General features: G+C 65.5%; 51 protein-coding genes. 16 read left to right on the plus strand and 35 right to left on the minus strand.

The genetic code is table 11. The features are described from left to right. Window positions 1-86: 86 nt before the first annotated feature. A complete protein-coding gene (locus tag ACVILH_RS28825; protein WP_456715906.1) occupies window positions 87-629 on the plus strand; it encodes a hypothetical protein in 543 nt (180 codons plus the stop codon). Window positions 630-706: 77 nt separating this feature from the next. Next, a complete protein-coding gene (locus tag ACVILH_RS28830; protein ID WP_456715907.1) occupies window positions 707-1,774 on the plus strand; it encodes a threonine aldolase family protein in 1,068 nt (355 codons plus the stop codon). Between the two features lie 49 nt (window positions 1,775-1,823). Here the strand turns inward: ACVILH_RS28830 and ACVILH_RS28835 are convergent, their stop codons facing one another. Both ACVILH_RS28835 and grxD read right to left on the minus strand, forming a co-directional pair. Further along, a complete protein-coding gene (locus ACVILH_RS28835; protein ID WP_456717100.1) occupies window positions 1,824-2,393 on the minus strand; it encodes an O-acetyl-ADP-ribose deacetylase in 570 nt (189 codons plus the stop codon). Continuing rightward, complete coding sequence (gene grxD / locus ACVILH_RS28840; protein WP_006609190.1) at window positions 2,390-2,728, minus strand: Grx4 family monothiol glutaredoxin; 339 nt, start codon at window positions 2,726-2,728, stop codon at window positions 2,390-2,392. Before grxD ends, ACVILH_RS28835 begins: the two co-directional genes overlap by 4 nt. A gap of 304 nt (window positions 2,729-3,032) precedes the next feature. On the opposite strand from grxD, the gene egtB reads away from it, so the two are divergent. Further along, the gene (gene egtB / locus ACVILH_RS28845) at window positions 3,033-4,286 is read left to right on the plus strand and encodes an ergothioneine biosynthesis protein EgtB (RefSeq protein WP_456715908.1); all 1,254 of its coding nucleotides are present in this window, start codon (window positions 3,033-3,035) and stop codon (window positions 4,284-4,286) included. A 57-nt stretch (window positions 4,287-4,343) separates the two neighbouring features. Then, entirely contained in the window at window positions 4,344-5,315 is a 972-nt protein-coding gene (gene egtD / locus ACVILH_RS28850; RefSeq protein WP_456715909.1) for an L-histidine N(alpha)-methyltransferase, read from the plus strand. Between the two features lie 79 nt (window positions 5,316-5,394). On the opposite strand, the gene ACVILH_RS28855 is transcribed toward egtD, so the two are convergent. After that, window positions 5,395-5,634, minus strand: a complete 240-nt coding sequence (locus ACVILH_RS28855; RefSeq protein ID WP_456715910.1) for a BolA/IbaG family iron-sulfur metabolism protein — start codon at window positions 5,632-5,634, stop codon at window positions 5,395-5,397. A gap of 230 nt (window positions 5,635-5,864) precedes the next feature. Between ACVILH_RS28855 and ACVILH_RS28860 the strand changes: the two genes are divergently transcribed. Then, a complete protein-coding gene (locus ACVILH_RS28860; RefSeq protein WP_456715911.1) occupies window positions 5,865-6,230 on the plus strand; it encodes a DUF427 domain-containing protein in 366 nt (121 codons plus the stop codon). Window positions 6,231-6,280: 50 nt separating this feature from the next. On the opposite strand, the gene ACVILH_RS28865 is transcribed toward ACVILH_RS28860, so the two are convergent. Then, window positions 6,281-6,454: a DUF1328 domain-containing protein gene (locus ACVILH_RS28865; protein WP_257165369.1), complete on the minus strand. Its 174-nt coding sequence runs from the start codon at window positions 6,452-6,454 to the stop codon at window positions 6,281-6,283. Between the two features lie 263 nt (window positions 6,455-6,717). On the opposite strand from ACVILH_RS28865, the gene ACVILH_RS28870 reads away from it, so the two are divergent. Then, window positions 6,718-7,914 carry an acyltransferase family protein gene (locus ACVILH_RS28870; protein WP_456715912.1) on the plus strand — a complete coding sequence of 399 codons (1,197 nt, stop codon included), beginning with the start codon at window positions 6,718-6,720 and terminating at the stop codon, window positions 7,912-7,914. Between the two features lie 216 nt (window positions 7,915-8,130). On the opposite strand, the gene purL is transcribed toward ACVILH_RS28870, so the two are convergent. Continuing rightward, window positions 8,131-10,341, minus strand: coding sequence for a phosphoribosylformylglycinamidine synthase subunit PurL (purL, locus tag ACVILH_RS28875; RefSeq protein ID WP_456715913.1), 2,211 nt, complete (start codon window positions 10,339-10,341; stop codon window positions 8,131-8,133). A 197-nt stretch (window positions 10,342-10,538) separates the two neighbouring features. Between purL and ACVILH_RS28880 the strand changes: the two genes are divergently transcribed. After that, on the plus strand, window positions 10,539-11,021 hold the full coding sequence (locus tag ACVILH_RS28880; RefSeq protein ID WP_456715914.1) for a PaaI family thioesterase: 483 nt from the start codon (window positions 10,539-10,541) through the stop codon (window positions 11,019-11,021). Window positions 11,022-11,234: 213 nt separating this feature from the next. Here the strand turns inward: ACVILH_RS28880 and ACVILH_RS28885 are convergent, their stop codons facing one another. The 7 genes from ACVILH_RS28885 to purC all read right to left on the minus strand — a co-directional run bounded on the left by ACVILH_RS28885 (window position 11,235) and on the right by purC (window position 16,462). After that, on the minus strand, window positions 11,235-11,972 hold the full coding sequence (locus tag ACVILH_RS28885) for a tetratricopeptide repeat protein (RefSeq protein ID WP_456715915.1): 738 nt from the start codon (window positions 11,970-11,972) through the stop codon (window positions 11,235-11,237). A gap of 254 nt (window positions 11,973-12,226) precedes the next feature. Further along, complete coding sequence (locus tag ACVILH_RS28890) at window positions 12,227-13,492, minus strand: DUF1236 domain-containing protein (RefSeq protein ID WP_456717101.1); 1,266 nt, start codon at window positions 13,490-13,492, stop codon at window positions 12,227-12,229. Between the two features lie 266 nt (window positions 13,493-13,758). Continuing rightward, the gene (locus ACVILH_RS28895; RefSeq protein ID WP_456715916.1) at window positions 13,759-14,331 is read right to left on the minus strand and encodes a hypothetical protein; all 573 of its coding nucleotides are present in this window, start codon (window positions 14,329-14,331) and stop codon (window positions 13,759-13,761) included. Between the two features lie 148 nt (window positions 14,332-14,479). After that, entirely contained in the window at window positions 14,480-15,181 is a 702-nt protein-coding gene (gene purQ, locus ACVILH_RS28900; protein ID WP_006614497.1) for a phosphoribosylformylglycinamidine synthase subunit PurQ, read from the minus strand. After that, window positions 15,178-15,432, minus strand: coding sequence for a hypothetical protein (locus ACVILH_RS28905; RefSeq protein WP_456715917.1), 255 nt, complete (start codon window positions 15,430-15,432; stop codon window positions 15,178-15,180). The genes purQ and ACVILH_RS28905 overlap by 4 nt, the downstream gene beginning before the upstream one ends. Window positions 15,433-15,438: 6 nt before the next feature. Next, the gene (gene purS / locus ACVILH_RS28910; protein ID WP_006614499.1) at window positions 15,439-15,681 is read right to left on the minus strand and encodes a phosphoribosylformylglycinamidine synthase subunit PurS; all 243 of its coding nucleotides are present in this window, start codon (window positions 15,679-15,681) and stop codon (window positions 15,439-15,441) included. Window positions 15,682-15,694: 13 nt separating this feature from the next. Beyond that, complete coding sequence (gene purC, locus ACVILH_RS28915) at window positions 15,695-16,462, minus strand: phosphoribosylaminoimidazolesuccinocarboxamide synthase (protein ID WP_008974302.1); 768 nt, start codon at window positions 16,460-16,462, stop codon at window positions 15,695-15,697. A gap of 311 nt (window positions 16,463-16,773) precedes the next feature. Here purC and ACVILH_RS28920 point away from each other — a divergent pair, with 311 nt between their 5' ends. Further along, entirely contained in the window at window positions 16,774-17,091 is a 318-nt protein-coding gene (locus tag ACVILH_RS28920) for a DUF1476 domain-containing protein (protein ID WP_456715918.1), read from the plus strand. A gap of 78 nt (window positions 17,092-17,169) precedes the next feature. Here ACVILH_RS28920 and cynS read toward each other — a convergent pair whose 3' ends face one another. From cynS to ACVILH_RS28955, 7 genes are all read right to left on the minus strand, one after another. Continuing rightward, a complete protein-coding gene (cynS, locus tag ACVILH_RS28925; RefSeq protein WP_456715919.1) occupies window positions 17,170-17,658 on the minus strand; it encodes a cyanase in 489 nt (162 codons plus the stop codon). Between the two features lie 46 nt (window positions 17,659-17,704). Then, window positions 17,705-18,610, minus strand: a complete 906-nt coding sequence (locus ACVILH_RS28930; protein ID WP_456715920.1) for an ABC transporter ATP-binding protein — start codon at window positions 18,608-18,610, stop codon at window positions 17,705-17,707. A 243-nt stretch (window positions 18,611-18,853) separates the two neighbouring features. Continuing rightward, window positions 18,854-19,693, minus strand: coding sequence for a nitrate ABC transporter permease (gene ntrB, locus ACVILH_RS28935; protein ID WP_456715921.1), 840 nt, complete (start codon window positions 19,691-19,693; stop codon window positions 18,854-18,856). A 181-nt stretch (window positions 19,694-19,874) separates the two neighbouring features. Further along, window positions 19,875-21,257, minus strand: coding sequence for a CmpA/NrtA family ABC transporter substrate-binding protein (locus tag ACVILH_RS28940; protein ID WP_456715922.1), 1,383 nt, complete (start codon window positions 21,255-21,257; stop codon window positions 19,875-19,877). Window positions 21,258-21,365: 108 nt separating this feature from the next. Next, entirely contained in the window at window positions 21,366-22,241 is an 876-nt protein-coding gene (locus ACVILH_RS28945) for a sulfurtransferase (RefSeq protein WP_456715923.1), read from the minus strand. 49 nt (window positions 22,242-22,290) lie between these two features. Next, window positions 22,291-23,412 carry an acyl-CoA dehydrogenase family protein gene (locus tag ACVILH_RS28950; RefSeq protein ID WP_456715924.1) on the minus strand — a complete coding sequence of 374 codons (1,122 nt, stop codon included), beginning with the start codon at window positions 23,410-23,412 and terminating at the stop codon, window positions 22,291-22,293. Window positions 23,413-23,441: 29 nt separating this feature from the next. Beyond that, on the minus strand, window positions 23,442-23,984 hold the full coding sequence (locus ACVILH_RS28955; protein ID WP_456715925.1) for an OsmC family protein: 543 nt from the start codon (window positions 23,982-23,984) through the stop codon (window positions 23,442-23,444). A gap of 249 nt (window positions 23,985-24,233) precedes the next feature. Between ACVILH_RS28955 and ACVILH_RS28960 the strand changes: the two genes are divergently transcribed. Then, window positions 24,234-24,926 (plus strand): TetR/AcrR family transcriptional regulator, encoded by a 693-nt coding sequence (locus tag ACVILH_RS28960; RefSeq protein WP_456715926.1) that lies wholly within the window; start codon window positions 24,234-24,236, stop codon window positions 24,924-24,926. A gap of 30 nt (window positions 24,927-24,956) precedes the next feature. Here ACVILH_RS28960 and ACVILH_RS28965 read toward each other — a convergent pair whose 3' ends face one another. From ACVILH_RS28965 to ACVILH_RS28995, 7 genes are all read right to left on the minus strand, one after another. Then, complete coding sequence (locus ACVILH_RS28965) at window positions 24,957-25,130, minus strand: hypothetical protein (protein ID WP_456715927.1); 174 nt, start codon at window positions 25,128-25,130, stop codon at window positions 24,957-24,959. Window positions 25,131-25,208: 78 nt separating this feature from the next. Beyond that, on the minus strand, window positions 25,209-26,327 hold the full coding sequence (locus tag ACVILH_RS28970; RefSeq protein WP_456715928.1) for a DUF2336 domain-containing protein: 1,119 nt from the start codon (window positions 26,325-26,327) through the stop codon (window positions 25,209-25,211). 109 nt (window positions 26,328-26,436) lie between these two features. Next, complete coding sequence (locus tag ACVILH_RS28975) at window positions 26,437-27,900, minus strand: HlyD family type I secretion periplasmic adaptor subunit (RefSeq protein ID WP_456715929.1); 1,464 nt, start codon at window positions 27,898-27,900, stop codon at window positions 26,437-26,439. 10 nt (window positions 27,901-27,910) lie between these two features. Continuing rightward, entirely contained in the window at window positions 27,911-30,028 is a 2,118-nt protein-coding gene (locus ACVILH_RS28980) for a type I secretion system permease/ATPase (protein WP_456715930.1), read from the minus strand. A gap of 189 nt (window positions 30,029-30,217) precedes the next feature. Beyond that, on the minus strand, window positions 30,218-31,933 hold the full coding sequence (locus tag ACVILH_RS28985; RefSeq protein WP_456715931.1) for a C2 family cysteine protease: 1,716 nt from the start codon (window positions 31,931-31,933) through the stop codon (window positions 30,218-30,220). Window positions 31,934-32,232: 299 nt separating this feature from the next. Then, on the minus strand, window positions 32,233-33,096 hold the full coding sequence (locus ACVILH_RS28990; RefSeq protein WP_456715932.1) for a hypothetical protein: 864 nt from the start codon (window positions 33,094-33,096) through the stop codon (window positions 32,233-32,235). Between the two features lie 333 nt (window positions 33,097-33,429). Next, window positions 33,430-34,629: a TrmJ/YjtD family RNA methyltransferase gene (locus ACVILH_RS28995; RefSeq protein ID WP_456715933.1), complete on the minus strand. Its 1,200-nt coding sequence runs from the start codon at window positions 34,627-34,629 to the stop codon at window positions 33,430-33,432. 292 nt (window positions 34,630-34,921) lie between these two features. On the opposite strand from ACVILH_RS28995, the gene ACVILH_RS29000 reads away from it, so the two are divergent. Then, window positions 34,922-36,136, plus strand: coding sequence for an NADP-dependent isocitrate dehydrogenase (locus ACVILH_RS29000; protein WP_456715934.1), 1,215 nt, complete (start codon window positions 34,922-34,924; stop codon window positions 36,134-36,136). Between the two features lie 98 nt (window positions 36,137-36,234). Next, window positions 36,235-36,735 carry a DUF3455 domain-containing protein gene (locus ACVILH_RS29005; RefSeq protein WP_456715935.1) on the plus strand — a complete coding sequence of 167 codons (501 nt, stop codon included), beginning with the start codon at window positions 36,235-36,237 and terminating at the stop codon, window positions 36,733-36,735. Window positions 36,736-36,739: 4 nt separating this feature from the next. Here ACVILH_RS29005 and ACVILH_RS29010 read toward each other — a convergent pair whose 3' ends face one another. Both ACVILH_RS29010 and ACVILH_RS29015 read right to left on the minus strand, forming a co-directional pair. Next, a complete protein-coding gene (locus tag ACVILH_RS29010) occupies window positions 36,740-38,398 on the minus strand; it encodes a copper resistance D family protein (protein ID WP_456715936.1) in 1,659 nt (552 codons plus the stop codon). A gap of 16 nt (window positions 38,399-38,414) precedes the next feature. After that, window positions 38,415-38,771, minus strand: a complete 357-nt coding sequence (locus tag ACVILH_RS29015; protein WP_456715937.1) for a copper resistance CopC family protein — start codon at window positions 38,769-38,771, stop codon at window positions 38,415-38,417. Between the two features lie 314 nt (window positions 38,772-39,085). Between ACVILH_RS29015 and ilvD the strand changes: the two genes are divergently transcribed. After that, window positions 39,086-40,924, plus strand: a complete 1,839-nt coding sequence (ilvD, locus tag ACVILH_RS29020; RefSeq protein ID WP_456715938.1) for a dihydroxy-acid dehydratase — start codon at window positions 39,086-39,088, stop codon at window positions 40,922-40,924. Between the two features lie 395 nt (window positions 40,925-41,319). On the opposite strand, the gene ACVILH_RS29025 is transcribed toward ilvD, so the two are convergent. Next, complete coding sequence (locus ACVILH_RS29025; RefSeq protein ID WP_456715939.1) at window positions 41,320-42,228, minus strand: amino acid ABC transporter substrate-binding protein; 909 nt, start codon at window positions 42,226-42,228, stop codon at window positions 41,320-41,322. Window positions 42,229-42,406: 178 nt separating this feature from the next. Here ACVILH_RS29025 and ACVILH_RS29030 point away from each other — a divergent pair, with 178 nt between their 5' ends. The 3 genes from ACVILH_RS29030 (at window position 42,407) to ACVILH_RS29040 (ending at window position 43,917) form a co-directional block, all read left to right on the plus strand. Further along, the gene (locus tag ACVILH_RS29030) at window positions 42,407-42,694 is read left to right on the plus strand and encodes a DUF3303 domain-containing protein (RefSeq protein WP_456715940.1); all 288 of its coding nucleotides are present in this window, start codon (window positions 42,407-42,409) and stop codon (window positions 42,692-42,694) included. 9 nt (window positions 42,695-42,703) lie between these two features. Continuing rightward, window positions 42,704-43,096: a hypothetical protein gene (locus tag ACVILH_RS29035; protein ID WP_456715941.1), complete on the plus strand. Its 393-nt coding sequence runs from the start codon at window positions 42,704-42,706 to the stop codon at window positions 43,094-43,096. A 404-nt stretch (window positions 43,097-43,500) separates the two neighbouring features. Further along, window positions 43,501-43,917, plus strand: coding sequence for a hypothetical protein (locus tag ACVILH_RS29040; RefSeq protein WP_456715942.1), 417 nt, complete (start codon window positions 43,501-43,503; stop codon window positions 43,915-43,917). 196 nt (window positions 43,918-44,113) lie between these two features. On the opposite strand, the gene ACVILH_RS29045 is transcribed toward ACVILH_RS29040, so the two are convergent. The 4 genes from ACVILH_RS29045 to ACVILH_RS29060 all read right to left on the minus strand — a co-directional run bounded on the left by ACVILH_RS29045 (window position 44,114) and on the right by ACVILH_RS29060 (window position 52,512). Further along, window positions 44,114-45,313, minus strand: a complete 1,200-nt coding sequence (locus ACVILH_RS29045) for an adenylate/guanylate cyclase domain-containing protein (protein ID WP_456715943.1) — start codon at window positions 45,311-45,313, stop codon at window positions 44,114-44,116. Window positions 45,314-45,525: 212 nt separating this feature from the next. Continuing rightward, entirely contained in the window at window positions 45,526-46,869 is a 1,344-nt protein-coding gene (locus ACVILH_RS29050) for a carbohydrate porin (protein ID WP_456715944.1), read from the minus strand. Window positions 46,870-48,094: 1,225 nt separating this feature from the next. Then, entirely contained in the window at window positions 48,095-51,055 is a 2,961-nt protein-coding gene (locus tag ACVILH_RS29055; RefSeq protein ID WP_456715945.1) for a bifunctional [glutamine synthetase] adenylyltransferase/[glutamine synthetase]-adenylyl-L-tyrosine phosphorylase, read from the minus strand. Further along, entirely contained in the window at window positions 51,052-52,512 is a 1,461-nt protein-coding gene (locus ACVILH_RS29060) for an ATP-binding protein (RefSeq protein ID WP_456715946.1), read from the minus strand. The genes ACVILH_RS29055 and ACVILH_RS29060 overlap by 4 nt, the downstream gene beginning before the upstream one ends. 202 nt (window positions 52,513-52,714) lie before the next feature. On the opposite strand from ACVILH_RS29060, the gene ACVILH_RS29065 reads away from it, so the two are divergent. Next, on the plus strand, window positions 52,715-53,083 hold the full coding sequence (locus tag ACVILH_RS29065) for a hypothetical protein (protein WP_456715947.1): 369 nt from the start codon (window positions 52,715-52,717) through the stop codon (window positions 53,081-53,083). Window positions 53,084-53,135: 52 nt separating this feature from the next. Here ACVILH_RS29065 and ACVILH_RS29070 read toward each other — a convergent pair whose 3' ends face one another. Continuing rightward, window positions 53,136-53,816, minus strand: coding sequence for a response regulator transcription factor (locus ACVILH_RS29070; protein WP_315726077.1), 681 nt, complete (start codon window positions 53,814-53,816; stop codon window positions 53,136-53,138). 264 nt (window positions 53,817-54,080) lie between these two features. After that, window positions 54,081-55,670: a Do family serine endopeptidase gene (locus tag ACVILH_RS29075; RefSeq protein ID WP_456715948.1), complete on the minus strand. Its 1,590-nt coding sequence runs from the start codon at window positions 55,668-55,670 to the stop codon at window positions 54,081-54,083. Window positions 55,671-57,005: the final 1,335 nt, after the last annotated feature.

Here is a 57,005-nt window from a genome sequence, read left to right on the forward strand (position 1 = left end):
TTGCCTCGAATTCGCCCCAGCTGGGCTGACAGCGTGTCGATCCCGTGATTCACTGTCCGCAGTTGTAAAGTAGCGGGGCGTTCGCCATGGAGTTCAACAGGCGCAATATCATCTTCGGTGCGTTGCCGACCGATGCGGTCGGCGCTCCAACTGTGCCGCCGTTGCGGCCGCCGCCCCTCCACGCATCTCCACTACGCGCGCGTCCCTCGGGAATCCGCTACCGATTCAATGACGGCCTCTATCCGTCGACTGTCTTCGACCTTCTTGAACGCTCCTGCTGGCACGTCCAGTCCGACGCGACCGCCCATGTGATCCGCCATCTCGGCACCGGGCTCACCTTTGCCGACGCACAGCTCGGCTACGATCCATTCGCGCTCGAGCTTCTCCATTGTTTCGACACTTCTCCCGAACCGGCCGACGACTGGCACACCATGCTGGTCGGCTGGGCCGCCGTGGACATGGGCTGGAACATCAAGCGGCAGCGCCCGGGCGCCTCGCTGCTTCTTTCGCCCTCGCGGCGCAGCCCACTGGAGTCCTGGGTGTTCGATTGTTCGGAAGCGCCGCTTCTGGTGACCCGGCCGATCGATATCTCGAGGCCGCTGCGGCCGGATATCTGGCTCGCGGCGTGATCAGGAGGGAGGCGCGTTTTGCGGGAGCGGTGCGAGTTGGGTAAGGTCGTGAGGTGAAAGCCGAACGAGGACTGCCGATGTATTACACCCCGCCCCCGCGCGATTCCAAGGCGCCGCCCGTGCGCGTCAATTTGTTGTCGGATACGCAGACGCGCCCGACTCCCGCGATGCGCGAGGCGATCGCGCGAGCCGAGGTCGGCGACGAGCAGATCGGCGACGATCCGACCGTGCACGAACTGACTGCCCGCGTTGCCGCGCTGCTCGGCAAGGAGGCCGCGGTGCTGATGCCGTCGGGCACGATGTGCAACGTCGCGGCGACCCTGGTGCATTGCCGGCCCGGCGACGAGATCCTGGCGCACGAGACCGCACATATCATCTCGCGCGAGGGCGGCGCGCATGCCGCAATCGGCGGTTTTCAGGTGACGCAGCTCAAGGGACCTGACGGGCAGTTCACGCCGGAGACGTTCCGCGCCGCGCTGCATCCGCGCTCGCGCTATCAGCCGCCGCAGACCGTGGTCAGCGTCGAGCAGACCGCCAATATCGGCGGCGGCACGATCTGGAAGAAGGCCGCGCTGGACGAGATCGTGGAGATCGCGAAGGCGCAGGGCATGGCGACGCATATGGATGGCGCGCGGCTGCTCAATGCCACCGTCGCCACGGGCATTTCGGCCGCCGACATGACCGCGGGCTGGGACTCCGCCTGGATCGATTTCTCCAAGGGCCTGGGCGCGCCGATCGGCGGCGTCCTCGCCGGCAGCGCGGCCTTCATCGACGAGGTCTGGCGCTGGAAGCAGCGGCTCGGCGGCGCGATGCGCCAGGCCGGCGTGGTCGCGGCCGCCTGCATCTACGCGCTCGATCATCACGTCGACCGACTGGCGGAGGATCACGCAAATGCGCGCGCGCTGGCGCGCGGGCTGTCGCAGATCCAGGGCATTGAGGTGCAAGAGCCCGAGACCAATCTGGTGTTCTTCAAGCCCGACGGCGCCGGCGTCCCCGGCGACAAGATGGTGAGCGAGCTGCGCAAGCGCGGCGTGCTGCTCGCCATGATGGACGGCCGCATCCGCGCCTGCACGCATCTCGATGTGTCAGCCGCGATGATCGAGGAGACGATCGGCCATGTCAGGGAGATCGTCCGCGGCGCATGAGGATCATGGCACGAGGACTGGAGCGGGCTGCGACCCGCAGGACGGCTGCTTATCGCGGCGATCCTGCGCGAGCGCAGCTCTCGATGGCCCGGCTCAACGCATCATCATGCAGCTCGGCACTCGCCTCCGAGAAGCAGCAGAACACGATCTGCGACAGCGAGGTCTGCTCGCTGATGGCCGCGATGGAGGTCGCGACCGCAATGGACGCGGCGCGATCGGCGGGAAACCGAAAGATTCCGGTCGAGATCGCGGGAAAGGCGACGGAGTCCAGACGGTGCTTGTGGCACAGCTCAATCGAGCGGCGATAGCACGAGGCGAGCAGCTCCGGCTCGCCGCGCTCGCCGCCCTGCCACACCGGACCCACGGTGTGGATTACGTGGCGCGCCGGCAGGCGATAACCCTTGGTGATCTTGGCCTCGCCGGTCTTGCAGCCATGGAGCATGCGGCACTCCATGACGAGATCCGGACCGGCGGCGCGGTGGATCGCGCCGTCGACGCCGCCACCGCCGAGCAAAGACGAGTTCGCGGCGTTGACGATGGCGTCAACGCCGAGCTTGGTGATGTCGGCGGTGACGACCTCGAAGCGGGTCGCGCCGATGGTGCGGACGGGGTAGCTCAGGCCGAGGCCGCCGTGCCGACCGGGATGCCCTTGTCGGTGAACAGCTGCTGCAGCTCGCCGCTCTGGAACATCTCACGCACGATGTCGCAGCCGCCGACGAATTCGCCCTTCACATACAGCTGCGGGATCGTCGGCCAGTTGGAGAACGTCTTGATGCCGTTGCGCAGCTCGGCCGATTCCAGGACGTTCAGGCCCTTATAGCCGACGCCGACATGATCGAGGATCTGCACGACCTGGCCGGAAAATCCGCACTGCGGAAACTGCGGCGTCCCCTTCATGAACAGGACGACGTCGTTCGACTTCACTTCGTTGTCAATGAATTGCTCGATGCTCATCTTCGCTTCCTCTAGGGCGCCTCAAGGAACGCCTGGGGCTCGGTGCCGCTCCGGTCGCGTCGGGCCGATTTCGGCCGCGGCCGACCATCACTCCCGCTATATGTAGCGCAAACCGTTGGTCTGCCAAAGTAAAATGCCAAGGATCGGCCCGCAAGGCAGGCCCCCGCGCAGGCCATGGGCTGATGACGGCAATATAATCACCCGGCGAGGGTTTCATCCCGTAACCGAGCCCCCATCTAGGACGAACTGCCCGAAGGAACTTGTTCCGTCGAAAATCGTTCTCTCCACGCAAACGGAGACCCGCGTGACCAGTTCAGCCTCCGCCACAGCCTCGCTTCCCGTCCCCGCCGACCTTGAGACCCAGAGCTCCGGCCCCCGCGCCGGCAGCCTGATCGAGGCCTTTCTGGCCGTCCGGGGCGAGACCGAACGGCGCGCAGCACCGCTGAGCCCGGAGGATCAGGTCATCCAGTCGATGCCGGACGCCAGCCCGGCGAAATGGCATCGCGCCCATACCACGTGGTTCTTCGAGCAATTCGTGCTGGGCGCGCATTGCCGGGGCTACACGCCGTTTCACCCGGACTATGCCTTCCTGTTCAATTCCTATTACGTCAGCGCCGGCCCCCGCCACACGCGGGGCGAGCGCGGTCTGATCACCCGCCCGGGAGCGGCCGACATCACAATCTACCGCCGCCATGTCGACGCGGCGATGGTCGACTTTTTGAACCGGGCCGACGCAGCGACCTTGGAGGCCGTGGCGCCGCTCATCGAGGTCGGACTCAATCACGAGCAGCAGCATCAGGAGTTGATGCTGACGGACATCCTGCATGCCTTTGCGCAGAATCCGACGGCGCCGGCCTATGATCCCTCATGGCGCTTCCCCGTCCCGGCCGGCAGCGGCGATGATTGGATCAGCCTTCCCGAGGGCATCCACACCGTCGGCCATGCCGGCGACGGCTACCATTTCGACAATGAGCGGCCGGCGCATCGGGCGCTGGTCGGGCCAGTGAAGCTGGCACGCAACCTCGTCACCAATGCCGAGTGGCTCGCCTTCATGGATGCCGGTGGTTATCAGACCGCCACGCTCTGGCTGATGGACGGCTTCGCCGCTGCGAGCCGCGAAGGCTGGCAGGCGCCCGGGCACTGGTACAAGGTCGAGGGCGAGTGGCGCGTGATGACGCTCGGCGGGCTGCAGCCGGTCGATCCGGACGCCCCGGTCTGCCATGTCAGCTACTACGAAGCCGATGCGTTCGCGCGCTGGCGCGGCCAGCACCTGCCGACCGAAATGGAATGGGAGGTCGCCGCACGCGGCGGGCAGCTCAACGACGCCTTCGGCATTGTCTGGCAGTGGACGCGCAGCGCCTACAGCCCCTATCCCGGCTATTGCCCGATCGAGGGCGCGCTCGGCGAGTACAACGGCAAGTTCATGGTCAACCAACTGGTGTTGCGCGGCTCATCGCTGGCGACGCCGGAAGGGCACAGCCGCGTCAGCTATCGCAATTTCTTTTATCCGCATCACCGCTGGCAATTCACGGGGCTGAGGCTGGCCGATTACGCCTGAGAGCCCCGCCACATCTTTCGCCGATCACCGCGCCTCTTGCGCGTCCAGGAGAGTATCATGAACGTGCACGTCAACGCGCTGGTCGATGCCCATCTGCCCGACGACAAGACGTCGGCCTTCGCGCAGGATGCCGTCGCCGGCCTCAGCAAGCAGCCCAAGCAGCTGTCGCCGAAGTACTTCTATGACGCGGCCGGATCGGATCTATTCGAGCAGATCACGCGGCTGCCGGAATACTATCCGACGCGGACCGAGCTCGGCATTCTCCGAGACCGCGGCGCCGAGATCGCGGCCATCATTCCCGACGATGCCGCGCTGATCGAGTTCGGCGCCGGCGCCACGACCAAGGTCCGTCTGCTGCTGGAGAGCTGCCGCTTTGCGGCTTATGTGCCGGTCGACATCTCCGGCGATTTCCTCACTGCGCAGGCCGACAGCCTTCGCCGCGATTTCCCTGATCTCGCGGTCCATCCGGTCATTGCCGACTTCACCACGGCGTTCAAGCTGCCCGAGGCGATCGAAGGCAAGCCGAAGGTGGGCTTCTTTCCGGGATCGACGATCGGCAATTTCGAGCCGCACGAGGCCTGCCGCTTCCTGCGGTCGGCGCGCGAGATCCTGGGCGCCGGCGCGCTGATGATCGTCGGCGTCGACCTGGAGAAGGACGAGCGCGTGTTGCATGCCGCCTATAATGATGCGGCTGGCGTGACCGCGCGCTTCAATCTCAATCTGCTGCTGCGGATCAACCGCGAGCTCGGCGGCAATTTCGACCTGTCCGCCTTCGTCCACCGCGCCATCTACAATCGCGAGCAGCACCGCATCGAGATGCATCTGGTCGCGCGCAAGCCGCAGACCGTCCGGCTGCTCGGGACCACGGTGTCGTTCCGCGTCGGCGAGAGCATCCACACCGAGAATAGCTACAAATACAGCATCGAACGGTTCGGGGCGCTGGCCAGCGGCTCCGGCTGGAAGGTGCAGACGGTCTGGACCGATGCCGAGAAGATGTTCTCGGTTCAGGCGCTGGTGGCCGAAGCGTGAGGCACAGCGTTCTCTGGAAAACAGGCACCCGCAGACCGTGCGGGTGCGATCAGCCGGGGCGCGACGGGCGCATCACCGTTCAGCGCTGGTCCGGCACCCCGGTCTGCAAGGCCAGCGCGTGCAGGACGTCGCCCATCTGGCCGCGCAGCGACTGATAGACGAGCTGATGCTGTTGCACGCGCGACTTGCCGCGGAAGGCCTCGGAGATGACTGTCGCAGCGTAGTGGTCGCGATCGCCGGCAAGATCACGAATCGTCACCTGGGCGTCGGGAATGGCGGCCTTGATCATCTGCTCGATCACGTGGGCATCCATAGGCATCCCAGTCCATCTCCTTCTGTAGCACGAGCGGCTCAAAGCGCCTGATGGCCGCGCAGCAGCCCCTTAGTGGCCCGTTGCACGATACGAATCAAGGCGCTCTCGCGTGACCGTGATGGCCGAATCTAGCCCGAACCGGTTTCGAGGTCACGCCCGGAACCCTTATATATCAGGTTCACGCAAAATCCGCCGGACCGGGTGACGCACCCGGGCTCGCTCGCGAGGGAGATGACATGAAGCTTCCAGGACCGGATCACCCGATCACCATCACTCCCAACACCAGGCGCGTACGCGTGCTCGCCGACGGCGTCGTCATCGCCGACACCACGCGCGCTTTGACGTTGAAGGAGGCAAGCTACCCGGCGGTCCACTACGTGCCGCGGGCCGATGCCAATATGGCGGTGCTGCAGAAGACGGACCGCGTGACGCATTGTCCCTACAAGGGCGATGCCAGCTATTTCAGCATCGCCGTCGGCGGCAAGACGCTGGCCAACGCGATCTGGAGCTATGAGGCGCCGTTCCCCGCGATGGCCGAGATTGCGGGCCACCTGGCGTTCTATCCCGACAAGGTCCGGATCGAGGAAGTTGCGGCTTCCTGATTCCCGCCGCCCGGTGGGCCCGTTGCGGCGGGCATTCAGTTCGCGGCCTGCTACACCCTGAAGATCGTCAGGCCGAGGATCAGCAGCACGAGGAAGATCACCAGGAAGATATAGAACAAGATCCGCGCTATATCTGCGGAAGCTGCCGAGATTCCCGTGAAGCCGAGAACGCCGGCGACCACCGAGATCAAGAAGAACAGCAGCGCCCATTTGAGAATAGTCACGGTAAGGTCCTCCAGTCAGGCGCCGTACCCGGCGCGGTCGCCTGACTAACGGCGTTGGCGGGAACCAGTTCCTTCGGGGATCGAGCCTTGCCGGAGATCCGCAACTCGAGCAGGGCTGGCTCGTAACTTTCGCGGCAGCCGCTTCGTAACCGTGGAGAAGACGACAAAGTAGCGGGGCTGTGAGAAATCGGCTTGCGGGCGGCTCCGGCAGCTGATTTGCAGCACTGATCGGGCGAGACGACAGCGGCGTTTTTGGGGGACAGATGGTCATATCGGTTACGCAATCGGCGGCGGCCGCGAAGGTCGAGCTTCAGGTCCGGCCAAAGGCACGGGCGCGAAACGCTGCGCTCGATCACGCCCGCACCTTTCTGACCCTGGTGGTGCTGCTGCATCACGCCGTGATCCCCTACACCTATTTCGGGCACACCGATCCGACCTCCTTCCTCGGCTTCGACGGCATCGTGCTGGCCACCGACAGCTTCTTCATGGCCATGTTCTTCTTCCTGTCGGGCCTGTTCGTGTGGTCGGGCCTTGCCCACAAGTCGACCTGGCAGCACCTGCGCGATCGCCTGCTGCGGCTCGGCCTGCCCTTCGTCATCGCCGCGCTGACGCTGATGCCGCTCGCTTATTACGCGATCGAGCTGCGCGCCAATCCGGACGCCAGCTTCTCCGCCTTCTGGTGGAAGACCGTCACCGTCGGGCCCTGGCCGAGCGGGCCGATCTGGTTCATCTGGGTGCTGCTGGCGTTCGACGTATCGGCGGCCCTGCTGTACCGCATCTCTCCCGGCCTGCTCGATCCGATCAACCGGCTGTCGCTGCGCGGCTTCGAGCACCCGCGCGACTTCTTCTTCGTCTTCCTGCTGATCACGGGCCTGCTCTACATACCGTCGCGGCTGTTCTTCGGACCGACCCATTGGTTCGAAGCCGGCCCCTTCTCGGTGCAGGCCAGCCGCATCCTGCTCTACGCCGCCTATTTCTATGTCGGCGCCGGCATCGGCGCGGCCAATTTCGAGCGCGGGCTGCTGGCGGCGGAGGGACAGATGTCACAGCGAGGTCTCGGCGCCTGGATCGTGGTGACGCTGGTGCCTTACGCGCTGCTGTGGGTGCTGATCACGATCAAGCGCGAGGTGCTCGGCAATCCGCCGGACCTGCCGCACTGGTACGAGGGAGCGTACGGCTTCTTCTTCGTGATCTTCAGCGCGGCGATGATGTTCGCGATCCTGTCCTACTTCCTCAACCACCGCCGCTCGGAATTCTCAGTGCTCGACCGGCTGCAGGCCGACGCCTATGGCATGTTCCTGGTGCACTATCCGATCGTGCTGTGGATCCAATACGGGCTGTTCGATCTCAACCTGCCGGCCATCGCCAAGGCCGCGATCGCCTTCATCGGCAGCGTGCTGCTGAGTTGGGGGGCAACCTGGGTGCTCCGGCAGATCCCGGGCGCGAAGAACGTGCTTTAAGGCGCGCTCGTGATGACGCCGCGGGCGACCCCCGCTCGGACGGCAACCTCCGCCGTCGTCCCTGCGAACGCAGGGACCCATAACCACAGGACTTTGTTGTTGGCACAGGTCGACGACCAGCGTGCCCGACAATAACGGCCGCGGCGTATGGGTCCCGGATCGGCGCCACGCCAGCGCAATGCGCCGTCGTGGCTTGTGCGGGACGACGGCTGAGGGTTATGCGGCGCTACCGCCCATGTAGCTTGGCAGCCAACCTTCGAACCGAGTCTTGAGCGTAGCCACTTCAACCGAGGCTTCGCCGGCGATCGCCAGCGCCGTGCCGCCTGTCGTGCCGATGCGGGTGCATGGCACGTTGGCGCCGCGCATCTTGGCGAGGACGCGACCGGCCTCGGTCTCCGGCACCGTCACGAGATAGCGGGCCTGATCCTCGCCGAACCAATAAGCATGCGGCACGATGGAGGCCGGTGAAGCCAAAAGCCGCGCACCGATGCCGGAGGCCATCGCCATCTCGGCCAGCGCGACCAGCAGGCCGCCGTCGGAGAGATCGTGCGCGGCCGTCGCCGTACCCGCATGGATCATGCCGCGTATGACATCGCCGATGCGCTTCTCGGCGGCGAGATCGACCGGCGGCGGAGCGCCCTCCTCGCGGCCGCAGACGTCGCGCAGATAGACCGACTGGCCGAGCCAGCCATGGGTGTCGCCGATCAGCAGGATCGCCTCGCCCTCGGCCTTGAACGCGATGCTGGCCGACTTGGTGAAGTCGTCGAGCAGGCCGACGCCGCCGATCGAGGGCGTCGGCAGGATCGCCCGGCCGTTGGTCTCGTTGTAAAGCGAGACGTTGCCGGACACGACCGGGAAGTCGAGCGCGCGGCAGGCTTCCGAGATTCCCTTCAGGCAGCCGACGAACTGGCCCATGATCTCGGGCCGCTCCGGATTGCCGAAGTTGAGGTTGTCGGTGATGGCGAGCGGCCGGCCGCCGACGGCGGTGATGTTGCGCCAGGCTTCGGCCACGGCCTGCTTGCCGCCCTCGAACGGGTCGGCCTCGCAATAGCGCGGCGTGACGTCGACGGTGAGCGCGAGGCCCTTCGGCCCGTCCTGCACGCGCACGACGGCGGCATCGCCGCCGGGACGCTGCACGGTGTTGCCTAGAATGACGTGGTCGTACTGCTCCCAGATCCAGCGCTTGGAGCACAGATCCGGCGTCGCGATCAGCTTCTCCAGCGCCGGGATGATGTCCATCGGCGGCTTGACCTCGCGGGCGTGGATCACCGGCAGCGCGGGCGATGCCACATGAGGACGGTCGTAGAGCGGCGCTTCGTCACCGAGCTCCTTGATCGGCAGGTCGGCCATCACGTCGCCGCCATGCTTGACGACGAAGCGCTTGCTCGGCGTGGTGTAGCCGACCACAGCAAAATCGAGCCCCCATTTGCGGAAGATCGCCTCGGCTTCCTTCTCCTTCTCGGGCTTCAGCACCATGAGCATGCGCTCCTGGCTCTCGGAGAGCATCATCTCATAAGCGCTCATGCCGGTCTCGCGCGTCGGCACGGAGTCCAGATCGAGGTCGACGCCGAGGTCGCCCTTGGCGCCCATCTCGACCGCCGAGCAGGTCAGGCCGGCCGCGCCCATGTCCTGGATCGCGATCACGCAGTCGGCGGCCATGATCTCGAGGCACGCTTCCAGCAGCAGCTTTTCGGCGAAGGGATCGCCGACCTGCACGGTCGGGCGTTTCTCCTCCGAGGAGTCGTCGAACTCGGCCGAGGCCATCGACGCGCCGTGGATGCCGTCGCGGCCGGTCTTGGAGCCCAAATAGACGATCGGCATGTTCACGCCGGAGGCCGCCGCGTAGAAGATCTTGTCGGCGTCGGCGAGGCCGACCGCCATGGCGTTGACCAGGATGTTGCCATCGTAGCGGGTGTGGAAGCGGGTCTGGCCGCCCACCGTGGGCACGCCGAAGGAATTGCCGTAGCCGCCAATGCCGGCGACGACGCCGGACACGAGATGCTTGGTCTTGGGATGCTCCGGCGCGCCGAACGACAGCGCGTTCAGGCAGGCGATCGGACGCGCCCCCATCGTGAACACGTCGCGCAGGATGCCGCCGACGCCGGTGGTGGCACCCTGGTAGGGCTCGATGTAGCTCGGATGGTTGTGGCTCTCCATCTTGAACACGACCGCCTGGCCGTCGCCGATGTCGATCACGCCGGCATTCTCGCCCGGCCCCTGGATCACCCAGGGCGCCTTGGTCGGCAGGCCCTTGAGATGGATGCGCGACGATTTATACGAGCAATGCTCGTTCCACATCGCCGAGAAGATGCCGAGCTCGGTGAAGGTCGGCGTCCGCCCGATCAGCTTCAGGATGCGCTCATATTCGTCGGGCTTCAGGCCGTGGGCGGCGACGAGCTCGGGGGTGATCTGCGGTTCATTGCGCATGGAGAAATGCCTTTGCCCCGTGGGCCGCTGGTCCCTTAAACCCTGCTTCATAGAAAGCGGGGCCTGATGCGAAAAGGCCTTTTACGGCCCTCATCCGCCCTGTCCAGAGCTTTGGCCCGGACCGCGTGGCGGGATATTTGCAGATTATCGGTTGATCGGATTTAAGACGGTCAATCAACAGTTAAAGGCCCCGTCCCGTGCACGATCTGTCCCGTTCCGCCTTCGAGAACCGCCCCGGCATCCACATCGCCACATCAGGCGAATTCGCCGGCTGGCGCACCTGGATGCGCGACAGCTACGAATCCCACACCGGGCCGTTCTGGCACCGGATGGAGGAGGATGGTTCGATCCGCTGCGCCTTCCGGGTCGAGAAGAAACACCTCAACGGGGCCGGCAACATCCATGGCGGCTGCCTGATGACCTTCGCCGACTATTGCCTGTTCGCCTTTGCCGCCCCGATCCTGCAGGGCCCGGGCGTGACGGTGTCGTTCTCGAGCGAGTTCCTCGATGCCGCGCGCGAGGGCGAGCTGATCGAAGCCACCGGCGAGGTCACTCGCGCCGGCGCCTCGCTGATCTTCCTGCGCGGCATGCTGCATTCCGGGACGAAGCCGCTGTTCTCGTTTTCGGGGACCATCAAGCGGGTGAAGCGGCGGACCCCGGAGACGGCGAGCTCGCCGTAGCCTCGGTGGAGTGGCGTTCGAGCATTCACCGCGAAGGCGATGCACTCCCTCTCCCCGTTCTTCACGGGTAGAGGGTTGGGGTGGGCAGCCACAAGCACCGGACTCGCGGAGAGCCCCCTCACCCGGATTGCATCTTCGATGCAATCCGGCCTCTCCCCGCATGCGGGGAGAGGCGAAGACCTCGCTCGCTGCTCAAAGTGTCCCGTACAACAGCTAACCCGCGATCTGCTTCTCGGCGATCGCGATCCACTCGGCCTGCGCTTTCCGGACGTGGCGGGGTGAGCGCTTCATCTGGATCAGGAGCTCGGTGAAGACGACCTTGGCCTCGTCGACGCGGCCGACCAGCTTGAGCAGCGTGCCGTAGCGCGCCTTGGCCTCGCTGCTCGGCGCGTAGTCCAGGAGCGCCTGGTATTCCTCCAGCGCCTCCTCGGTGCGGCCGGCGTCCTGCAAGGCTCGCGCATACAACAGATGCGCCTCGGCTGAATTGTAGTCCGGCCAGGTCTTCTGCAGCTCGTCCAGCGTCGCCAGCGCGTCGGCCGGACGGCGCCGCGCGAACTGCGCCTTGGCCTTGCCGAGCGCGAAGATCGCCTCGTGGCCCATCGGCAGGCTCAGAATGTGGTCGTAATGCTGCTCGGCCTCGTCATAGCGACCTATCGCGACACATTCCTCCGCCAGCGCGGCGCGGTTGGCGATCGTATCCGTCACCGCCACACGATCCGACAACTCACGGTAGTACTTCTCGGGATCGAGCTTGTTGGCGACGCGCTTGCGCGCCTTCTGCACGTCGTGGCTCCCCAGCCATTCCGGCAACAGCTCGACGACGATATAGGCGAGCGCGCCGATCATCGGGACCATCAGGATGATGAAAGCCCAGGGCTGCAGGCGGCCGGTGCGGGAGGCATGATAGATCAGCGAGATGTCGAGCAACAGAACGACAAGTGCAATCGGCACGGCAGACCCCCACAACCAACAACGCTACACGCCAGCGTTGATAGCGTGGCCATGCGCGATGGACAATCCTGTGGCCGGCGCCGGCTCACCAGTCCTTCTGGTTTGACGCATGACTGCAACGGCCGGTTCAAGCCGTCGCGGCAATCGCGTTCGCTGGGCGGACGGCGATCGCCTTCATCGCGAGGGCACAAGACAAAGGGCGGAAGCGCTCTGCGCTCCCGCCCTTCCGTCACGCACTTAGGATCACAGCATTACTACTGCTGGTCGATGACCTGAACCACCTTCTGGTCGCGCGGATCGACCAGCACGACCTGATCGCCGATCGCCAGATATTGGTAGTTGGCCAGCTCCGGATTGGCGCGAGCGAGCTCATCGGGCACGCGGCGCAGGCTCAGGCAGCTCGAGCCGGAGGAGGACGACGACGAAGACGTCGTCGAACCGACCGTGCCCGTCTCGGTCGCAGCGCGGCGCAGGATCTGGCGCTGATCGTCCGACAGCACGATGTGCGTCGAGCTCACGCCGTAGCCGCCGCGGTCATAGCCGCGATCGGCCCGCCGGCCGTCCGGTGAGATGACGTCGACGATCTCACGGCTGCGCGGATCGACGATGGCAATCTCGTCATGCACCACCGTGTACTCGTAACCGCGATATTCCGGCACGACAGTGACGATGTCCGACGGCAGCGGACGCGGCCGCACGCGCTCCGGCAGGCGCTCGCCGACATTGACGTTGATGTTGATGTCGGTGCGCGCGCGGTCGAAGTCGTGATCGCGGCGGAGCTGATCGACCACACGGGTCTTCTGCTGCTCGTTGACCTGGACCTGCGCGTTGGTGCGGCTACCGTTCGGCTGGGTCTGGTTGTTGGCCTGTCCCGTCTGCGGACCAGCGCTGGCCGGACCGGTCTGCTGGTTCTGCTGCGCGGTCGAGCTCTTGGTGTCGGTGCCGCCAGGCTGATTGGCCTGCTTGTTGCGGTCGTTGTCCTGCCTGTCGCCAGCCTTGTCCGCGGCCTTGTCGGGCGTGCCGGTCTTGCGCTCGTCCTGGCTCTGCCGGGTCTTGTCCTTCTCGGTGCCGTTACGATCGTTGCGATCGGCCTCGCGGTCGGACTTGCGATCCGTCGCGCCCGACTTGGACTCGGCGGCGCGATCCTGCTCAGGCTTGGAATCGGCCTTGGTCGACTCCGCCTTGGACTTGCTGTCCGACTGCTTGCTCTCGGTGGTCGACTTCGTCTCAGCGCTTTCCTTTGCGCTCTCCTTGGCATCGCGGCCGCGCTCGGCGGCTGCACCGCCCTTGCTCTCGGCACTCTGCTTGGCGTCATGCGCCGGCCGCTCGGCGGCGCGCTCCTGGGCCTGCTCGCGCCCGCCGGCTGCCGGCTCGCTGCGATGCTCCTGCGCGCTCTGCCGCGTCTCAGACGCGCCACGCTCGGCAGCCGCCGCGCCGCCCTTGACCTCGCTCTTGGCCTCGCCGGCGGGCCGTGTCGCCTCGCGGGCGGTCGGGGCAGCGGCCCCGCCTTCACGCTTGATGTCTCCCTGCGCCGATGCAGCACCTGATGCCGTGCCGATCGCCAGGATGATTGCGGCCGTTCCCAGCCAATGTTTCGTCGTCATGAGAGAACCTCCTTGGTTCCCTGCCCCATTCGCGGGCGGACAACGCGAACATCCGCCCGGCGTTGCCGGGGGTGTGAGAAAAATCGCGCGGAACGTTTTCGATGAACGGCCTCTTCATCGAAGCCTCAATCGGCGAGTGGCAAAGGCGCGAGGCGCGCCTGCTCAGACCGCCGCAATCACGATCATCGCCGCGGCGGCGAGCCAAGCAGGACCATGACGGGAGTCGCGAACTGCGCGAAGTTGCCGGTGCTGCCCTTTTCGCTGTCGGCCGAGCTGATCAGGCTCGCACTGCCCTTCACGCCGAACAGCACACCGCTGACCTGATATTCCTTCGTCCCATCAGGCGCCACCTTCAGGCGCCGCACGCGAAACACCCGCGGCACCCCGGTGCCCTTGTCGCCATCGACGCCGAGGATCGTCGTGGTCTGGCCGGGCACGCGCTGGTCCAGCGGCTTGATTGTCTGCTCCTGGGAGGCGCGGAATTGCTCGATCGTCATCGTCGTGTTCGGCGGATAGAGCCGATAGCTGACCTTCGAGCCGGGACTGCATTTGGCGTCCTCGCACAGGAAGAAGGTCACGTCGGTGCCGTTCGGCCGCTGCGGCTTCCAACCACTGACCGCGAACGGCGCAGCTGCCGCAGACGGCGGTGCCGCTGGTGTCTCAGCGCGGACCCCGCCGAGGCCGGTGACGGCCGAGAGCGACAGGGATAGAAGAAGAAAGCGCAGGGCAAGCCGAGTGAAAGGCAGCGTCGACATCAAGGCACCGTCGGGATCGAGGCAAAGGCGGACGTCGGGGACGATCCGGGAGATGGAGGAACGTCCCGCCCCCTCGATCACCAGTCGGTCGTTTATAGGTCCGGCCTATGAGCGGCCGAATGACACGTGATGGAGCGCTCCAAGGCGATCAGGCGGCGCGGTCGAGATGCGCGACGAGGCCGGCGAACAGGCCGCGGCCGTCGGTGCAGCCCATGATGTCCTCGACGTGATTCTCGGGATGCGGCATCATGCCGAGCACATTCCCGCTTTCGTTGACGATTCCGGCGATCGAATGCGCCGCGCCGTTGATGTTGCTGAGGTCGCCGACCTCGCCGTCGGCCGAGCAGTAGCGATACAGCACGCGCCCATCGCCGTTGAGCCGCTTCAAGGTCTCCTCGTCGGCCGCGTAGTTGCCCTCGCCATGGGCGACGGGGACGCGGATGACCTGCCCCGCATTGTAGCCGCGGGTGAACGGCGAGTCCGAGCGCTCCACACGCAGGTGGACGTCCTTGCAGATGAACTTCAGCCGGTCGTTCCGCATCAGCACGCCTGGCAGCAGGCCGGACTCGCACAGGATCTGGAAGCCGTTGCAGACGCCGAGCACCAGACCGCCCTTGGCGGCATGATCGCGCACGGCGTCCATCACGGGGGCGCGGGCCGCGATCGCGCCACAGCGCAGGTAATCGCCATAGGAGAAGCCGCCGGGGACGACGACGAGATCGGTGCCCTTGGGCAGCGACGTCTCGGCGTGCCAGACCATCGCCGGCTCATGGCCGGAGATCATGCGCAGCGCGCGCGCCATGTCGCGTTCGCGGTTGATGCCGGGGAAGACGAGGATGGCGGATTTCATAGCGAAGGCACATCATTGAGTTCAAGGCGCCGCTCGATGCGATCGAGACGGCCCTCGTGGCGAACCAAGGTGGCGTGAATAGCAGAGATTTCTTGATACACGCCGGTGATATCTTGCCGAGTGGCATTCTGAGCTGTGCCCAATGCCATCATGCCCTGCTTGAGTTCATCGATCTTGCCGTCCATTTGCGTAAGTCGCGCCTGGATCGACTTCAATATTTCTAGCAGGAGCTCGCTACTGACCTCGGCCATGTCGCCCTACCCCAGCAGCTCCACCCGGTAATTCTCGATCACCGTGTTGGCGAGCAGCTTGTCGGCGGCGGCCTTCAGGGCCGCCTCCGCCTGGGCCTTGTCGGCGCCGGCGAGCTCAATGTCGAACACCTTGCCCTGCCGGACCGACGCGACGCCGTCGACGCCGAGCGATTTGAGGGCGCCCTCGATCGCCTTGCCCTGGGGATCGAGGATGCCGGTTTTCAGTGTCACCGTGACACGCGCTTTCACGTCTAGCTTCCCTTTAGCTCTTGACCAGGACCGGGCCGGAGCCCGCCGGACGCTCGTTCTCCATGAGGATGCCGAGCCGCTTGGCGACCTCGGTATAGGCCTCCAGCAGGCCGCCAAGATCACGACGGAAGCGATCCTTGTCGAGCTTCTCGTTCGACTTGATGTCCCACAGCCGGCACGAATCGGGGGAAATCTCGTCGGCGACGATGATCCGCATCATCTCGTTCTCGAACAGCCGGCCGCACTCCATCTTGAAGTCGACCAGACGGATGCCGATGCCGAGGAAGAGGCCGGTGAGGAAGTCGTTGACGCGGATGGCGAGCGCCATGATGTCGTCGATCTCCTGGGGCGTCGCCCAGCCGAACGCGGTGATGTGCTCCTCCGACACCATGGGATCGTTGAGCTGGTCGTTCTTGTAATAGAATTCGATGATCGAACGCGGCAGCTGGGTGCCTTCCTCGATGCCCAGGCGCTGCGACAGCGAGCCCGCCGCCACGTTGCGCACCACGACCTCGAGCGGCACGATCTCGACCTCGCGAATCAACTGCTCGCGCATGTTGAGCCGGCGGATGAAGTGGGTCGGCACCCCGATGTCGTTGAGGTGCTGAAACAGGTACTCCGAGATCCGGTTATTGAGGACGCCCTTGCCTTCGATGACCTGGTGCTTCTTGGCATTGAAGGCGGTGGCGTCGTCCTTGAAGTGCTGGATCAGGGTGCCCGGCTCCGGACCTTCGTAAAGGACCTTGGCCTTGCCTTCATAAATGCGACGCCGACGGCTCATTGGGATGTACCGTGTTTTGTTGAAATCCATGAAATGGTGGGCTCCGGATGACTTTGGACAGGACCACGACGGAGCTGCCGCGAGGGCCTGGATCTCTACGGAAACAGAACAAGAACCGGGCCAATTTGAACCTATCCCATTGGGGTCCCGAGCACAATCGATCCGGACCTCCGGACCTTAGTTTTACCGGCCTTCCCTGCGGCCTCGTGCCCGTTGTATTGGCTTTGTGTTCCAATTATTTAGGCATGCGGCCACCGCCCCGCAACCGCCTGCGCGGTTAACCCTTTTCGGCAACACTGGAAGTTCCGGCCATGACCACGTTCGACAAGCGCGAGGACGCGTTCGAGAAGCAATTCGCCCATGACGAGGAATTGAAATTCAAGGCGGAAGCCCGCCGCAACAAGCTTCTCGGCCTGTGGGCGGCCGAAAAGCTCGGCAAGGCCGGCGCTGACGCCGACGCCTATGCCAAGGAGGTCATCGCGGCCGATTTCGAGGAAGCCGGCGACGCCGATGTCGTGCGCAAGGTGCTGGGCGACCTCTCCGCCAAGGGCGTCACCGAGGCCGAAATCCGCGCCAAGATGAGCGAACTGCTGGCCACCGCGGTGGCGCAGATCAAGGCCGGACAGTAACAGCGGGCGAATAGCGAATTGGGAGTAGCGAGTAGGGATGTCGTTTCCCCTATTCGCTACTCGCCATACGCTACTCGCTCATTCCTCTTTGAATCCATATTCCGGCACGTTGCCGCTCGCGCCGTAATATTTGTACGGCAGGAACTTGCCCGACATCGTGATCTTGACGCGGTCGCCCTTGGCGTTGGGCAGGCGCTCCATCACCATGTCGAAGTCGATCGCCGACATGATGCCGTCGCCGAACTCCTCCTGGATCAGCTCCTTCCAGGCCGGGCCGTTGATCATCACGAGCTCATAGAAGCGGTAGATCAGCGGATCGGTCGGCGGCATCGTGACGCCCTCGCCGCGCATTGGCGTCTCGTTCAGCATCGAGACCTCGCTCTTTGAGAGACCGAACAACTCGCCGGCGTTCGCCGCCTGCGGCTTGGTCAGCTTCATCTGGCCGAGAATGGCCCCGACGATCAGCACCTCGGAATAGCCGCCGATCTTTTCGCAGATGTATTTCCAGCTCCAGCCCTTCTCGCGCTTGATGTCGAGCAGCTTTTCGGTGAGGTCGGATCGCTTCATGCTTGGTCTCCCTTGATGGGCCTTCGTTGAGGGTTTCTTCTGAGCGTCAGCGCGCCGCCGCCTGCGGCGTATCGCTGTCGGCCAGCTTGGACGCGACGATCGTCGGCTCGGTGCGGCCAATCTTCACCAGGGGCACCTTGCGCGGATCATGATCTGGCGTCTCCGTGGTGAAGGTCTTGCTGCGGCTGACCAGGAAATCGATGATGTGGTTGCGCAACGCGTAGTACAGCGGGTGGCGGTGCAGGTCGCCGCGCAGCCGGTCCTTCGGCAGCGGGTTCTCGACGATCTCGGCCAGCACCGCACCGGGACCATTGGTCATCAGCACGATCTTGTCGGCGAGATAGATCGCCTCATCCACGTCATGGGTGATCATGAACACGGTCTGCCCGGTCTCGACGCAGATGCGCCGGACTTCGTCCTGCAAGGTGCCGCGCGTCAGCGCGTCCAGCGCCGAGAACGGCTCGTCCATCAGCATGATCTTCGGCGTGATCGACAGCGCCCGCGCAATGCCAACCCGCTGCTTCATGCCGCCGGAGAGTTCGGACGGACGCTTGTGCTCCGAGCCGGCGAGCCCGACCAGCTCGATATATTTCAGCGCATGCGCCTTGACCTTGGCGCGATCCCATTTGCGCCATTTCGATGAGACCGCATAGGCGACATTGCCGAGCACCGTCCGCCACGGCAGCAACGCGTGGCTCTGGAAGATCACCGCGCGATCAAGGCTAGGCCCCTCGATCGCCTGTCCGTCGACCACGACCACGCCCTCACTCGGCGCATCGAGGCCGGCGAGGATGTTGAGCACCGTCGTCTTGCCGCAGCCGGAATGCCCGATCACGCAGGCGAACTCGCCGCGCGCCATTGCGAGCCAGAGGTTCTCGAAGATCGTCGTGCTCCGCACGCCCTCGTAACGCTTGGCGATGCCTTCGATGGAGATGAACTTGTCGGAGATCATCGAGCGTCCTCTCCGAGCACGGTGCGCCCCCTCTCCCCGTTCTTCACGGGGAGAGGGTCGGGGTGAGGGGCAGCCGCGCGGGCGGTGCGAGTCGTAGGCGAATACGAGTGGCACACGCGCCAGGTGTGTGTGTCGCGAGACCTGTACCCCCTCACCCGGATTGCATCTGCGATGCAATCCGACCTCTCCCCGCAAGCGGGGAGAGGTAAGAGGGCAGCGTCGCTCTTGAGCAGCATCACCGCCCTACTCCGGAAACGTCACGAGCCGCGAGACGCGGGCGAGGATCTGATCCAGCACCATGCCGACCACGCCGATCAGCAGGATGGCGATGATCACGTTGGTGATCGACAGGTTATTCCACTCATTCCAGACGAAGTAGCCGATGCCCGTGCCGCCGACGAGCATCTCGGCCGCGACGATCACCAGCCAAGCGATGCCGATCGAGATGCGCATGCCCGTCAGGATCGTCGGTGCTGCCGCGGGCAGAATCACCGTGAAGGCGCGGCGAAGGTTTCCGACCTCGAGCGTCCGCGCGACGTTGATCCATTCCTTCCGCACACTCGCCACGCCGAACGCGGTGTTGATCAGCATCGGCCAAACCGAGCAGATGAAGATCACGAAGATCGCCGACAGGCTGGAATCCTTGATGGTGTAGAGCGCCAGCGGCATCCAGGCGAGCGGCGAGATGGGCTTGAGGATCTGGATGAACGGATCGAGCGCCTTGCTCATCAGCGGCGACATGCCGATCAGGAAGCCGAGCGGAATCGCGACCGCGATAGCGATCAGATAACCCAGCATCACCCGCCCGATCGAATAAGCGAGCTGGATGCCGAGACCCTTGTCGTTCGGGCCATTGTCGTAGAACGGCCGCCGCAAATGCTCCCACAGCTTGGCCCCGACATCGAGCGGCCCAGGCATGGCGGATTTGCCTTGCGTGGCCGTCATGCCCATCAGCTTGGCGTATTCCGGGCTCATGTTGGCGGCCGTGCCGGTGCTGCGCGTGGCGAGATGCCAGGCGCCAAGGAAGACCGCGAGCAGCACGATCGAGACGACGCCAGCGCGCAGACGAAGTGAGGTACTCATCAGCCGCCCCACCCACCGCCGTCATCCCGGCGAACGCCGGGATCCATAACCACCGAATTCCGTTGATGGACAAGATTGTCGCTGCCGCCCCTGCCCCAAGCGAGGTCACGGCGTATAGGTCCCGGCGTTCGCCGGGACGACACCATAGATCGTGTTGGCAGCGTCGCGCCCAACGCCCGCATCACGACGCCTTCTTGATCTTGAAGCTCGCGACATAATCGTCCGGCTTGGTCGGATCGAAGCTCTTGCCCATCACTGAGAACGATTTGTAGGAGTCCTTCGGCGGGGTCAGCCCCATCTCGGTCATGACCTTGCGGGTATCGGTCGCGAGATAGATCTGCTCGGCGACCGCCTTGTAGTCGACGTCGCCCTTGATCTGGCCCCAGCGCTTCATCTGGGTCAGCATCCACACCGCGAAGGACTGCCACGGGAACGGATCGAAATCGACCCGCTTCGGATCGGTCTTCACGCCGCCCAAGCCATCCGCATACGTGCCTGTCAGCACCTGCTCCAACACCGTGACCGGCGCGTTGATATAGTTCGCTGGCGCGATCGCCTCCGCGATCTGCTTGCGGTTCTCGGCCTTCGATGCATACGCCGTCGCATCGACGATGGCGCGGGTCAGCGCGGCAAAGCTGTTCGGTGCCGTCGTGATGAACTCGCGGCTCGCGGCGAAGCTGCAGCAGGGATGGCCGTCCCAGATCTCCTTGGAAAGAATGTGCAGGAAGCCGACGCCGTCATAGATCGCGCGCTGGCAGATGTTGTCCGGCGCCAGGAAGCCGTCGATATTGTCGGCACGCAGGTTCGCGACCATTTCCGGCGGCGGCACCGAGCGCAGCTGCACGTCGGTGTCGGGATCGATGCCGTGTTCGGCGAGGTAATAGCGAAGCAGGTAATTGTGCATCGAATAGTCGAACGGAATGGCGAACTTCAGGCCCTTCCAGTCCTTCGGGTCGCGCTTGTCCTTGTGCTTCATCGACAGCACGATGCCCTGGCCGTTGATGTTCTCGATCGCGGGCACGGTGAACGGGATCGGCTGCGCCCCGAGGCCCAGCGAGATCGCGATCGGCATCGGCGCCAGCATGTGCGAGGCGTCGTATTCCTTGTTGATCGTCTTGTCGCGGATCACCGCCCAGCCCGCGGTCTTGACGACCTCGACGTTCAGGCCGGCCTTTGAATAGAAGCCGAGCGGCGCCGCCATGATGATCGGCGTCGCGCAGGTGATCGGGATGAAGCCGACTTTCAAGTCCTTCTTTTCCGGCGTGCCGGACTGCGCGAACGCTTCCGTCGCCGTCCTCAGCGGAAAGAACTGTGACACCGCAGCAAGCGCCGTGGCGGCGCCGACCGTCTTCAGGAACGCGCGGCGGGTGGCGGCTTCCGGAAACACCGCGCGCAGCACGGCGGACGCGACGACGTTCTCGTAGCGCTTCTCATCGCTGTCGACCACCGGCTCGCAGCGTAGCGCCATCGCATGCTCATGTTCGGCCGGGCTCTGATGCTGCCCGCAAATACAACCGGCATTCACGCGGGAATTGGCATCGAACGGATCATCGAAAATCGACATGTGCTGCGCCCCTTTGTCACACCTGTAGTCAGACTTGCGCTGACTGCGCCTTCAAACGGCTCGTCCGGCCGCGCTTTTCAGCGGCCGGACGTGCATCTCATGCAGCTTCTATGCCGCTTTGCTGGTCAGCGCCGGCATCGGCAGGCCTTCCTCGATCGGCAGCGACGGATCGCGCGACCACTCGTTCCACGAGCCGAAATACATCCGCACATCCTTCACGCCGGCGTTCTTCAGCGCCAGGAACGTGTTCGACGCACGCGCGCCCTTGAAGCAGTAGAGATAGACCGGCGTGTCCTGGGTGATGCCGACGGTGGCGCATTCGGCGAGGATCTCGTCCTTCGACTTGAAGCGCGGACCCTCCGCGGTCGGCTTCATCATGCGGTACCATTCCAGCCAGACGGCGCCGGGGATGCGGCCCTTGCGCGGGCAGAAATCCTTGCCGTAGGGCGAGGAGGAGTCGCCGATCCACTCGTCGACGTCGCGCACGTCGAGGATCGCGATCGCGGGATTGCCGACGGCCGCCAGCATGGCTTTCGCATCGATCAGGATGCTGCCCGCCTCGGGCACGATCTTGAACGAGGCCTTTGTCGGCGACGGCACATCGGTCGTGACCGGCATGCCGGCCGCGGCCCAGGCGTCGTAGCCGCCATGCAGCACCTTGACCTTGGGATAGCCGAGCATCGTCAGCAGGAAATAGCCGCGGCACGACTGGCCGAAGCCGGAGTTCATCGACTGCTCGTAGACCACGGCGGTCTCGGCACCCGACAGCCCGGCGGCGCCGAACGCGTCGGCGAACTTGGTCTTCAATTCTTCGATGCCCTCGGGCGTGGACGTCGCGAGATAGGTGAAGATCTCATGGACGTTCACGGCGCCGGGAAGATGGCCCGCAGCGTAGGCATCGGGATTGCGGGTGTCGATGACGACACACGGCTCGGTCTTGATGAAGTCAGCGAGTTCGCCGGCAGTAATCAGTACGTCCGTCATGGCAGGCCTCTCCTGGTCTAAACTTCGTTGTTTGCCGTTCTCGCCGGCGTCAGCCGTCGGCGAGCATCTTGCGGAGCTGCTTGGTCGCGGGGGTGACGATCGCGACGAAATAGGCCTCGCGCAGGCGACGTTCGGCGCGATTGCCCTTGATGTAGCCGCGCGCTCCGCAATGGAGCATCGCGGCGTGAGCCGCGGCGACGCTGGCCTCGCCCGCCCGCAGGCGCAGCGCGACCACCTTGCGCCAGTAGGTCTCGTCGGTGTTGTAGGGATCGCTGGCGAGTGCCGCGGTCTCGCGGCCGAGCTCGTCGGCGAGCGCGCTGAAGTCGACCGGCTGCTGCGGCAGATAGCGGTTGATGTGGCCGAGCGGCGCCTCGACCTCCTGCATGATCTTGATGCAGTCCTTGATCAGGCCGAGCGCCATGCCGGCCTGCAGCAGGATGAAGCCGGCGCGGATCTTCTTGACGAACGGACCGGCGGGATCGGCCAGGATCAATTCATCCGGCACGAACACGTCGCGAAACTGCAGGCCGTAGGTGCCGGTGCCGTCCATCGCGACAAAGGGCTGACACGGCGACAGCGTCACCGCCGGATCGGCGCAATCGGCGACGAACATCACGATCTCGCCGGGCGCATCCTCGCGCTCGAAGATCGTGCCGAACATGTGATCCGGCCCGAGATTGGAGACCCAGGGCAGCGCGCCGCGCACGACGTAGCCGCCCTCGACCTTCCGCCCCTTCAGCTTGAGCTTTTCAATGCCGAAGAAGCTCTTCATCGGATTCGACAGCCCGGTGCCGCCGAGCAGCCTGCCGCTGGCTGCATCGTCGAGCAGACGATCCTTCAACGCCGCGTTGCTCGAATTGGCGATGTACCAGACCAGCGTGTTCTGGCACCACGCCATGAAGGCCGAGGCGCCGCAGACCTCGCCGATCGCGGCGATCGAGCCGATCGCGCTGTTGAGATCGGCTGCGCCATCCTGCGGCACATGACTGCTCCACGCGCCGACCTCGCCGAAGCGGCGGAGCACGTCAGCCGGGTACACCGTGCCGGCGTCGATGCCAGAGGCGAGCGGCGCGAGCTCGTTGCGCGCGATCGCCGCGACCTGCTCCACGGTCGACGGCACGGGCATCACGCCCGCGCCATCGACCGCCAGATGCTGTCCGAGTGAACCCATGATGACGTCCTCCGCTGCGCGTGGTCAGCTCAGATCCCGACTTCGAGATTGACCGGGCGCGTGAAGGTGTTGGCAACCGGCGACCACTTCTTGACGTGATCGATCAGCGCCTGAACCTCCTCCTTGGAGATGCCCTCGCACTCCATGTCGACCTTGACGCGCACATCGGTGAAGCCGACCGGCTTCTCGGACACGTCGCCCGTGCCCCAGACCGCAGTGATGTTGAGATCGCCCTCGAGCTCCAGCTCGAGCTTGTTGACGATCCAGCCGCGGTGCACAGCGTTGGCGTGCAGGCCGACGGCGAGGCACGAGCCGAGCGCGGCGAGCGAGGCTTCCGACGGATTCGGCGCGGTGTCGTCGCCCAGCAGCCCCGGCGGCTCGTCGACGATATAGGGCGCGAGGTTGCGGATGTAGTTGGCGTGCCGGAACTTGCCTTCCGCGACGGTCTTGCACTTCAGGGTCTTGATGACCTTGGGGTTGGCCTTGCCGTTGGCGATGAGCTGTTCGAGGCCACCTCTGTCGATGGGCGCGAGGCAGCCCGTCAACGCCGTCTTCTGAACCACAGCGGTCATCTCTTTTTCTCTCCCTGGGATCGAGGATACCGAACGGTCTGTTTTCTGCACGAAGCGTGCCAGGGAGCCAGGAAATCAAAAGGCGGAATGATCCTCGCGGCTTAGAAGAACATGGCGGGATCTGGTTCACGCTCGCCTGCCCAAGCGCGGTGCAGAGTGCTGCCATCAGCGATGAAATTGAGCGCAGCGCTGCCTCATCCGCATCAGCGGTCTTGCTGACTCACGCGCACCGCGATTAAGCTTGCGCGCATGGGCAAGAAAGAGATCAAGCCGGCCGCGGGCAAACAGTCAGCCAAGAAGCAGGCGGTCGCGCGACCGATCACCGCGGGTGATGACGAGTCGGCGCGCGGTCGTCTGCTCGGCGCGGCGACGCATCTGTTCTGCAAGAACGGCATCAACGCGACCGGCATCGACGCCATCATCAGCGAGGCCGGAACGGCGAAGACCACGCTCTACAAACTATTCGGCTCGAAGACCGCGCTCGTCACCGCCGTGCTCGAGAGCGAAGGCAGGCAGTGGCGCGAATGGTTCATCGGCGCGATGGAGAGCGGCGGCGGCGATGCCGAGACCAAGCTGTCACGCATCTTCCCGGCGCTGAAGAGCTGGTTCAGCGAGGAGCGCTTCTATGGCTGCCCGTTCATCAACGCGGTCGGCGAGCACGACAAGGACCAGAAGCAGTTCCGCACCATCGCGCTGCGCCACAAGAAGGTGGTGCTGGCGCATATCGAGAAGCTGGCGCGCGAGATGGGCGCCGCCGAGCCGGAGAGCTTTGCGCATCAGCTGGCCCTACTAATCGATGGGGCGATCGTGGCGGCGATGGTGTCGCGCAATCCGGAGGTCGCGGATACGGCGGGCATCGCGGCGAGCGCGCTGTTCGAGCCGGCGAAGCAGAAAACGGCCAAGCGCGGCAGCAAGGCGGATCCGCAGCTTGCGGCGGTGTGAGGCGACAGCGCGACCTCCCCAACAACAGAGCTAGCGGAAGTAGTCCGTCACGCGCCGCAGATCAGCCTCATCTGCCCCTGCTCCATTGAGGCCAGTATCAATGATGCGGCGGCAGGCCGCCACGGTCGCCTCGTCGCCGAGCTCATTGGCGGCTTCGAGGACGTGCCAGGCGGGCATCGACCGCGGCGCGGTCCGCAGCGGCATTGCGTCCGCTTGGCCGCTGCGCGCTGTGGAGATGACGTCCCATGCCGGTCATTCGCCGTCACCTCTCTCGCTGCTGACTCAATGAGCAACTGCGCGCGGCGCGTGCGCGCCGGCAGCCTTCCCGGCATTCTTGCGCGACTGGTAGAATTCGAGCACGCTGCGCGATGTCTGGGTCTGCAGACGGGCATAGTCGCGCTCCAGCTCGTCCAGCTCGCCGGCGGTGATCTTGTGATCGCGGGCGCCGAGGAAGGCCAGCGCCATCATCGTGTCCCAGGAGAAGCCGAGCGCCTTGGCGAGCATCAGCAGCATCTCGCGGTTGCGGTCGAACAGCGCGCGGTCGACGACGTCGACCGGCAGCGCCGACAGCAGTGAGAGGCCGATCGTCACCTCGTCGACCTTGTGCGCGGTCGCATAGCCCGCAATGGTGCTCTCGTGCAGATTGCCGAGGCGGTGCTGGATCGTCACGGTGCGCTTGGCGACGAAGTAGTTGCGCGAGCCGGGCCCGAACTTCGACTGCAGATCGCCGGCGATGTTGGCGACCGAGCTCTCGATCTCGCCGAGCAGCTCCGGGCGCTCGCTCGCCAGCCGCTTGCCGACATCGTTCGACGCTTTCGCGATCAGCTGCTGGAACAGATGCCGGGGAATGTCGAGGCGGCGGCCGAGATGCTCGGCCAGGATGGAGTCGTTCTCGGCGCGCTTGACCATGTGGAGGAAGCCCGCGCCGGAGAACTGTGCGCCGTGATTGCGCGCCACTGCGGTCGCGACATCGCGGTCGCCGCGCCGCGCCAGCACGTCCGTCACCTCCGGGCTCAGCGTCTTGCGCTCGGCGATGGCGAGCAGATGCGCCTGGCTCTTGGTGCTGGCATTCTCGACCAGCGCGGCATCGTCGAGCCGCTCGGACTCGCGCAGCACAGGACCCGCGACCCAGATCTCGTCATCGAAGGCGAGCTTGCGGATGACGCTGGCCGGCGAATACTCGATCCTGGCGAGACGGTCGGCCAGCTTGGCGCGCGCCTCGACCTCGATCTCGTCGGCGAGCCGGCCGATCACCTCGCCGAAGGTCGAAATCTCCTCCTCGCAATAGCGGCCGGCGAGCAGCAGATCGGTCGCATGCCACAGCGCGCGCTCGCGGCTGTCGGCCGTGCCCCGCGCAATCGCGTCTTCCAGGTCGCGCAATACCGATTTCGTCTCGTTCATGATGACAAGCCACAACACCGCAATGAGGAAAGCGAATGCCGGCGAACATACCTCTCGAACGCCAGCGTTCCGTAAGCGCGCGCGTGCGGATTTGAGGTTACGTTTTTGCTCAAATGCACCGCAGCCCGTTAAGCATGGCGCTCGGCGGCAGGCTCAGCGCTCGCGCATGGCGTCGTGGACATGCTCGCGCAAGGGAGCCAGCAGGAAGTCGATGATCCGCCGCTTGCCGGTCAGGATCTCCGCCTTCACCGACATGCCCGGCACCAGCGGCCGCCGCGCGGCCGTCGACGTCGAGCGTCGCGCGGTCGACCGCGATATGCACCATGTAGCGCAGCCGCTCGCTGGCCTCGACCCGGTCGGTCTGGTCCGCCTGCCGCTCGGCGCCCTGCACGCCGTTGGGATTGACCGGCGCCGCCTCGGCGTCGCGATCGACCGAGGTCACTTTGCCGCCGAGCAGGCCGTAACGCGTGAACGGGAAGGCGTCCACCTTGAGCTCGACGCGCTGGCCGGCCTCGACGAAGCCGACATCGCGGTTCTCGACCACGGCCTCGACCTCGATCCGGTCGTCGTCGGGCACCACGGATAAAAGCTGCTGCGCCGGCGTCACCACGGCGCCAGCGGCCGCGACGTGCATCTGCTGCACCGTGCCGTCGATCGGCGCGCGCAAGGTCTGCAATTCGGCGCGGCGCGTGGCCTTGGTCAGCGCCTCGCCCGCGGCGCGGGCGCGCTCGCGCGCGGTCGCGAGATCGCGCATCGCCTTGTCGCGCATATCGGCTTCCGTCGCCGCGATCTTCTGATCGAGGCCGGCGATGGTGGCATCCAGCGCAACGATCTTGGCCTTGTTGATCTCGAGCTCGGAGCGCGTCTCCACCAGCAGCTGCTGGCTCTCCAGACGGGCGATGATCGAGGCGTTGCCGATCTCGCTCGCCTTGGTGCGGATGTCGGCGCGCTGCGTCACCATCGGCAGGGTCTGCTCGTATTTGGCGACGGTCTGCTGCAGCGCCTCGCGCTCGGCAATGTGCTGCGCCCGTTCCTGCGCCAGCGCCGCCAGCTGGCTGGCGCGCATCGCCAACTGCGCCGTCAACTGCGCCTGCGCGCGGGCGCGGTCGAGCGGCTCCGTGCCGACCACCAGTTCAAAGGGTCCATTCTTCACGCCATCGAGAAACGCCGCCAGCCGGACCTCGTCGAGCAGGCTCGCGATCAGGTCGCTGCGGGCGCGGTCGGCCTCCGCCGTCACCGCCGTCTTGTCGAGCTCGATCAGCGCGTCGCCGGCGCGCACGCGCTGGCCGGGCTGCACCAGCACGGCCTTGACGCTCGCCGTTTCGAACGGCTGCACCACCTGGGTGCGGGTATGCGAGATCACCTTGCCGCTTGCGACCGCGACGATGTCGACCTTGCCGAGCACCGCCCAGCCGAGCGCCGCGAAGGTCACGGTGCACAGCGCCAGCGCGGTGATGCGCCCGAGCGGATTGGGCGGCGTCTCGGTGACTTCGAGAGCTGCGGGCAGGAACTCGTGCTCGGAGGTCTTGCCACCGAAGGAGAAGCCACGCAGCAGGCTTGCAGATTGAGACATCGCGCTCTCCTCAACGGCCCGCCGACTGGATTCGGTGCAAGGTCGCGTAGCGGCCGCCGCCGGCCACCAACTGGTCGTGCGTGCCGTCCTCGACGATGACGCCGTTCTCGATCGTGAGGATCCGATCGGCGCTGCGCACCGTCGACAGCCGATGCGCGATGATCAGCACGGTGCGGCCACGCACGATGTCGCGCATGTTGGCCTGGATGATGCTCTCGGATTCGTAGTCCAGCGCCGAGGTCGCCTCGTCGAAGATCAGGATGCGGGGATCGCCGACAAGCGCGCGCGCGATGGCGATGCGTTGGCGCTGACCGCCGGACAGCGACACGCCGCGCTCGCCGATTTTGGTGTCATAGCCCTGCGGCATCCGGCAGATGAACTCATGCGCGCCGGCGAGCTTCGCAGCCTCGACGATCTTCTCCATCGGCAGCGCGGGATCGGCGAGCGCGATGTTGTCGCGCACCGAGCGGTTGAACAGCACGTTCTCCTGCAACACGACGCCGATCTGGCGCCGCAGCCAGGACGGATCGAGCACCGCGGTGTCGACGCCGTCGACCAGCACGCGCCCTGCCTCGGGCTGATACAGCCGCTGCGCCAGCTTGGCGATCGTGCTCTTGCCGGAGCCGGAGGGGCCGACGATGCCGACCACCTGCCCTGCCCCGATTTTCAAGGAGACCTCGCGCAGCACCGGCTGGGTATTGAGACCATAACGGAAGGTCACGCGCTCGAACTCGATCGCACCGTCCAGCGGCGGCAGGTTCTGCTCGGCGCAGCCGCGCTGCGCCTCCACCGGCGTGTTGAGGATGTCGCCGAGCCGCTCGACCGACAGCCGCACCTGGTGGAAATCCTGCCAGACCTGGACCAGCCGTAGCACCGGACCTGAGACTTGGTTCGCCAGCATGTTGAAGGCCACGAGCTCGCCGACCGTCATCTTGTTCGCGATCACGAGCCCTGCGCCGACGAACAAGGTCAGCGCGCCGACGCCCTTGTTGAGCAGGCTCGCCGTCTGGCTCGCCCAATTGCCGATCTGCGACGCCGAGAACGATGCGCCGACATAGCTCGCGAGCTGCTCCTCCCAGCGCCGCTGCATCAGCGGCTCGACCGCCATCGCCTTGATGGTCTCGACCCCGGTGACGCTCTCGACCAGGAACGCCTGGTTCTCAGCGCCGCGGCGGAATTTCTCGTCGAGCCGGGCCCGGAAGGCCGGCGTGGTCGCGAGCGACAGCAGCGCGTAGACCGGCAAGGTCGCGCAGACGATCCACGCCAAGGTCGAGCTGTACAGGAACATCACGCCGATGAAGACCGCGGCAAAGGCGAGGTCGAGCACCAGGGTGATCGAGGACGAGGTGATGAACTGCCGGATGGTTTCCAGCTCGCGCACCCGCGCGACGCTGTCGCCGACGCGGCGACTCTCGAAATAGGCCAGCGGCAGCCGCATCAGATGCCGGAACAGCCTCGCGCCGAGCTCGACGTCGATTCGGTTGGACGTATGGGTGAACAGATAAGTCCGCAAGCCTGACAGCACCGCCTCGAACAGCGCGATCAGAGCGAGACCCGCGACCATCACCTCGAGCGTCGACAGGCCGCGATGCACCAGCACCTTGTCGATCACGACCTGGAAGATCATCGGCGTCGCCAGGCCGAACAGCTGGATCACGAACGAGGCCAGCAGCACCTCGATCAGGATGCGGCGATATTTGCCGATCGCGGCGACGAACCAGCCGAGGTTGAATCGGCGCGCGGTGTCGGACAGCTCCGCCCGCTTCGCGATCAGGATGAGCTGGCCGGACCAGACCGCTTCGAACTCGGAGAAGGCGAGCAGCCGCGGACCCGCATCGTTGAGTCCTTGAATGAGCACGCCGGTGTCGGTCACCTTGCCGATCACGGCATAGCCGCCATCCTTGAACACCGCGATGGTGGGCAGCGGCGTGGACTTCAGCCGTGCAATCTTGGACGAAACGAGCTTGGCCTTGACGGGAAAGCGCGCGGTGGCGCGCAAGAGATCATCGACCCCCAGGGCGTCGCTGCGGCCGGCCTCGTGCTGGATGCGGCCGGGATCGGCGACGATGCCGAGCAGGTGCAATGACAGCGCCAGCGCCCATGCGCCCTGATCCGTACACGCCTGCATCGACTGATCCCGCCTCGTGGTTCGACGTCCCCGCCGACACCCTCCGGGACCTGCGTTCGCATGGCGTTAAGTCGGATGCTTAACAGATGACGCACCCCGATCCGCCATGCCTCGATCGCGCTGGTGACGGGTGCGACAAGACCGCCCAGGCATGCCTGGGCGGTCCCATGTGAATTCCAATCCTTTGGATCACGCCGCCATCGGCATCGCCAGCGTGTGCTGCTGCGAGGCCAGGCCCTGCGTGAACGCCACGTTCGCCGAGCCGCCATCGGTCAGCGAGGCGATCGCCTGGACGAAGCCGGAGGCCGCGCCCGCGAGGTCGTTGACATCTGCGGTGAGCTTCAGTCCCGATGACGTGGTGGTTGTCGCCGCCGCCAGCTTCTTCGCATCGCCGACATTGTCGATCGTGATCGTGTCGCCGGCAGCCAGCAGGCTCGCGAGGCTGACCTCGAAGGTGGTCTGCCAATACTGGCCGGCCGCCGAGCCCCAGGGGTTGCGGACCTGCAGCATGCCGGTCGAGCTGTTGTAGCCGTAGATCGACATCGCGTGGTTGGCGACCAGCGTCGTCTTTCCGGTCGCATCCTTGGCGTTGGTGTAGGACGACAGGATGACGTCGTCGCCCGCCGCAAGACTGGCCGCGATGGTCGATAGCACGCCCGACGTCGAATTGCCCGTTGTATAGTTCGTCACGCCAAACGACGAGTTGTAGACCACCTTGCCCCACGAGCCGCCCATGGCGCGGAAGTCGGTGATCTGGCTGGCGCCGGTGATCGCCTCCAGCGCGATCTCCGGCGCGCCGCCATTGCCGATGGTGGTGTAGGAATTGCCGTAGTTGATCGAGTTGCCGGTGTAGACCCCGCTGGCCTGCAGCTCGGCATAGGCCTTCTCGGCAAGGCTCGCCCAGATCGCGGCGCCACCATTGTTGAAGATGGTGCCGCCATTGGCGAGCGCAGTATTGACCGTGACGTAGCGCGCGGTGCCGTTGACGTAGAAGCGCACGCCATAGGTGTTGTTGCCGTTCGCCGTGAACATCGACGAGATCACCGACTGCTCCTTGTAGGAGACCTCGGCCAGGCCGGCGAGCAGATAGCAGTCGCCCAGATAACCCTGGTTGATGTCGCTCATGCTGGCGCCGGCGGCAGAGAACAGCGGCTTGGTCGAGTTCGAATACGACACCGAGAACTGCGTGCTGCCGAGGATCACCTTCGATGACGGCAGGTCGGTGCCGAGGAACCATTTGCCGATCAACTCGGCGAATTGCAGCTCGGTCGATCCGCTGGCGAGGTTGCCGAGCGCGACCGAGCTTGCGGCGCCGCCGGTCCAGCTTGCGTTGGCGGCGTTGCCGTTGACCAGGGCCTGGGTGATGTAGGTCAGGTAGCTCGAAGTCGACACGCCATTGTTGAGATTGGCGGCGATGGTCTTGAGGTCGGCGAGCTGGCTGGCGCTCAGCTTGGTCTTGGTCGCGGCGAGCGTCGCATCAATGTCGGTGAAGACCTTGAGCAGGCCGGCATAGGTGACCGTGCCATTGGTGATCGCCGCGGTCATGTCGGCCTTGATCTGGGCGTTGGTGAGCGTGCTCACCCAGGCTGGCGCGGTGGTCTTGGTGGCGGTCGACGCGGCGGAGACCGTCGAGATGATGGGTGTCGTTGTTGCCACGGTCTTGGTGGCAGTCGACGAGGTGGTCACCGTCGCAGCGACGCTGCAGAAATTGCCAAAGACCGCGATCACCGCCGAGGAATCCGAGGCTGGGGCCGCAGCCGGCGGCGCGGCAGCAGCGGGAGCCTGCTGGGTCAGCCAGAATTGGGGGAGACCCTGCATAAGCCAGCTGTCGTTGTCGAACAATGCCGTCTGGTCGCTGGTCTGGTCGGTCTGCGGCTTGCGTAGGCCCTGCGGCTGGATCGGCATTGGTCGAGGCTCTCCGTGAACGATGTGACTTGTTCTGATCGTCGTCGCGATCGGCTTGCCATCGTTCGCATCAGCCGTTGCGGCAATGCTGCGCGATCCGTTCGAATTTTAGAAACTTGTCTCGATCACCTGTATCCCACGGCAGTTCGATGGGTAGGAGTTTACGGATCGGCGGCAAATGGTAAGGGGGCCGTAGTCTTACGGGGGCATGTTGGCGAGGGGGTCATATTCAGCGCGCGAAACCACCCTTGTGGGTTCGCGCACCGAGACCGGCCTGCACCGTCCGGGATCAATCCTGATCAAGGCACGACGCTGAGAACGCGCGCCTCCGCAGTCGCGACCGATCGCAAGTCGGATCCGAGCGGGCATCCGGCGAGGGCCTGGTCCATCAGTTTGATGGCCTCTGCTTCGTGGTTCTGCTGGAGCATCAGCTCGCCGGCAAAAAAGCTAGCCTCGCAGCGCCGCGTCCTGCGCAGGGCGGGACTGCCGTCGGCCGCAGCGAACACTGCTTCGATGCTTTCTTTCCCGAGGAAAAAACGGACAAGCGGCGCTGGCCACTTCTTCATGTCGAGCTGTTTCGCCTGCGCCGCGAGCTCGCTCGCCTGCCCGGCACGGCGGCGCGCCAGATCGAGCCACAAGGCCACTTCGGCATTGCCGGGATCGATCGCACTAAGCCGTCTAAACTCGTCCTGCGATTGCTCCAAGAGGCCGGCCTGGAAGCTCGCAATGCCTAGGCCGCGATAGGCTCGGGCCCGATCGCTGTCGGATCCGGGCGTCCGCTTGGTGCCGACCAGCGGCAACGGCTCGCCGCCGCGCTGGTCCGGGGCGCGATTATAGGCGGTGAGAAGATCGGCGGAGACATGCACGATCACCCGCCTGTAGTCGTCGATGGCATGGTCGAGATCGCCCTTCTGAAAATACGCGCTGGCGCGCGCCAGATGCGCTTTGATCACCTGACGGGCCGCCGACTGGCCTTGCGCGATGACCATGGTGCAGCCAGCAATCCGCGTATCGACGTCAGCCTTGCTCGTGCACCGCGCCGCATCCGCCGATGCGGCGGTCACTGATGAGTTGAGGATCAGCCCTGTGACCAAGGCCTGACCTGCGCGCAGCCACCGCCGTCGCATCACTAATCGTCGCATCGCCGATTCTTGCATCGCCATCTGTGTCCCCCAGCTCTTGTTGTGATGCGGCGATGTTACCTATGCCGGCCGGGGGAGCCACAATCTGCAATTGCATTCACGGATCATCGTTCAGCCGGTGTAAACGGCGTCGCGGATTCTGCGGCACAGAACGGGATCATCCCTGCGGGCCTTGTTGATCTCGTGGTGCAGTGATTGTCTCGTCACCGCTGCGTTCTGATGGGATCGCAACTGACGGCCGCAACAGAGCGGGCCTGTGCGGTCAGCGTCGCGCGGCCGAACACTCAATCATCACGGTCGAGACGGGCGAAGCAGACGCGACATTCACCGCGGCAGAACAACTTGGACCATCGACTACTTCGCCTCAGCAATCAGCGCCTGCAGCTTCACCAGCTCAGCTTCGAGATCCCCCTCCACATCCGCCGTCCTCACCTCGGCGACGCGATAGTCGCGGCTCTCCAGCCACGCCTTGCGCTGTGCGCGGTCGGCGACCACGCCCTCGCTCTCGTCGGTCCCCACCAGCTCGATGGCGAGGCGATGAATGAAGGAGACGAAATCCGGGATGTGGCGGCCGACCGGGGTCTGGCGCTTGAACTGGCCGGCGAAGCGGCGGTCGCGCGACAGCGCGTGCCACAGCGCCCGCTCGGCATCGGTCGGGTTGCGGCGGAGCAGCCGCGCCAGCCCGCGCAACGAGCCGCGCGAATCCGGCAGGTTGGCCACCGTGCCCTGCTCGGCGATCAGCGCACGCAGCCGCGTCGCCTGCGTGCTGTCGAGCACGCCGCCCTTGGCCGGCCCCTTGCGCCCCTCGGCGATCGCCATGATCACCCCGTGCAGGGTGTGAATGTCCTGCTTCGTCGGCTCCATCCGAAAGAAGATGTTGCGCAGATTGACCAGCATGGTCTCGCGCTTCTCGGCCGGGCGCAGGAATTCGACCCGGTCGAGCTCGCGCACGAGGTTCTCGAAGAACGCCTCCAGCTGCTCCTGGGTGGCGCGCTCGGAGCGCTCGGGCATCGAAAACGGCAGGGCGCCGGATGTCGCGAGCTTGAACCACTCATAGCCCATCAGCAACACGGCCTGGGCGAGGTTGAGCGAGGCGAAGCCCGGATTGACCGGATAGGTGATGATGCGGTTGGCGCGGGCGACCTCCTCGTTGGTGAGGCCCGATCGCTCGCGGCCGAACAGGATGCCGGCCCGGCCGCCGGCCGCGATCTGGCCCTGCATCTCCTTCGCGGCCGCCTCCGGCCCCATCACCGGCTTGGCCTGGTCGTGGGAGCGCGCTGTTGTCGCGAACACCAGATCGAGATCGGCGATCGCCTCCGGCAGCGTGTCGAACAGCCGGACATGGTCGATGATGTGGTCCGCCCCGGCCGCCGCCCGCTGGGCGGCGATGTTCGGCCAGCCGTCGCGCGGGTTGACCAGGCGCAGCTCCGTCAGCGCGAAATTGCCCATCGCGCGCGCGGCCATGCCGATGTTCTCGCCGAGCTGCGGCTCGACCAGGATCACCACCGGACCCGCGATCTCGATTCCTGCCTTGGTCTTGTCGGTGCCCGACACGATCGGTCCTCAACTTCCATGTCAGATGAAAAGCGCTATTGCCCGCTCCGTTGGCCCGGCTGGCTGGAATTCTCAAGCAAAATAATCGGCTTAAGCCGGAAATTTGCAGTTTACTCGAAACGGCAGACGGCCGCCTTGCCGGCTTTGCCCACCGCATGAGCGGGCTGCGAAAATCAGCACCGTGGGCCTACCGGGTACGCTTCCGCATGCGGTGCAGCAGTGCTATGACGCGCTTGATTTCACAAGCGCTTTCCATTCCTGGCGCGCTGTTCCCAAGAAGGCCCCATCGATCATGGCAAAAATCAAGGTGACCAATCCGGTCGTCGAGCTCGACGGCGACGAGATGACCCGGATCATCTGGCAGTACATCAAGGACAAGCTGATCAACCCGTTCCTTGAGATCGATCTGCAGTATTACGACCTGGGGATGGAGAGCCGCGACAAGACCAACGACCAGATCACGATCGACGCGGCCAACGCGATCAAGAAGGTCGGCGTCGGCGTGAAGTGCGCCACCATCACTCCGGACGAAGCCCGCGTGAAGGAATTCGGCCTCAAGGAGATGTGGAAGTCGCCGAACGGCACCATCCGCAACATCCTCGGCGGCGTCGTGTTCCGCGAGCCGATCATCTGCAAGAACGTGCCGCGCCTCGTCCCCGGCTGGACCAAGCCGATCATCATCGGCCGCCACGCCTATGGCGACCAGTACCGCGCCACCGATTTCAAATTCCCCGGCAAGGGCACCTTGTCGATGAAGTTCGTCGGCGAGGACGGCACGGTGATCGAGCGCGAGGTGTTCAAGGCGCCGGGACCGGGCATCGCGATGGAGATGTACAATCTCGACGACTCCATCGTCGATTTCGCCCGCGCCTCGTTCAACATGGGCCTGGCCAAGAGCTACTCGGTGTACCTGTCGACCAAGAACACCATCCTCAAGGTGTATGACGGCCGCTTCAAGGACCTGTTCCAGGAGGTCTACGACAAGGAGTTCAAGGACAAGTTCGAGGCCAAGAAGATCACCTATGAGCACCGCCTGATCGACGACATGGTCGCTGCGGCGCTGAAGTGGTCCGGCGGCTATGTCTGGGCCTGTAAGAACTATGACGGCGACGTGCAGTCCGACACCGTGGCCCAGGGCTACGGCTCGCTCGGCCTGATGACCTCGGTGCTGCTGACGCCGGACGGCAACACGGTGGAAGCCGAGGCCGCGCACGGCACGGTGACCCGCCATTTCCGCGAGCACCAGAAGGGCAAGGAGACCTCGACCAACTCGATCGCCTCGATCTTCGCCTGGACCCGCGGCCTGTCGCACCGCGCCAAGCTCGACAACAATGCCGAGCTCGCCAAGTTCGCCTCGACCCTGGAGAAGGTCTGCGTCGACACCGTCGAGGCCGGCTACATGACCAAGGACCTCGCGCTCCTGGTCGGCGCCGACCAGCGCTGGCTGTCGACCACCGGCTTCCTCGACAAGATCGCCGAGAACCTGACCAAGGCGATGGCGGCGTAAGTTTCGCCACTTTCGCCCTTCACATTCGTGACCTATCAACGGGCCGCGCCGCCAGCGCGGCCCGTTTCATGTCTTCCGTGACCCTCGAGGACTAGACCATGCGCGTGATCCCGACCTTGTCGCTGCTCCTGCTGGGCGCCCTCTCCATCCCTGTCCAGGCCGCCGAGACCACGATCCCCGATGCTCTCGTGGCCGCCGGCGAGAAGCCGGTGCTGACGCTGCACGCCGAGGGCGCGCAGGTCTACGAATGCAAGGACAAGGACGGCAAGCTCGCCTGGGCCTTCCGCGAACCGATCGCCACGCTCTTCGCCGACGGCAAGACGGTCGGCCGCCACTATGCTGGGCCGAATTGGGAGCACCAGGACGGCTCGGGCGTGACCGGCCGCGTCGTGGGCACCGCCATCGGCGCCACCGAGGCCGACATCCCCTGGCTCAAGCTCGCAGCCACCGCGCACAAGGGCTCCGGCATCCTCGCCGACGTCACCACCGTGCAGCGGATCAACACCGCCGGAGGCAAGCTCGAGGGCGCCTGCGACACCGCCGGCCAATTCCGCAGCGTCGCCTACGCCGCGGACTACGTGTTTCTGAAGAAGGAGTGAGGCCTCACGCCTCGCGATAGTCCAGCAGGATCAGCCCGACCAGCACGAACGCCACCGGCCACACCCAGGCGGCGGCGCGGCTGATGCGGCCGTCCAGGCGCAGCTCCAGCCAGCGCGCCCAGCCGGCGGTGATGCCGCACAGCGCCAGCGGCGTGTGGCTCATCTCGATCAGGAGCTGGTCCTTGATGTTGGCGATGGCGTGCGAGTGGGTCATCAGCAGCGCGCCGCCGGCGGCGACCGTCAGCGGAAACACCAGCGCCGCGCGCCCGGCCTGCTGCCCGCGCAGCCGCACCCGCCATTCGAACAGGCCAAACAGGATGATCAGCACCACGAACAGCCGGTGCTGCGCCACTTCGGGATCGCGCCACGACGCCCAGAAGCCGATCGGGCCGAGCGGCCAGGCCATCTCGTCGGCGCGCAGGAACAGGAACGCCGCCATCACCAGGAACAGCAGCGGCCAGTGCCGCGCCCAGCGCCCCCAGGAGAAGCGCTCGATCAGTGCGAGCACGCCGATCAGCACGACGAAGATGCCGGCCCAGTGGTGGTTGTATTCCGACCAGGCGATGTCGGCGGCGCTGCGCGGCAGGATCACGCCCTCGCCTGGCACATAGGCCTGCGGCGCGGTCACGCGCTGCGCGTCGGTGGCGTCGATCTTGGCCTGGAGCTGCGAGATCGTGAGCTGGTCGAGCGAGGGGCTGCTCAGCCGCGGCCATTGCGGCGCGGCGCGCTCGACGATCTCCGCCCAGCTCAGCCGGTCCTGGCTGAGATCGATGCCGGGCGGCAGCGAGGTCAGCGAGCCCGCGGTGAGCAGCACCGTCAGCCCGATGCCGAGCTCGACCTCGACGAAGCGCTTCATCCGCAACAAAGGCGCTGACGGATCGCCGCGGCGCAGCCGCTCGACGGCAAAGAAGTTGCCGGCGCCGAGCGCGAGCAGCATCACGAGCATCGCGACCTTGGCCGAGGTCATCACGCCATAGGCGGTGCCGTAGATCGCCTCGAACGAGCCGAGATAGGCGACCGCCATGACGGTGCCGCCCACAACGATCGCCGCCACCGAGGCCATCGACATCAGCGAGTAGCGCCGGCCGATGCGGCGCTGGTCGTCCTCCGCCTTGCAGCCGTTCAGCGCCAGCAGGAAATACGGCAGGCCGCCGATCCAGACTCCCGCGCCGAGCATGTGCAGGAAGTCCGCCGCAAGCAGCGGCCAGCGCACGTCCAGACGACTGGCGGCGTGCGTCAGGTTGAGCTGCATCGCCAGCGCCAACCCCATCAGGGCGACCAGCGCGGCGGCGCGCCAATTCACCCAGGTGCCGGTCCGCGCCAGAGCGGCGATGCCGAGCGCGCAGGCGGCGACCACGACGCCCGAGCGGGCGAAATCCGCGCCGATGGCCTCGCGCAGCGACAGATCGAGCGTGCCGGTGAGCGCGGCCATGTTGACGGCCAGCGAGACCATCACCACCGCAAACCAGCCGAGCGCGCTGCGGCGCAGGAACCGCTGCGCCCGCTTTCCCACGACCAGCGCATCGGCCGACAGCTTGTCCTGCATCGGCCGCAGCAGCAGGAGCTGGAACGCGATGCCGCCGACCGTGAACGACTGCGCCAGCAGGGTCAGCCCGCGCAGCACCACCGAGAGATAGCCGAAGATGTCGAGGAACAGCGCCATAGCAGCAGTACGTGGGCTAGCGCACGTTGAACGGGATATCGCCGCGGGTGATGTGGCCGTCGACGCTGAGCACCTGCCATTGCAGGTGCCAGGCGCCGGGGCTGAGCGCCCGGGCTTGCGCGTCGATCTCATCGGCCGGCGCATCCAGGGCCGGCGTCAGCGCCTGCTCGGCGCCGTCCGGCGCCTTCAGCTTCAGCCGCGACCTGGTGTGATCGATGCGGCTGTTGAAGCGCAATCGGATCGCGAGCGCGTCCTTGTCGATGGTCGCGCCCGAGGCGGGCTGCGAGGAGACGATGATGGCATGGGCCGAGGCGGCGCCGGGCAAGGCGAGTAGGGCCAAGGGTAGCAGGAGGCGAAGTCGCGGAGCGAGCATGGGATGATTGCCGACATCTGAGGATGCACAGCGTCCGGCAAGCAAGAGCTGCGCCCAGAAAAGAACAACTCCGTTCTAATCTATGGCAGCCGCCCGTTCCACACCTCACCACAATGCCGTGAGCGGAGCTGTGGACAGCCCGTTTCGCGCGCACCGGCCGGCGCCTGCCCTACCCGTCCCGCATCCCCGCTGCGGCGAAATTTAGGGTCGAATCGTCAAGGACTTCGCTGTATGCCTCGCCGCATCATTGCCCGTCCGAGGGTCCGCCCCGGACCAACATTGCCGCTCCCGAGGAACGCCTTAAGGAACCCGTCATGCCCGCCTATCGCTCCCGCACCTCCACCCATGGCCGCAACATGGCCGGCGCCCGCGGCCTGTGGCGCGCCACCGGCATGACCAATGAGGATTTCGGCAAGCCGATCATCGCCGTCGTCAACTCCTTCACCCAGTTCGTGCCCGGCCACGTGCACCTCAAGGATCTCGGCCAGCTGGTCGCGCGCGAGATCGAGAAGGCCGGCGGCGTCGCCAAGGAGTTCAACACCATCGCGGTCGATGACGGCATCGCGATGGGCCATGACGGCATGCTCTACAGCCTGCCGTCACGCGAGCTGATCGCCGACAGCACCGAATACATGGTCAACGCGCATTGCGCCGACGCCATGGTCTGCATCTCCAACTGCGACAAGATCACGCCCGGCATGCTGATGGCCGCGATGCGGCTCAACATCCCCGCGGTGTTCGTCTCCGGCGGCCCGATGGAGGCCGGCAAGGTCAACATCCAGGGCAAGCTGCGCAAGGTCGACCTGATCGATGCGATGATCGTCGCCGCCGACGACAAGGTGTCGGACGCCGACGTCGAGGTGATGGAGCGCTCGGCCTGCCCGACCTGCGGCTCCTGCTCCGGGATGTTCACGGCCAACTCGATGAACTGCCTCACCGAGGCGCTCGGCCTGTCGCTGCCCGGCAACGGCTCGGTGCTGGCGACGCATGCGGACCGCAAGGGCCTGTTCGTCGAGGCCGGCCACCTGATCGTCGACCTCGCCCGCCGCTACTACGAGCAGGACGATGCGTCGGTGCTGCCGCGCTCGATCGCCAACTTCAAGGCGTTCGAGAATGCGATGAGCATGGACATCGCGATGGGCGGCTCGACCAACACCGTGCTGCACCTGCTCGCGGCCGCGCATGAGGGCGAGGTCCCGTTCACAATGACCGACATCGATCGTCTCTCGCGCAAGGTCCCCTGCCTGTGCAAGGTCGCGCCCGCCGTGGCCGACGTGCACATGGAGGACGTGCATCGCGCGGGCGGCGTGATGGGCATCCTCGGCGAACTCGCCCGCGCCGGCCTGCTGCACACGGAGTTGCCGAGCGTGCATTCGGCCTCGCTCGCATCAGCGCTGGAGCGCTGGGACATCCGCCAGACGTCGAGCGAGAGCGTGAAGAACTTCTACATGGCCGCCCCCGGCGGCGTGCCGACCCAGGTCGCGTTCAGCCAGGACCGCCGCTATCAGGAGCTCGACCTCGACCGCGAAAAGGGCTGCATCCGCGACCTCGACCACGCCTATTCCAAGGACGGCGGCCTCGCGGTGCTGACCGGCAACATCGCGCTCGATGGTTGCATCGTGAAGACCGCCGGCGTTGATGCCTCGATCCTGAAATTCTCCGGCCCCGCGCGCGTGATGGAGAGCCAGGACGCGGCGGTCGAGGCGATCCTGACCAACAAGATCAAGGAAGGCGACGTTGTCGTCATCATCTATGAAGGCCCGCGCGGCGGCCCCGGCATGCAGGAGATGCTGTATCCGACCAGCTACCTGAAATCGAAGGGCCTCGGCAAAGCCTGCGCGCTGATCACCGACGGCCGCTTCTCGGGCGGCACCTCGGGCCTCTCGATCGGCCACGTCTCGCCGGAAGCCGCCGAGGGCGGCCTGATCGGCCTGGTGCAGGACGGCGATCGCATCGAGATCGACATTCCGAACCGCACCATTCATCTCGCAGTGTCGGATGCCGAGCTCGGGCAGCGCCGCGCCGCGATGGAGGCAAAGGGCGATCAGGCCTGGAAGCCGAAGACCCGCGCCCGCAAGGTGTCGACCGCGCTGAAAGCTTACGCGGCCTTTGCGAGCAGCGCCGCCAAGGGCGCGGTGCGGATCGTGAAGTAAGTGAGCTGCCCCCTCTCCCCGTGAAGAACGGGAAGAGGGGGCGCAGCGTTCGTGTGGAGATGCCTCGTATCGCTCGGCGATACGAAGCTCATCATGAACGGCAAGCTCATTCTCTTGAGGCAGCAATCTGTCGGCGCCGACGGTGCGACCTCTCCCCGCCCTTTGCGGGGAGAGGTCGGATTGCGCAGCAATCCGGGTGAGGGGCATGGCACTGACGAAGCCTCATCGCAGCTCCATCGGATTCGTAAGGCGTCCTTAGCAGCACCACCCGTGCGGCTGCCCCTCACCCCACCCTCTCCCCGTGAAGAACGGGGAGAGGGAGCGCACCGCTTGCGCGGCCATTCATCGAGCCTCAGCTAACAAACGGCTCGGTAGATTTCGTTCTGTTCATCCCCTTAATACGCCTTCGGATCCCCGCTGTCGTTCGGCTGCGCGAAGGCCTTCTGCAGCACCGCCGTCATCGGGAAGTTGAAGTTCACGCCCTTCGGCGGCACCGGGGCCATAAACCATTTCGCGTAGAGCGTCGCGATCTCGGGGCTGGTGTAGAGCTTCGCCGTGGCGCGGTCGACGACGGCCTTGAAGGCGGCATCGTCCTTGCGCAGCATGATTCCGTAGGGCTCCGGCATCGAGAACTGGTCGGTCGAGATCGCGTAGTCCGACGGCGTCTTGGCGCTGGCGACGAGCCCGGCAAGCAGGATGTCGTCCATCACATAGGCGTCGGCACGGCCGTTCTCGACCATCAGGAAGCCCTCGGCATTGTCCTTCGCGGCCACGATGTTCAGGCCGAGCTGGCGAGATGTATTGGCCTCGTAGAGCTGCTTGATGTTGGTGGTGCCCGACGTCGAGGCCACCGTCTTGCCCTTGAGATCGTCGATCGTCTTCAGGCCGCTCGCCGCCTTGGCGACGAAGCGGTTCGCGGTCAGGAAATAAGTGTGGGAGAACGAGACCAGCCGCTGACGGTCGAGATTGTTGGTGGTCGAGGCGCATTCGAGATCGATGGTGCCGTTGGCCATCAGCGGAATGCGGGTCGCCGACGACACCTGCGTCAGCTTCACGTCGAGCTTGTCGAGCTTCAGCGTGGTCTTGATCTCGTCGACGATCCGGCTGCAGATGTCAAGTGCGAAGCCGAGCGGCTTCTGGTTGTCATCGATGTAGGAGAACGGCAGCGAGGTTTCGCGGTAGCCGATCGTGATCGTGCCGGTCTCCTTGACCTTCTGCAAGGTGCCGGTGAGCTCCTCGGCAACCGCAGGCGCGACCAGCACCGTTGCGACCAGAGCATACGCGACGAGACGTGCCTTGTTCATTCGTTTCCCTTGCCTTTGGATGCGGGTCACTCGGCGAAAGCAAGGAGCGGGCCACGGCGGCTGCATCCGGCCCTTCAGGTTTGGCTGTGGCAACATCAGCGACGGCGCTGCGTCCCTCGCGGCTGGCGCGACGGCGCGACCTGGCTCATAATACCGGGCGTATCGAGATGAGGCGCGCATGCTGTTCATGGTCATCGAGCGTTTCAAGGACCGCGATCCGATCCCGGTCTATCGCCGCGTCCGCGACCCCGGCATCACCTTCCCCGAGGGGCTCAAATATCTCGGCAGCTGGATCGAGCCGAATTTCGACCGCTGCTTCCAGTTGATGGAATGCGACGACGCCCGCCTGCTGCAGCAATGGATCCTGTCCAACGCCCGCGACACCGGTATGACCTTCGAGATCGTGCCTGTCGTGACCAGCGCCGAGACTCGCGAGGTGGTGGCGCCGTATCTCGATCAGGCGTGAGCGCGGGTTGTGTTCGATTATCCGACGCAGCTTTTCGGGATCTGCATCATCTCCTATGCCATCGCAGTCCTGATGCCGTCGTGGCGCGCGCTGCTGGTGGCGACGGTGCTGCTCGTGCTGACGACCGCGATCGGCGCCCTGCGCGACTGGTGGACGCCAGCGCAAGGCGGCTGCAGCCGGGCTTGTATGCTCGAAGATCTGCTCGACATCCCGTTGTTGCCGATCGCAAGAGCCGGCTTCATCACCGGAGCGATCGTTCGGGCGCTCACATTCTTGCCGCAGGCCCGCAGCCTATCGGCCCCGGCCGTCGTCCTGGTATGCCTCGCCGGGGGCGCAGCTGCGCTTGCCATCCTCGTGTTCACGCCGAGCCTCGTCTACTGGCGGCCGCTGCGGATCCTCTAGATGCGGAGATAGCGTCGTTCATTGCCGCGGTGACACGTGCTGCGTCGCGTGCGAGCGTCAGCCACCGGGCGAAAACCTTGAACGTGTAGACAGTAAGGCTGCGTCTTTTTCACCTTCACCGCTGACGGTCCGATCTCATCCCGTCGTCCCCGAGAGGAAACGCTGGTCACATCTGGCCAACCGCTCATCCCACGGCGCTGGTCCAGACCTGCCGATCATGGCTCGTTGCGACGGTCGGCCGCAATAAGGCGCATCCCGCCGTCCCCCGCGCGGTCGGCCCATGTCAGGAGGTTCACATGTCGTCTCGTATCCGCTCTCTGGGCATTCCCGCGCTGGCCCTGATTGCCACGATATCGGCATCATCGGCCCACGCCGCTGATGCAGCTCCGGTCGGGGGCAGGTTCATGTGCAAGAATGACGAAGAGCACAAGAACCGGGTGGAAGGCGATCCCGCCCACGAGCTCATTCTGCTGAGATCCAAATGCGACGGCCGCGCCTCCGGCGCATCTGTCCGCTTCGACGGCGGCCAGGTCATCATGCTCGAGCTCGACGATCTCGTCCGCGGCAACGGCACGCTGCGCGGCTACGACCACATCAAATACCCCGATGGCAGCGTGCAGATGGACAGCTATATCGGGCAGCAGACCACGACCGTGGTGAACGGCAAGCAGGAATGGACGGCCGTCGGCACCTGGGAGCAGACCGCGGGAACGCGCAGCCTCGCCACGTCGCATCTGCGCGGCACATGGACCGCCAAATCGACATCCGAAACCGAGTACGTCATCGATTGGGAGGGCGCGTCCGCCGAGACCGCTCCGTAACGTGCGGACGCTGTTTCGCCTGCGAACGCCAAGCCGCCATTTGTAGTTCGTCGGGTGGGCAAAGGCGCTCCTCCGCTATTTCCGCGCAGAGGATGCCAGAGCGCCGTGCCCACCATCTTGCTGATGAGAACGCCGATCGACGGTGGGCACGCTGCAGCCTGTCGGCTGCCGCTTTGCCCACCCTACACAGTAACCCCTAGCCTTCGAACGCAAACAGCTCGATCGGGTCGCTGAAGCCGCGCACGGGAAACTCGCCGACGCGCTCCAGCGCAAAGAGTCCTTCGACGAGCTCGGCGAAGGCACGGGACATCAGCACCGGGCGCCCCACCTGCTTGGTCAGGGCCTCCATGCGCGAGGCCATGTTCACGGCCGGTCCGATCACGGTGAAATCCAGCCGCGTGCGCGAGCCGATATTGCCGTACATCACGTCGCCGACATGGATGCCGATGCCGTAGCGCAGCGGCGCGCGGCCACTCTCTTCATGCCGTGCGTTCAGCTCCGCCATCGCCTGTTTGGCACCGGTCACGGCGTGCAGCAGGTTCTCGCAGGCGCCGGGCTGGCTGAGCGGAAAGATCGCCAGCAGACCATCGCCGATGAATTTCAGGATCTCGCCACCATGCTGCGTGATCGGCTCGACCATCGCGTCGAAATAGCCGTTGAGCAGGTCGATGACATCGTCGCGCGGCCAGTTGTCGGAGATCTTGGTGAAGTCACGGAGATCGCAGATCATGATCGCGGCGCGCACGGTCTCGCCGCTGCCGCGGCGCGTCGCGCCCGCCAGCACCATCTCGCCGGCATGCGGGCCAACATAGGTTTCGAGCAGGGTGCGCGCCAGCCGGTTCTTGATGCGGATCTCGCTGACCAGCGCCAGCACCGGCATAAGCCGCAACAGCGCATCGATATGCTCCTGATGGAAGCCGCCGCGTCGGTCGGTCGCGAAGGTCACGATGTGGCGCTTGCCGAGCGTATGATACATCGGCCAGGCGACATAGTCGGTCAGGCCCATGGCACGCATATCGTGATAGACCGCGTGCTGGCGGCCGAGCTTCGGGTCGCGTGCGAGATTCTCGCGGATCTCGTCGGCACCGTCATAGATCTCGCTGGCAGGGCTGCCGATATATTCCGAGCGCTCGCGCACGTCGTAATCGACCCGCGCGATCTCCGCGCCCTCCATGCCGTCGCTCCACAGGATGCGGGCGCCGAGCCATTGCGGATGGTTGATCTGGACGTGCAGCGAGGCGCGCATCACCGGAATGCCGGCTCGCTGCAGCCGGATACACATCTGGCCGAAGATGTTGTCGATGAAGCGCTCGTCGCGGGTGCCGTTGGTGAGCCAGTCCACGACCTCGTCGCCGAGGCGCTGGCCGGGGACGTGATGGGCGTCTGCTGCGGTCATGGCGATCTCCTGGCGGCCGTGCTTGGCGGTCCGGGGAGATGTCGTGCGGCAGTGCGAAAGAGTCAATCGACGTCTTGGTCTGGCAGGCTGCCCGGATGGGCAGGCCCGCGTCCATCCTCATGGTGCGGCGACCGGCTTTGGACGGCCGACCAAATCGGCGTTTTCTGTTGCGGGCGGATGACACGCATCCGCCCGCTCCAACCTCGTCGATATCAGAAGTGCACCACCGTGCGCAGGCCGAGAACCACGGCATTACCGGTCTTCACGCCGGCCGCGTTGAAGCCGCGTCCGCCCGGATTGATCACATACTGGGCGTCGAACTTCAGGTTCATCCAGCCGGTCGCTTGCCAGCCGTACCAGGCCTCCAGCGGAATCTCGTTGCCGCCGGCATTCGGCGTCAGCGCGGCCGAGTTCACGTGGGTGGTGCCGACCGCGAAGCCGACCTCGTCCTCGGGCCGGAACGAGAAGGTTCCGGTGTGCTTGATGCCCCAGGAGATCTGGTAGTCCTGATAGGCGGTGCGGTGGTCGGCCACGCTTGTGTTGAGGAAGGTGTACCAGCCCTGCGCCTTCGGCCCCTCGACGGTCAGGCGCTGCAGGATCGATTCGTAGATCCCGTAGCGGCCGCGCGAGCTGCTGAGATTCTGGTCGCCGACGCCCGGGCCACCGGCGACGACGCCGATGATGCCCGGCAGACCGCCGTCAATGGTCGAGGCGCTGTCATACCAGCCGCCGAAGCGCCAGGTGCCGTTGAGCGGACCGCTCGGCTCCCACACCACCTCCACGGGCACCAGCACGCCAGCGGCCGGGTTGGAGCGCGGAATGCCCGGCGCGAGATAGACGCCAGCATCCGACGTCGTGAGGTAGTTCGGGTTGGCATCGTAGACGCCGACCGACAGCTTCCACTCCTTGGTGAAGTTGTAGTGTACGACGCCGGCCCACTGGCTGACCGGCCAGTTGTAGATGTAGCCGCCCTGGATGTTGCCGGGCTGGCCGCCGCAGAAGGTCAGGTTGATGAACTCGCACTGGCCGAAGAAGAAGTCCGAGCCGACCGGCAGCCGGCCGCCCTTCAGCACGAGACGGTCATCGAACAGCTTCTGCTGATAGTAGAACTCGGTGAGGCGCAGGATGTTGCCGCGGCCGAACACCTCGTTGGTCAGTTGCAGCGCCGGAATGCCGGCTTCGCTGTTGAGGTTCTTGCCGAAGCGATCGACCAAGGTGACGCCGATCAGACCGCCCTGGATGCCGGCCAGCTTGGCCATGTCGAACTTGGCCTCGAACCACAATTGACCGGCATTCGCCGACGTCTTGCGCGATCCGCCCGACAGATTGGTAACGGCCTCGTCGCCCAGCGTCAGCGCGAGCGAGATGCCCTGCTCCTTCAGCTTGGTCCGGCCGAGGTCGCCGAACAAATAGGGCCGCGTCCAGAAATCATCGGTATAGGGGACCGGCGCCGGCGCCTTCGTCGGCAGATCCGCCGCGACAGCCCCACTCCCCATCAAACAAGACAAAGCGACCCCTGCGCCGCACATGCGCGCGGTCGTCACAAACCCACTCATTTTTTCTGCTCCTCGCAGCGCCCCAGGCTCTGGCTGTTATCTGACGCGTCCGGCCCAGAGCCCTCGTCCCGGCGCGCGCTTCCCCACGGCTCAACCCCAGCTGCCGCCCATTTGTTGGGCGAATTCGTCAACCTGAGATTGGATGGCTAGCCTAGCAAGCGCTGCGGTGCCTTTGAATAGTCATATAATATCTGGGAGTCGGTATAACCGTAAGTGTGACATGAGTGTCACATACTGCAATGCGGAATATATACGCATGCGCTAGGCACTCATTGCCTGCAATTGCATTACGCCGCATCGGGCACGTGATCATCGCGGCTTGGGCCACTCGATCCGGGAATGCCGACCACCACCCGTGCCGCTCCGATTCGGGCCAACGAACGAGAACTCGCATCAAGGTTGTCCGAGCTCATCTTGTTCGACGCAGACTGGGCCAGCCTCCGGGCCATTGCCCCCCTGCGATCGACGCACCGCCCTGCGACACCTCGAGCAGGCGGAGGCGCCATCCCTGGGGGCACGGTCAGGTTCGACGTTACGGGCGCAGGCGAGTTGATTCGGCCGACGAGCAGCGTGGTGCCCGCTGACGCGGCCCACGACCATCATCCTGGCATCGATATCTGCTGCGTCGAAAACATCAATTCGTCATCCCTCTCAACTACATCGCTCGTTTCAAGAGGAGAGGATCAAAATAATCATCTTCCGAAAATCAGCAAATCATGTTTATTCTCTTGCCGTTCCGGTCCGGATGAGGGGCGTACGCGTCGTCACGACACGTTGGGCCGGCAATGCGGTGGACGTGAGGGCATCAGCGCGCTTTTCAGTGCGGACGAATGATGCACTTGCGGACGTGAAGTCGCGTGGTCCTGACACCCCGAAGCTGGTGTCATCAGCGCAATGCGCGCAAGCGCATTGTCGCGGCACGGTGGCCAAAAAGCCGGTGCACCGAGGAGATCGCGTATAAGCGTTAAAACCATCGCGCAGGGAATGCCGGGTCGAATCGGCTGCACCTGTGGTGACTGCCGCCTGCTTATCTTGTTGCAGGCGGGCCATGGGTGAGGCCTTCACCCGGCATTCCCTGCGCCCTCATCATCGTTCGAGGGCGGACGCCTTCCGCATCCTCCGGGCGCGATCGCGCCGCGGATGCGTCGTCACACGTCCTGCTGTTTGACCGGTTGAAGATGATGGACGGAGCGCGCCGGAAGACGAACGCCTGCCGAAGCGGTCGTCAGCCTTCGAGCAGCGCCGTGAACACCCGCCGCACCTCGCTTTGCGTCTCGCGCACACGCGCCTCCAGGGCCGAAAAGTCCGGCGCGTCGCCGGCGCGCGCCAGCACGCGCAACAGATCCTCGCCGGCCTGGTCGGGCTTGAACTTGTCGCTGACGCACAGGCGCAGGATCTGCGTGAGGTCGTGATAGAGCCGTGCGGCCTGGCGCAGGATCACGGCCTCCGCGCGCGGCAACACGCCGAGCCGCTCGGCATTGTCGAGCACCGCGAGCGAGCTGACGTCGAGAATTTCCGGCGCGGTCGCGGCGTGAATGAGCTGCAGATACTGTGCGACGAAATCGATGTCGACCATGCCGCCGGCGGCGTGCTTGAGGTCCCACAGATCGGCCTCGCCCTTCTCGGCGGCGATCGCACGGCGCATGTCCGCGACATCGCGCGCGATGGCCTGGGCATCGCGGCTGCGGCGTAGCGCGGTCTGGATGATCTCCTCGATGCGCGCGCGGAACGCAGGCGAAGCCGAGATCACCCGCGCGCGGGTCAGCGCCATGTGCTCCCAGGTCCAGGCTTCCTGCTCCTGATAATGCGCGAAAGAGTCGATGTGCGAGGCGAGCGGGCCGGCGCGCCCGGAGGGACGCAGCCGCATGTCGATGTCGTAGAGCACGCCGTAATTGGTGCGCGAGGTGAAGGCCGAGATCAGCCGCTGCGTGAAACGGGCGAAGTAATGCGCGCCCTGCAGCGGCCGCTCGCCGTCAGAGTCGGGCGCGTCGGCATCGAAGTCATACAGCAAGATCAGGTCGAGGTCCGATGACGCGGTCATCTCGCGCGCGCCGAGCCGGCCCATGGCGATGATCGCCGTCTCCTGGCCCGCAATGCGGCCATGCTGCGCGGCGAAGCGATCTGTGACCAGGCCGTGCACCGTGTGCACGATGCCCTCGGCCACGTCGGCAAAGGCCGTGCCGGCCTGTTGCGCCGACACTGTGCCCGAGAGGATGCGCGTGCCGATCAGGAACAGGCTCTCCTGGCCGAACAGCCGGAGGCGGTCGAGAAACTCCTCGTAGGTCCCGGCGTCCTGCAGGGTCGCGGCAAGACGTGTCGACAGCTCGCGCTTGTCGGGGATGGCGCCGAAGAAGCGCGGATCAATCAGGCCATCCATGAGCCGCGGCTGCCGCGCCAGCATGTCGCCGAGCCGGGGGGCTGCGCCGAGCACGAGAGCCACGAGCGCGACGAGATCGCGGTTCTGGCCGAGCAAGGTGATGAGGCGGCCGCCGAGCTGCAATGCCTGCAGGAAGCGGTCGAACGCGACCACGGCGCGATCGGGCTCGTCGGCATGAGCGAGCCCGACGATCAGCGCCGGCAGGAACTCGTTGAACGCGGTGCGCGTCGCGTCCGTGCGGAACACGCGGTACTCTCCCGCGAGCCATTGCTGCAGCGTCTTGGCGACCATCACCGGATCGCGGAAGCCGAGGCCGGCGAGGTGCTCCATCAGACGCGGCTCGTCTGGACCGGCGCCGTAATTCACCGGCGGCAGGCTGACGGTGCCGGTCGGGTCCCCCTCGAACAGCCGCGCATAGTGGCCTTGGACGATGTTGAGGTGGAACAAGAGGTCGGTCGCAAAGCGCTCGCGGCTGTCATAGCCGAAGAAGCAGGCGAAGCGCGCGACGCCCTCGACATCGTCCGGCAGGCTGTGGATCTGCTCATCGGCGATCATCTGCAGCCGGTGCTCGACCCGGCGCAGGAATTCGTAGGCCGTGGTGAGCTCCTCACGCGCCTGCTCGGTGATCCACTTGCTGGCGGCGAGAATGTCGAGCGCCTGCAAGGTCGGCCGCACCCGCAGCTCGGGATGTCGGCCGCCGGCGATCAGCTGCTGGGTCTGGGCGAAGAACTCGATTTCGCGGATGCCGCCGCGGCCGACCTTGACGTTGTGGCCTTCGACCGCGATCTCGCTGTGGCCGCGATAGACCTGCATCTGGCGCTTCATGTCATGGACATCGGTCAGCGCCTGGAAATCGAGATGCTTGCGCCAGACGAACGGCGACAGCTCTGCCAGCATCGCCTCGCCCGCAGCGACGTCACCGGCGCAGATGCGGGCCTTGATCATCGCGGCGCGTTCCCAGGTCCGGCCCTCGCGCTCATAGTAGTGCAGCGCCGCCTCGGTCGACATCGCCACCTGCGTCGAGGCAGGATCCGGCCGCAGCCGGAGGTCGACGCGGAACACATAGCCATCCGCGGTGCGACTTTGCAGTAGCCGCGCCATGGCTTGCGTAACCCGGACGAAGAACGGCTGCGGCTCGATGTCGCGCGCGAGCGAGGTGGCGTCGGGATCGAAGAACACGATGAGATCGATGTCGCTGGAATAGTTCAGCTCGCCCGCGCCCATCTTGCCCATCGCGAGCACGAACAGCCCGCTGCCCTGCTCCGGCTGCGCGGCATCGGGCGGCGAGAGACGGCCGCGCGCAGCCTCCTGCCGCAACAGATAGCGCAGCGCCATCTGCACCGAGGACACCGCCACGTCGGTCAGCCCCGCCGTCACCTGCATCACAGGCCAGACGCCGCCGATGTCGCACAGTGCGATCAGCAGGGCCGCCTCCGCCTTCAGCTGTCGCAGCAGCCGCATGACATCGGCTTCGCTGGCTGCGGCGAACACCTCACGGCCGGTGCGCGCGATCAGCTCGGCGAGATGAGCCTGCGGCTCGCAGCGCAAGAGGCGCTCCAGGCGATGCGCGTCGTCGCGGACGAGGTCGTAGAGATAGGGCGAGCATTCGGCGATGCCGAGCAGGATCGTGCGCGCCCAGCCGTCTGCGAGCAGCGCGCCGAGGGAGGCGGCCTGGGCGGGCTCGAGCTCGGCGAGCCAGTCTTGCAGACGGTGTTCGGCTTTATCGGGCGCACGGACATGCGGGCCGGCTACGAAACGCCCGGCCAGACTGCTTTGCCCGTCCGCGTTTCCCGGCGCGGAGGAGGTCATGCCGCCTTCTGTGGCACATCCTGCGTCGGCGCCGCAAGCTTCGCGGGCACGCCTGCGCCGGCCGGCAGCACGAGCGTCGCGATCAGCCCCGGTTTGGCATCGCCGAGCCGGAGCTCGCCGCCATGCAAGGTCGCCACCGCGGAGGCGAGACTGAGGCCGAGGCCGGAACCCGGCAAGGTGCGGCTCGCCTCCAGCCGCACGAAGCGTTCGACGGCGTGCTTGCGCTCGGCTTCGGGAATGCCCTCGCCATGATCGGTGACGCTGAGCAGCACCTGGCCGCCCTCGCGCCGCGCCTCGATCAGGATCTCGCGGCTCGCCGCCGCCGCCTGGGCATCGAGCGGCAGCGCGGCCGGCTTGCCATATTTGATCGCGTTCTCGACGAGATTGGCGAGCGCCTGGCTGATCAGCTCGCGATTGCCATGCACCGGCGCCGCCGCGGCGTTGACGCGCAGGGTCATCTCATTGTCCTCGGCGAGCGGCTCATACAGCTCGTGGATGCCGCCGGCGACCTCGGCCGCATCGAACTCCACCATATCGCCGCGCGCCTGGCCCGACTCCGCCCGCGCGATCATCAGGAGCGCATTGAAGGTGCGAATGAGGCCATCGGATTCCTCGATCGTCCGCTCCAGCGCGCCGCGATACTCCTCCTCCGAGCGCGACTTCGACAGCGCCTCCTCGGCGCGGTTGCGCAACCGCGTCAGCGGCGTCTTGAGATCATGCGCGATGTTGTCGGAGACCTCCTTGAGGCCGGTCATCAGCGCCTCGATGCGCTCCAGCATCGCATTGAGGTTCTCCGCCAGACGATCGAGCTCGTCGCCGCTGCGCCCGACCGGCAGACGGCCGGACAAATCGCCATCCATGATCCGCCGCGTCGTGCCGGTCATCGCGTCGATCCGGTGCAGCACGCGCCGCGCGACAAAAATGCCGCCGCCGATGCCGAGCACGACGACGACCAGCACCGACCATTGCGCCGCCTTGGCGACGATGCCGAACAGCCGCCGGCGCTCCTCGAGGTCGCGGCCGATCAGCAAGCGAAAGCCGCTCGACAGCTGCGTGACATAGACCAGCGCGCGGTGGTTCTGCTCGCTGGTGTCGTCGAGCCGTCGATAGAACGTCTCCGACCAGCCCGACGAGCCCATCACGCCCGGCGCGAGCGAGCCGACATTGCCGGCGATCGCCTGCCCGGTCGGCGTGGTGATCAGATAGAGATTGGCGCCGGGACGCAGCGCGCGGTTCTCGATGTTGAAGACCAGCCCGCGCAGGCCGCGATGCGAGAAGATGTCGGTCATCTCGCTGATCTCGGCGGTGACCGTGGTCGAGATCTGCTCGGTGATGAGGCGGCGGGTGTTCCAGGCGAAATAGCCGAGCAGCGAGGCGGCAAACAGCGCAAACAACAACAGATAGACCAGCGTCAGCCGGAACGCCGTGGTGCGGATCAGCTTACCGAAGGCCGTCACGGAGACGTCCTCGCAGGACCGCCTGTGTCACTCTCTATCTCAAGGTGCATAGCGAGACTCACGAACGTTTGAAGTGCCGAACGCCGGTTTTGTGAACGGCCTCACCGACTGCGCTGAAATCAACGTCTACTGAGTTCACGTCCGGCGCAAACGTTGGACCTTCATTGTCGCAAACCATCATTTCAGAAGGGGAGAATTGAAAATGACGACCAAGATCGCCGACATCAACAATCAATCTGCGGCACCCGTCGCTTACGTCGGCAAGGACGGCAACACGTCCACGGGCTGGGCCGCGTGGGGCTTCGCTCCCAACGCCGACCAGGGCTTCGGCTGGGACGTCACGGCCAACTTCAAGGACCAGGCGCTCTTCACATCGGCCGGCGAGTGGTGGGTCTGGGATAACAACTGGACGATCTATTTCCAGAACGTGCAGACCGGACAGCAGGTCTCGGTGCCGGTGAGCGGCAGCGGCATCTTCTACATCCAAGTCACGGTCGACGCTGCCGGCATGGTCTCTGGCAAGCAGCTCAAGTCCGAGACGGCAGACGCCCAGCTCAAGCGCGCCAGCTGAAGCGCTCCGATCAGCAAGACTGGCGGCCGACCCCATGGTCGGTCGCCATGATCTAGCGAAGGCCGTCACGGATCATGTACCCCGCGCCGCGGATGGTGTGGAGCAAGGGCCGGTCAAAACCCTTGTCGATCTTGGAGCGCAGCCGCGAGATGTGGACGTCGATCACGTTGGTCTGCGGATCGAAGTGATAGTCCCAGACGTTCTCGAGCAGCATCGTGCGCGTCACCACCTGCCCCGCATGCTTCATCAGATATTCGAGCAGGCGAAACTCGCGCGGCTGCAGGGTCAGCTCGTCCTTGCCGCGCGCCACCCGGTGAGAAAGCCGGTCGAGCTCGAGATCGCCGACCTTGTAGGTCGTCTCCTCGGCCGGCCCGCCATGGCGGCGCGACAGCACCTCGACGCGGGCGAGCAGCTCGGCAAAGGCATAGGGCTTCGGCAGATAATCGTCGCCGCCGGCGCGCAGGCCCTTGATGCGGTCGTCGACCTGGCCGAGCGCGGACAGAATCAGAACCGGCGTGCGGTTGCCCTTGTCGCGCAGCGCGCCGATCAAGGACAGGCCGTCGCGCTTGGGCAGCATGCGATCGACCACCAGCACGTCGTAATCGCCGCTTTCGGCCATGGCGAGGCCCTCCTCGCCGTCGCTGGCGAGATCGGCGACGTGGCCGACTTCGCGGAACGCCTTGACCAGATAGTCGGCGGACTCGCGGTCGTCTTCGATGATCAGGAGGCGCATTGTGGAAGCAAGGGCGGCGGTCACGGTTCAATGTCCATCTACATGGCCCGGTTGCCGGTTCCGTGCAAGGCGGCGGGTGCCCGGGGTTGATCGACAGGAAAGTGGACGGCGAGGCTGGGGGACCTCACCGCCCGAGTTCCTTCCGACGGAGGGGGGCATTGTTCCTGACGGAAGGTGTGTGGGAGCGGGACTTTGAGCCCACTCCCAGGAAGAGCCGCCGACGCGGGGGCAACATGCCGGCGGCCTCCCATCTCGTGAACGCCTTTAGCCTTTCGCCAGCGGCACCGCGACGAAGCGCGACTGGCCGCCGCTCTTCACCCGCATCAGCACGCTGTTCTTGTTGTCCGACTTGGCCGCATTGATGGCCTCGCGCACGTCACCGGCCGAGGTCACCGACTTGCCGGCGACTTCGAGGATGACGTCGCCTTCCTTGAAGCCGCGATCGGCCGCGGCGCTCTTCGGATCGACCTGGGTCACGATGACGCCGTCCTTGCCGGCGCCGGCCACGCTGGACGCGGGCGCGACGGTCATGCCGAGCCTCGGCACGTCGGCGCCGCGGGTCGGGTTGGCGTTGTCGTTGTCTCCGCCGGTGTCGGCCTTGGCCTCGACGGTGTTCGGCAGCTTGCCGAGCGTCAGGTTGATGGTCTTCTCCTGGCCCTTCGACAGCACGTTGAGCTTCACAGCGGCGCCCGGCGCGATGCCGCCGATGGTGCGGGCGAGCTCACGCGCGTCCTTCACCGGCTCGCCATTCACCGCCGTGATGACGTCGCCGGACACGATGCCCGCCTTCGCCGCCGGGCCATTGGCCTGGGGCTCGGCGACCAGCGCGCCCTCGGCCTTCTTCATGCCGAGGCTGTCGGCGATGTCCTGCGTCACCGGCTGGATCTGCACGCCGATCCAGCCGCGGCTCACCGAGCCGTTGTCCTTGAGCTGCGCAATCACGCTCTTCACCGTCGAGGCGGGGATCGAGAACGCGATGCCGACGCTGCCGCCAGACGGCGAATAGATCGCGGTGTTCACACCGACGACGTTGCCGTCGACATCGAACGCCGGGCCACCCGAATTGCCCTTGTTCACGGGCGCGTCGATCTGGATGAAATCGTCATACGGGCCGTTGCCGATGTCGCGGCCGACCGCCGAGACGATGCCCGCGGTCACGGTGCCGCCGAGGCCGAAGGGATTGCCGACCGCCAGCACCCAATCGCCGATGCGCGGCTTGCCGTCCGCGAGCTTGGCGAACGGGAAGTTCGAGCCGCCCTCGACCTTGATCAGCGCGAGGTCGGTGCGCTGGTCGGTGCCGATCACCTTGGCGCTGTAGGTCTTGCCGTCGTCGGTCGTCACCTCGACCTTGTCGGCGCCGTCGACCACGTGATTGTTGGTCACCGCATAGCCGTCGGCGGAGATGAAGAAGCCGGAGCCCTGCCCCGTCACCGCGCGACCGCCACCGCGGCCGCCGCGACCCGGCATGCCGGGCATGCCGTTCTCACCACCGAAGCGGCGGAAGAAGCGCTCCATCGGCGAGCCCGGCTGGAACGGCGTGTCCTCGTCATTGTCGTTCTTGGCGACCTTCTCGGCGATGTTGACCTTGACCGAAATCACCGACGGCTTCACCCGCTCCACGATATCGGCAAAGCCGACCGGACGGGCAACCTTGCTGACCTCGTTGGCGACCTGCGCCTGCGCCGAGGTCGAGAACAGATCGAGCGGCGCGCCCTGCGGCGACAGGCCGTAGGCGGCTACGCCGAGGCCCGCGACGACGGAGGCCATCAGCGCGAATTTGCGCGCCGAGAGCAGCCCGCGGCGGGGCTTGCGATAGGATGGAAGCGAGGACAGGTCAGTCGGGTGGTCGGTCATACGGTTTTCTCCGCAAGTGATTTTGGTCAAGGTCTGAACATGTGTCCCGGGCAAGTCGCCCCGTTCGCAACGGAAGATGGGGCTTGCCGCCTTACGGCGTGCTGGCTGCGGCGTTAAACTTCTGTAATGGACGGACACACAGACTGCGGCAGAATGGCGCGGATGGTGGAACGCAGCCGAAAAGCCTTATGAGCCCAGGGACTTGCCAACGCCCCGTCCGCCCCGTAGCAGCCATCATTATGGCCGTTCCGACCAAAGTCGTGATCCCCTCCTAGGGCCGGTTAGCCGCAGGCGTAATCCGCCGCCTTTCCAACCGCCCGAGCCAGCCACCGCATCTGCCCGCTGCCCTGTCGCGCAAACCGCCCACCGCCGTCGTCCCGGACAAGCCGCGACGCGCAAAGCGCGGCACGGCGCCGATCCGGGACCCATACGCCGCAGCCGTCATGTGGGGCGAAAAAGCCAATGACCAGCCGAGCGTCAAACTTCTCCCTGGGGGTATGGGTCCGGCGTTCGCCGGGACGACACTGTGCTTCTTGAAATGCCACGCCGCCAACAAGCTCCGTCATTGCGAGCGAAGCGCGCTTTGCTCGCAATGACGCGCGAGGCAACATGCCGATCCACATTGTCAAACAGCGCCTGGAGAAACATCCCGACAAGTCGAGCCTCCACAGCCTCGCGACGCATCCCGCGCCCGAGTCATGCCCGACATCTCACCCTCAGCTAACAGAGGGCGCAGGGAAGGCCGGGAGCTTGCCGCCCCCATGGCCCCCGTGCGAACAAAAAGCACGGGGTAGGAACCACAGGTTCGGCTGAGACATCCCAGCCCTCCCTGCGCGATGGTTTTAACATTTATACGTGCTCTCCCCGGGGACCGGCTCATTGACCCCGTCGCCAGCGGATCATCACCACCGGCTTGACCTCGGCACCGGGAGGCCAGGACGACACGATTTCCTGTCCGCAAGGCGACCGTTCGTCGGCGAGGCGAAAACCCCGCGTGCAGCCACCCGCATCCATCGCATTCCGCAACCCGCGTCCGTGACGATCGCGATACGCTCCCTCAGCGGTACGGAACGAGGCTGAGGATAAGGGTGATTTGGGGTCGGAGGCAAGAGTATTTTTGATTTTCAGAATTTTGACGCATTTTTGGGAGGTGCGATTTTGAGGATCGCCAACTCCCATGCGATCGCATGTAGTTTTCGTGCTGTCTGCTTGTGATTCCAAGCGATTTCGTTCGCTTCGAGGCTCTCGCTTAGAGCGAGGCGGCTATAATCCCGGTCCCAGCGCGTGAGTCGCCTTTTGGTTAGCCTCTGGCGCTGAGATAAACCTGGGAGCCGA

This window comes from Bradyrhizobium sp. USDA 4353 (genome assembly GCF_054063215.1).

What these genes read in the sequence shown, in the direction of transcription:
- ACVILH_RS29045 (WP_456715943.1), bottom strand. Translation starts at nt 45,313, where the DNA reads ATGACCGCAGCAGACGCCCATCACGTCCCCGGCCAGCGCCTCGGCGAC.
- ACVILH_RS28950 (WP_456715924.1), bottom strand. Translation starts at nt 23,412, where the DNA reads ATGGGTTCACTCGGACAGCATCTGGCGGTCGATGGCGCGGGCGTGATG.
- ACVILH_RS28965 (WP_456715927.1), bottom strand. Translation starts at nt 25,130, where the DNA reads ATGCCGCTGCGGACCGCGCCGCGGTCGATGCCCGCCTGGCACGTCCTC.
- ACVILH_RS28945 (WP_456715923.1), bottom strand. Translation starts at nt 22,241, where the DNA reads ATGACGGACGTACTGATTACTGCCGGCGAACTCGCTGACTTCATCAAG.
- ACVILH_RS29030 (WP_456715940.1), top strand. Translation starts at nt 42,407, where the DNA reads ATGCTGTTCATGGTCATCGAGCGTTTCAAGGACCGCGATCCGATCCCG.
- purQ (WP_006614497.1), bottom strand. Translation starts at nt 15,181, where the DNA reads ATGAAATCCGCCATCCTCGTCTTCCCCGGCATCAACCGCGAACGCGAC.
- ACVILH_RS28975 (WP_456715929.1), bottom strand. Translation starts at nt 27,900, where the DNA reads ATGTCTCAATCTGCAAGCCTGCTGCGTGGCTTCTCCTTCGGTGGCAAG.
- ACVILH_RS29070 (WP_315726077.1), bottom strand. Translation starts at nt 53,816, where the DNA reads ATGCGCCTCCTGATCATCGAAGACGACCGCGAGTCCGCCGACTATCTG.
- ACVILH_RS28980 (WP_456715930.1), bottom strand. Translation starts at nt 30,028, where the DNA reads ATGCAGGCGTGTACGGATCAGGGCGCATGGGCGCTGGCGCTGTCATTG.
- ACVILH_RS29005 (WP_456715935.1), top strand. Translation starts at nt 36,235, where the DNA reads ATGCGCGTGATCCCGACCTTGTCGCTGCTCCTGCTGGGCGCCCTCTCC.
- ACVILH_RS29050 (WP_456715944.1), bottom strand. Translation starts at nt 46,869, where the DNA reads ATGAGTGGGTTTGTGACGACCGCGCGCATGTGCGGCGCAGGGGTCGCT.
- ACVILH_RS28905 (WP_456715917.1), bottom strand. Translation starts at nt 15,432, where the DNA reads ATGGCCGAGGTCAGTAGCGAGCTCCTGCTAGAAATATTGAAGTCGATC.
- ACVILH_RS28860 (WP_456715911.1), top strand. Translation starts at nt 5,865, where the DNA reads ATGAAGCTTCCAGGACCGGATCACCCGATCACCATCACTCCCAACACC.
- ACVILH_RS28955 (WP_456715925.1), bottom strand. Translation starts at nt 23,984, where the DNA reads ATGACCGCTGTGGTTCAGAAGACGGCGTTGACGGGCTGCCTCGCGCCC.
- ACVILH_RS29000 (WP_456715934.1), top strand. Translation starts at nt 34,922, where the DNA reads ATGGCAAAAATCAAGGTGACCAATCCGGTCGTCGAGCTCGACGGCGAC.
- grxD (WP_006609190.1), bottom strand. Translation starts at nt 2,728, where the DNA reads ATGAGCATCGAGCAATTCATTGACAACGAAGTGAAGTCGAACGACGTC.
- ACVILH_RS29015 (WP_456715937.1), bottom strand. Translation starts at nt 38,771, where the DNA reads ATGCTCGCTCCGCGACTTCGCCTCCTGCTACCCTTGGCCCTACTCGCC.
- ACVILH_RS28870 (WP_456715912.1), top strand. Translation starts at nt 6,718, where the DNA reads ATGGTCATATCGGTTACGCAATCGGCGGCGGCCGCGAAGGTCGAGCTT.
- cynS (WP_456715919.1), bottom strand. Translation starts at nt 17,658, where the DNA reads ATGAAGCGATCCGACCTCACCGAAAAGCTGCTCGACATCAAGCGCGAG.
- purC (WP_008974302.1), bottom strand. Translation starts at nt 16,462, where the DNA reads ATGAGCCGTCGGCGTCGCATTTATGAAGGCAAGGCCAAGGTCCTTTAC.
- ACVILH_RS29010 (WP_456715936.1), bottom strand. Translation starts at nt 38,398, where the DNA reads ATGGCGCTGTTCCTCGACATCTTCGGCTATCTCTCGGTGGTGCTGCGC.
- ACVILH_RS28985 (WP_456715931.1), bottom strand. Translation starts at nt 31,933, where the DNA reads ATGCCGATCCAGCCGCAGGGCCTACGCAAGCCGCAGACCGACCAGACC.
- ACVILH_RS28930 (WP_456715920.1), bottom strand. Translation starts at nt 18,610, where the DNA reads ATGATCTCCGACAAGTTCATCTCCATCGAAGGCATCGCCAAGCGTTAC.
- ntrB (WP_456715921.1), bottom strand. Translation starts at nt 19,693, where the DNA reads ATGAGTACCTCACTTCGTCTGCGCGCTGGCGTCGTCTCGATCGTGCTG.
- ACVILH_RS28960 (WP_456715926.1), top strand. Translation starts at nt 24,234, where the DNA reads ATGGGCAAGAAAGAGATCAAGCCGGCCGCGGGCAAACAGTCAGCCAAG.
- ACVILH_RS28895 (WP_456715916.1), bottom strand. Translation starts at nt 14,331, where the DNA reads ATGTCGACGCTGCCTTTCACTCGGCTTGCCCTGCGCTTTCTTCTTCTA.
- ACVILH_RS28990 (WP_456715932.1), bottom strand. Translation starts at nt 33,096, where the DNA reads ATGGCGATGCAAGAATCGGCGATGCGACGATTAGTGATGCGACGGCGG.
- ACVILH_RS28855 (WP_456715910.1), bottom strand. Translation starts at nt 5,634, where the DNA reads ATGCCTATGGATGCCCACGTGATCGAGCAGATGATCAAGGCCGCCATT.
- ACVILH_RS28940 (WP_456715922.1), bottom strand. Translation starts at nt 21,257, where the DNA reads ATGTCGATTTTCGATGATCCGTTCGATGCCAATTCCCGCGTGAATGCC.
- ACVILH_RS28825 (WP_456715906.1), top strand. Translation starts at nt 87, where the DNA reads ATGGAGTTCAACAGGCGCAATATCATCTTCGGTGCGTTGCCGACCGAT.
- ACVILH_RS29055 (WP_456715945.1), bottom strand. Translation starts at nt 51,055, where the DNA reads ATGACCTCCTCCGCGCCGGGAAACGCGGACGGGCAAAGCAGTCTGGCC.
- purL (WP_456715913.1), bottom strand. Translation starts at nt 10,341, where the DNA reads ATGCGCAATGAACCGCAGATCACCCCCGAGCTCGTCGCCGCCCACGGC.
- egtD (WP_456715909.1), top strand. Translation starts at nt 4,344, where the DNA reads ATGAACGTGCACGTCAACGCGCTGGTCGATGCCCATCTGCCCGACGAC.
- ilvD (WP_456715938.1), top strand. Translation starts at nt 39,086, where the DNA reads ATGCCCGCCTATCGCTCCCGCACCTCCACCCATGGCCGCAACATGGCC.
- ACVILH_RS29025 (WP_456715939.1), bottom strand. Translation starts at nt 42,228, where the DNA reads ATGAACAAGGCACGTCTCGTCGCGTATGCTCTGGTCGCAACGGTGCTG.
- ACVILH_RS28830 (WP_456715907.1), top strand. Translation starts at nt 707, where the DNA reads ATGTATTACACCCCGCCCCCGCGCGATTCCAAGGCGCCGCCCGTGCGC.
- ACVILH_RS29075 (WP_456715948.1), bottom strand. Translation starts at nt 55,670, where the DNA reads ATGACCGACCACCCGACTGACCTGTCCTCGCTTCCATCCTATCGCAAG.
- ACVILH_RS28920 (WP_456715918.1), top strand. Translation starts at nt 16,774, where the DNA reads ATGACCACGTTCGACAAGCGCGAGGACGCGTTCGAGAAGCAATTCGCC.
- ACVILH_RS29040 (WP_456715942.1), top strand. Translation starts at nt 43,501, where the DNA reads ATGTGCAAGAATGACGAAGAGCACAAGAACCGGGTGGAAGGCGATCCC.
- ACVILH_RS29065 (WP_456715947.1), top strand. Translation starts at nt 52,715, where the DNA reads ATGACGACCAAGATCGCCGACATCAACAATCAATCTGCGGCACCCGTC.
- ACVILH_RS28970 (WP_456715928.1), bottom strand. Translation starts at nt 26,327, where the DNA reads ATGAACGAGACGAAATCGGTATTGCGCGACCTGGAAGACGCGATTGCG.